Source organism: Escherichia sp. MOD1-EC6021 (genome assembly GCF_002965245.1).
GTDB classification, from domain to species: Bacteria; Pseudomonadota; Gammaproteobacteria; order Enterobacterales; family Enterobacteriaceae; genus Escherichia; species Escherichia coli_F.
On the sequence record NZ_PTRU01000028.1, the window covers coordinates 1 to 47,527 of the forward strand.

A 47,527-nucleotide genomic window follows, 5' to 3' on the forward strand; every position below is an offset into this window, starting at 1 on the left:
CGCGGGGTGGAGCAGCCTGGTAGCTCGTCGGGCTCATAACCCGAAGGTCGTCGGTTCAAATCCGGCCCCCGCAACCACTTTCCCTTAGAGTCCTTTTTCAAATATACTGTGAAGACTTCGGCCTTCGTAGTGGGATTTGAAAAAATCCTTCTGGAAAGTGCTCCAGACCGCAGTTGCGGTTATAGGGTTCAGTTATATAAAGCCCCGATTTATCGGGGTTTTTTGTTATCTGACTACAGAATAACTGGGCTTTAGGCCCTTTTTTTATGTCTTGGGGGTGGGCTTGTCCACATTAGAGCAAAAATTAACAGAGATGATTACTGCGCCAGTTGAGGCCCTGGGTTTTGAACTGGTTGGCATCGAGTTTATTCGCGGTCGCACATCCACACTGCGCATCTATATTGATAGTGAAGATGGCATCAATGTTGATGATTGTGCTGATGTGAGCCACCAGGTAAGTGCTGTGCTGGATGTCGAAGATCCCATCACCGTTGCTTATAACCTGGAAGTCTCCTCACCGGGTCTCGATCGCCCACTGTTCACGGCTGAACACTACGCCCGTTTCGTCGGAGAAGAGGTGACTCTGGTTCTCCGTATGGCGGTACAAAACCGTCGTAAATGGCAGGGCGTTATCAAAGCGGTAGACGGTGAAATGATCACAGTTACCGTCGAAGGTAAAGATGAAGTGTTCGCGCTGAGTAATATCCAGAAGGCGAACTTGGTTCCCCACTTTTAATAGTCTGGATGAGGTGAAAAGCCCGCGATGAACAAAGAAATTTTGGCTGTAGTTGAAGCCGTCTCCAATGAAAAGGCGCTGCCTCGCGAGAAAATTTTCGAAGCGTTGGAAAGCGCGCTGGCTACAGCAACCAAGAAAAAATACGAACAAGAGATCGACGTTCGCGTACAAATCGATCGCAAAAGCGGTGATTTTGACACCTTCCGTCGCTGGCTGGTAGTTGATGAAGTCACCCAGCCAACGAAAGAAATCACTCTTGAAGCTGCGCGCTTTGAAGATGAAAGCCTGAATCTGGGCGATTACGTTGAAGATCAGATTGAGTCTGTTACCTTTGACCGTATCACCACCCAGACGGCAAAACAGGTTATTGTGCAGAAAGTGCGTGAAGCCGAACGTGCGATGGTGGTTGATCAGTTCCGTGAACACGAAGGTGAAATCATCACCGGCGTGGTGAAAAAAGTGAACCGCGACAACATCTCTCTGGATCTGGGCAACAACGCTGAAGCCGTGATCCTGCGTGAAGATATGCTGCCGCGTGAAAACTTCCGCCCTGGCGACCGCGTTCGTGGTGTGCTCTATTCCGTTCGCCCGGAAGCGCGTGGCGCACAACTGTTCGTCACCCGTTCCAAGCCGGAAATGCTGATCGAACTGTTCCGCATTGAAGTGCCGGAAATCGGCGAAGAAGTGATTGAAATTAAAGCAGCGGCTCGCGACCCGGGTTCTCGTGCGAAAATCGCGGTGAAAACCAACGATAAACGTATTGATCCGGTAGGTGCTTGCGTAGGTATGCGTGGCGCGCGTGTTCAGGCGGTTTCTACTGAACTGGGCGGCGAACGTATCGATATCGTCCTGTGGGATGATAACCCGGCGCAGTTCGTGATTAACGCAATGGCACCGGCAGACGTTGCTTCTATCGTGGTGGATGAAGATAAACACACCATGGATATCGCCGTTGAAGCCGGTAATCTGGCGCAGGCGATTGGCCGTAATGGTCAGAACGTGCGTCTGGCTTCGCAGCTGAGCGGTTGGGAACTCAACGTGATGACCGTTGACGACCTGCAGGCTAAGCATCAGGCGGAAGCGCACGCAGCGATCGACACCTTCACCAAATATCTCGACATCGACGAAGACTTCGCGACTGTTCTGGTAGAAGAAGGCTTCTCGACGCTGGAAGAACTGGCCTATGTGCCGATGAAAGAGCTGTTGGAAATCGAAGGCCTTGATGAGCCGACCGTTGAAGCACTGCGCGAGCGTGCTAAAAATGCACTGGCCACCATTGCACAGGCCCAGGAAGAAAGCCTCGGTGATAACAAACCGGCTGACGATCTGCTGAACCTTGAAGGGATAGATCGTGATTTGGCATTCAAACTGGCCGCCCGTGGCGTTTGTACGCTGGAAGATCTCGCCGAACAGGGCATTGATGATCTGGCTGATATCGAAGGGTTGACCGACGAAAAAGCCGGAGCACTGATTATGGCTGCCCGTAATATTTGCTGGTTCGGTGACGAAGCGTAATAAACTGTAGCAGGAAGGAACAGCATGACAGATGTAACGATTAAAACGCTGGCCGCAGAGCGACAGACCTCCGTGGAACGCCTGGTACAGCAATTTGCTGATGCAGGTATCCGGAAGTCTGCTGACGACTCTGTGTCCGCACAAGAGAAACAGACTTTGATTGACCACCTGAATCAGAAAAATTCAGGCCCGGACAAATTAACGCTGCAACGTAAAACACGCAGCACCCTTAACATTCCTGGTACCGGTGGAAAAAGCAAATCGGTACAAATCGAAGTCCGCAAGAAACGCACCTTTGTGAAACGCGATCCGCAAGAGGCTGAACGCCTTGCTGCGGAAGAGCAGGCGCAGCGTGAAGCGGAAGAGCAAGCCCGTCGTGAGGCAGAAGAATCGGCCAAACGCGAGGCGCAACAAAAAGCTGAACGTGAGGCCGCAGAACAAGCTAAGCGTGAAGCCGCTGAACAAGCGAAACGTGAAGCTGCGGAAAAAGACAAAGTGAGCAATCAACAAGACGATATGACTAAAAACGCCCAGGCTGAAAAAGCCCGCCGTGAGCAGGAAGCTGCAGAGCTCAAGCGTAAAGCTGAAGAAGAAGCGCGTCGTAAACTCGAAGAAGAAGCACGTCGCGTTGCTGAAGAAGCACGTCGTATGGCGGAAGAAAACAAATGGACTGATAACGCGGAACCGACTGAAGATTCCAGCGATTATCACGTTACTACTTCTCAACATGCTCGCCAGGCAGAAGACGAAAGCGATCGTGAAGTCGAAGGCGGCCGTGGCCGTGGTCGTAACGCGAAAGCAGCGCGTCCGAAGAAAGGCAACAAACACTCTGAATCAAAAGCTGATCGTGAAGAAGCACGCGCAGCAGTACGTGGCGGTAAAGGCGGGAAACGTAAAGGTTCTTCGCTGCAGCAAGGCTTCCAGAAGCCAGCTCAGGCCGTTAACCGTGACGTTGTGATTGGCGAAACCATCACCGTTGGCGAACTGGCGAACAAGATGGCGGTTAAAGGTTCTCAGGTCATCAAAGCGATGATGAAACTGGGCGCAATGGCAACCATCAACCAGGTTATCGATCAGGAAACCGCACAGCTGGTTGCTGAAGAGATGGGCCACAAAGTTATCCTGCGTCGTGAAAACGAGCTGGAAGAAGCGGTAATGAGCGACCGTGACACGGGTGCTGCGGCTGAACCGCGCGCGCCGGTTGTGACCATCATGGGTCACGTTGACCACGGTAAAACCTCTTTGCTGGACTACATTCGTTCAACGAAAGTGGCCTCTGGCGAAGCGGGCGGCATTACCCAGCACATTGGTGCATACCACGTTGAAACTGAAAACGGCATGATCACCTTCCTGGACACCCCGGGGCACGCCGCGTTTACTTCAATGCGTGCACGTGGTGCGCAGGCAACGGACATCGTAGTCCTGGTTGTTGCTGCCGACGACGGCGTAATGCCGCAGACCATCGAAGCAATTCAGCACGCGAAAGCGGCAGGCGTGCCGGTTGTGGTTGCAGTGAACAAGATCGACAAACCAGAAGCCGATCCAGATCGCGTTAAGAACGAACTCTCTCAGTACGGCATCCTGCCGGAAGAGTGGGGCGGTGAAAGCCAGTTCGTACACGTGTCTGCGAAAGCAGGTACCGGTATCGATGAACTGCTGGACGCTATCCTGTTGCAGGCAGAAGTTCTGGAACTGAAAGCGGTACGTAAAGGTATGGCGAGCGGTGCGGTTATCGAATCCTTCCTCGATAAAGGTCGTGGTCCGGTTGCTACTGTTCTGGTACGTGAAGGTACTCTGCACAAGGGCGACATCGTTCTGTGTGGTTTCGAATACGGTCGTGTTCGCGCAATGCGTAACGAAATGGGTCAGGAAGTGCTGGAAGCAGGTCCGTCCATTCCAGTTGAAATCCTTGGCTTGTCCGGTGTTCCGGCTGCGGGTGACGAAGTTACCGTAGTGCGTGACGAGAAGAAAGCTCGTGAAGTTGCACTGTATCGTCAGGGCAAATTCCGTGAAGTTAAACTGGCACGTCAGCAGAAATCGAAACTCGAGAACATGTTTGCCAACATGACTGAAGGCGAAGTTCACGAAGTGAACATCGTTCTGAAGGCAGACGTTCAGGGTTCCGTGGAAGCGATCTCCGACTCCTTGCTGAAACTGTCTACTGACGAAGTTAAAGTGAAGATCATCGGTTCTGGCGTAGGTGGTATCACCGAAACCGACGCTACCCTGGCTGCGGCGTCCAACGCCATCCTGGTTGGCTTCAACGTACGTGCTGATGCCTCTGCACGTAAAGTGATTGAAGCGGAAAGCCTGGATCTGCGTTACTACTCCGTCATCTATAACCTGATCGACGAAGTGAAAGCGGCGATGAGCGGTATGCTGTCTCCGGAACTGAAACAGCAGATTATCGGTCTGGCGGAAGTTCGTGATGTGTTCAAATCACCGAAATTTGGTGCCATCGCAGGTTGTATGGTTACTGAAGGTGTGGTTAAACGTCACAATCCGATCCGCGTTCTGCGCGACAACGTGGTTATCTACGAAGGCGAGCTGGAGTCCCTGCGCCGCTTCAAAGATGACGTTAACGAAGTCCGTAACGGTATGGAATGTGGTATCGGCGTTAAGAACTACAACGACGTCCGCACTGGCGATGTGATCGAAGTATTCGAAATCATCGAGATCCAACGTACCATCGCTTAAGGTTTTTAGGGTTCTATGCGGGATAAGGCGTTTACGCTGCATCCGGCATGGATTGCCTGATGCGACGCTGGCGCGTCTTATCAGGCCTACGTGAACAGCCCTTCCACCTGAAATTAATTTTAAAAAGGGGCTAACAGCCCCTTTTTTGTCAGGAGAATTTATTATGGCGAAAGAATTTGGTCGCCCGCAGCGCGTAGCGCAGGAAATGCAAAAAGAGATCGCTCTCATCCTGCAACGCGAAATTAAAGATCCTCGTCTGGGCATGATGACCACCGTTTCCGGTGTCGAAATGTCTCGCGACCTGGCGTATGCAAAAGTATATGTGACGTTCCTTAACGACAAAGATGAAGACGCGGTTAAAGCGGGCATCAAAGCGTTGCAGGAAGCCTCTGGTTTCATCCGCAGCCTGCTGGGGAAAGCGATGCGCCTGCGTATCGTGCCGGAACTGACCTTCTTCTACGACAACTCGCTGGTTGAAGGGATGCGTATGTCAAACCTGGTGACCAGCGTGGTCAAACATGACGAAGAACGTCGTGTTAACCCGGACGACAGCAAGGAGGACTAATGAGTCGTCCTCGTCGTCGCGGTCGCGACATTAACGGCGTTTTGTTGCTGGATAAACCGCAGGGTATGTCCAGCAACGATGCACTGCAAAAAGTGAAACGGATTTATAACGCTAATCGTGCCGGGCATACCGGTGCGCTGGACCCGCTGGCGACCGGCATGTTGCCGATTTGCCTCGGAGAAGCGACGAAGTTTTCCCAGTATCTGCTGGACTCCGACAAACGCTATCGGGTGATTGCGCGTCTTGGACAGCGTACTGATACTTCTGACGCTGACGGACAAATCGTTGAAGAACGTCCGGTAACCTTTAGTGCAGAGCAACTGGCGGCGGCACTGGATACTTTCCGTGGTGATATCGAACAGATCCCTTCGATGTATTCAGCACTGAAATACCAGGGCAAAAAACTGTACGAATATGCGCGTCAGGGAATTGAAGTCCCGCGTGAAGCACGCCCGATTACCGTTTATGAATTGCTGTTTATTCGCCACGAAGGCAATGAACTGGAGCTGGAAATTCACTGCTCAAAAGGCACCTATATCCGCACTATCATTGACGATCTCGGCGAAAAACTCGGCTGTGGCGCGCATGTTATTTACCTGCGTCGTCTGGCTGTAAGTAAATATCCGGTTGAACGGATGGTGACTCTGGAACATCTGCGTGAACGGGTTGAGCAAGCCGAGCAGCAGGATATTCCGGCAGCGGAGTTACTTGATCCATTACTGATGCCAATGGACAGTCCAGCTTCGGACTATCCGGTGGTGAATCTTCCGTTAACGTCTTCTGTTTACTTCAAAAATGGTAACCCGGTTCGTACATCCGGTGCGCCGCTGGAAGGACTGGTTCGCGTTACAGAAGGTGAGAACGGCAAGTTTATCGGTATGGGCGAAATTGACGATGAAGGCCGCGTTGCGCCTCGTCGCCTGGTGGTTGAATACCCGGCGTAATGTTAACCGTCTTGCGATAACAAGTCGCTACGAGTAGAATACTGCCGCTTAACGTCGCGTAAATTGTTTAACACTTTTCGTAACGTACACTGGGATCGCTGAATTAGAGATCGGCGTCCTTTCATTCTATATACTTTGGAGTTTTAAAATGTCTCTAAGTACTGAAGCAACAGCTAAAATCGTTTCTGAGTTTGGCCGTGACGCAAACGACACCGGTTCTACCGAAGTTCAGGTAGCACTGCTGACTGCACAGATCAACCACCTGCAGGGCCACTTTGCAGAGCACAAAAAAGATCACCACAGCCGTCGTGGTCTGCTGCGCATGGTTTCTCAGCGTCGTAAACTGCTCGACTACCTGAAACGTAAAGACGTAGCACGTTACACCCAGCTCATCGAGCGCCTGGGTCTGCGTCGCTAATTCTTGCGAGTTTCAGAAAAGGGGCCTGAGTGGCCCCTTTTTTCAAACTGACGGCAGCAATTCACTGGAAACTAATGTATTGTTGCTATGAATGATCTTCCGTTGCAGAGGTTCGCGCGGCTAATGAGAGGCTTTACCCACATTGGGCTGGGTTAGGGTTGTCATTAGTCGCGAGGATGCGCAGAAGATCGGGTATTAACACCAGTGCCGTAAGGTGCTGTCTAAGAAAGAGAAAGGATATTACATTGCTTAATCCGATCGTTCGTAAATTCCAGTACGGCCAACACACCGTTACTCTGGAAACAGGCATGATGGCGCGTCAAGCCACTGCCGCTGTTATGGTTAGCATGGATGACACCGCGGTATTCGTTACCGTTGTTGGTCAGAAAAAAGCCAAACCAGGTCAGGACTTCTTCCCGCTGACCGTTAACTATCAGGAGCGTACCTACGCTGCTGGTCGTATCCCGGGTAGCTTCTTCCGTCGTGAAGGCCGCCCAAGCGAAGGCGAAACGCTGATCGCGCGTCTGATTGACCGCCCGATTCGCCCGCTGTTTCCGGAAGGTTTCGTCAACGAAGTTCAGGTTATCGCCACCGTGGTTTCTGTTAACCCGCAGGTTAACCCGGATATCGTTGCGATGATTGGTGCTTCCGCAGCACTTTCTCTGTCTGGTATTCCGTTCAATGGTCCGATTGGTGCTGCCCGCGTAGGTTACATCAATGACCAGTACGTACTGAACCCGACTCAGGACGAACTGAAAGAGAGCAAACTGGATCTGGTTGTTGCCGGTACAGAAGCTGCCGTGCTGATGGTTGAATCTGAAGCTGAACTGCTGAGCGAAGACCAAATGCTGGGCGCAGTGGTGTTCGGTCATGAACAACAGCAAGTTGTTATTCAGAACATCAATGAACTGGTGAAAGAAGCCGGTAAACCGCGTTGGGATTGGCAGCCGGAGCCGGTAAACGAAGCGCTGAACGCGCGCGTTGCTGCGCTGGCTGAAGCTCGTCTGAGCGATGCTTATCGCATCACCGACAAACAAGAGCGTTATGCGCAGGTTGATGTCATCAAATCTGAAACCATCGCGACGCTGCTTGCTGAAGACGAAACCCTGGACGAAAACGAACTGGGTGAAATTCTGCACGCTATCGAGAAAAATGTTGTTCGTAGCCGCGTACTGGCAGGCGAACCGCGTATCGACGGTCGTGAAAAAGATATGATCCGTGGTCTGGATGTACGTACTGGCGTGCTGCCGCGTACTCACGGTTCTGCACTATTCACCCGTGGTGAAACTCAGGCGCTGGTTACCGCAACGCTGGGTACTGCACGTGACGCGCAGGTTCTTGATGAACTGATGGGCGAACGTACTGACACCTTCCTGTTCCACTACAACTTCCCTCCGTATTCCGTAGGTGAAACTGGCATGGTCGGTTCTCCGAAGCGTCGTGAAATTGGTCACGGTCGTCTGGCGAAGCGCGGCGTGCTGGCAGTAATGCCGGATATGGACAAATTCCCGTACACCGTACGTGTAGTGTCTGAAATTACCGAATCCAACGGTTCTTCTTCTATGGCTTCCGTGTGCGGTGCGTCTCTGGCGCTGATGGACGCAGGTGTGCCAATCAAAGCTGCTGTTGCGGGTATCGCAATGGGTCTGGTGAAAGAAGGCGACAACTACGTTGTACTGTCTGACATTTTGGGCGACGAAGATCACCTGGGCGATATGGACTTCAAAGTTGCGGGTTCCCGCGACGGTATCTCTGCACTGCAGATGGATATCAAAATTGAAGGTATCACCAAAGAGATCATGCAGGTTGCGCTGAATCAAGCTAAAGGTGCGCGTCTGCATATCCTGGGCGTCATGGAGCAGGCGATCAACGCGCCGCGTGGTGATATCTCTGAGTTTGCACCGCGTATCCATACCATCAAGATCAATCCGGACAAGATCAAAGACGTTATCGGTAAAGGCGGTTCTGTTATCCGTGCCCTGACCGAAGAAACTGGCACCACCATCGAAATCGAAGATGACGGTACTGTGAAGATCGCAGCGACCGACGGCGAGAAAGCGAAACACGCTATTCGTCGTATCGAAGAAATCACCGCAGAAATCGAAGTGGGTCGCGTCTACAATGGTAAAGTGACCCGTATCGTTGACTTTGGCGCGTTTGTTGCCATCGGCGGCGGTAAAGAAGGTCTGGTCCACATCTCTCAAATCGCCGACAAGCGTGTTGAGAAAGTGACCGACTACCTGCAGATGGGTCAGGAAGTACCGGTGAAAGTTCTGGAAGTCGATCGCCAGGGCCGTATCCGTCTGAGCATTAAAGAAGCGACTGAGCAGTCTCAACCTGCTGCAGCACCGGAAGCTCCGGCTGCTGAACAGGGCGAGTAAGGTTGCCATTTGCCCTCCGCTGCGGCGGGGGGCTTTTAACCGGGCAGGACGCCTTGTTAGCAACCGGGAACAGGACGTTCATTCAACCGTGGTCTTCGGGAGTGGGAAATGAAGCCTTTTTTGCGCTGGTGTTTCGTTGCGACAGCACTTACGCTTGCAGGATGCAGTAATACTTCCTGGCGTAAAAGTGAAGTCCTCGCGGTACCATTGCAACCGACTTTACAGCAGGAAGTGATTCTGGCACGTATGGAACAAATCCTTGCCAGTCGGGCTTTAACCGATGACGAACGCGCACAGCTTTTATATGAGCGCGGAGTGTTGTATGATAGTCTCGGTCTGAGGGCATTAGCGCGTAACGATTTTTCGCAAGCGCTGGCAATCCGACCGGATATGCCTGAAGTATTCAATTACTTAGGCATATATTTAACGCAGGCAGGCAATTTTGATGCTGCCTATGAAGCGTTTGATTCTGTACTTGAGCTTGATCCAACTTACAACTACGCGCACTTGAATCGCGGGATCGCATTATATTACGGCGGTCGTGACAAGTTAGCGCAAGATGATCTGCTGGCGTTTTATCAAGACGATCCCAATGATCCTTTCCGTAGTCTGTGGCTTTATCTCGCCGAGCAGAAGCTCGATGAGAAGCAGGCTAAAGAAGTGTTAAAACAGCACTTCGAAAAATCGGATAAGGAACAGTGGGGATGGAACATTGTCGAGTTCTACCTGGGCAACATTAGCGAACAAACGTTAATGGAAAGGCTCAAGGCGGACGCAACGGATAACACCTCGCTCGCTGAGCATCTCAGTGAAACCAACTTCTATTTAGGTAAGTACTACCTAAGTCTGGGGGATTTGGACAGCGCCACGGCACTGTTCAAACTGGCGGTTGCCAACAACGTTCATAACTTTGTTGAGCACCGATACGCATTGTTGGAATTATCGCTCCTGGGCCAGGACCAAGATGACCTGGCAGAATCGGACCAGCAATAGCTGACGTACACATCAGCCCGTAATCTTTTTTGATTGCCATCACCTTAACGGGTGAGGGCGTTGTTGTTCGTTAATACACCTACTTTGAGCCGGTTCACACTTTTCAATGAAAATTGCTGATCAATTTCATGATGAGTTATGTAGACTGGCCGCCATTAATTTTGAGGCACACGTACTACATGGCTGAATTCGAAACCACTTTTGCAGATCTGGGCCTGAAGGCTCCTATCCTTGAAGCCCTTAACGATCTGGGTTACGAAAAACCATCTCCAATTCAGGCAGAGTGTATTCCACATCTGCTGAATGGCCGCGACGTTCTGGGTATGGCCCAGACGGGGAGCGGAAAAACGGCAGCATTCTCTTTACCTCTGCTGCAAAATCTTGATCCTGAGCTGAAAGCACCACAGATTCTGGTGCTGGCACCGACCCGCGAACTGGCGGTACAGGTTGCTGAGGCAATGACGGATTTCTCTAAACACATGCGCGGCGTAAACGTGGTTGCCCTGTACGGCGGCCAGCGTTATGACGTGCAATTACGCGCCCTGCGTCAGGGGCCGCAGATCGTTGTCGGTACTCCAGGCCGTCTGCTGGACCACCTGAAACGTGGCACTCTGGACCTCTCTAAACTGAGCGGTCTGGTTCTGGATGAAGCTGACGAAATGCTGCGCATGGGCTTCATCGAAGACGTTGAAACCATTATGGCGCAGATCCCGGAAGGTCATCAGACCGCTCTGTTCTCTGCAACTATGCCGGAAGCGATTCGTCGCATTACCCGCCGCTTTATGAAAGAGCCGCAGGAAGTACGCATTCAGTCCAGCGTGACTACCCGTCCTGACATCAGCCAGAGCTACTGGACTGTGTGGGGGATGCGTAAAAACGAAGCGCTGGTACGTTTCCTGGAAGCGGAAGATTTTGATGCGGCGATTATCTTCGTTCGTACCAAAAACGCGACTTTGGAAGTGGCAGAAGCTCTTGAGCGTAACGGCTACAACAGCGCTGCACTGAACGGTGACATGAACCAGGCGCTGCGTGAGCAGACGCTGGAACGCCTGAAAGATGGTCGTCTGGATATCCTGATTGCGACCGACGTTGCGGCCCGTGGCCTGGACGTTGAGCGTATCAGCCTGGTAGTTAACTACGATATCCCGATGGATTCTGAGTCTTACGTTCACCGTATTGGTCGTACCGGCCGTGCGGGGCGTGCTGGTCGTGCGCTGCTGTTCGTTGAGAACCGCGAGCGTCGTCTGCTGCGCAACATTGAACGCACTATGAAGCTGACCATTCCGGAAGTAGAACTGCCGAACGCAGAGCTGCTGGGCAAACGCCGTCTGGAAAAATTCGCCGCTAAAGTACAGCAGCAGCTGGAAAGCAGCGATCTGGATCAATACCGTGCACTGCTGAGCAAAATTCAGCCGACGGCAGAAGGTGAAGAGCTGGATCTCGAAACTCTGGCAGCCGCACTGCTGAAAATGGCACAGGGTGAACGTACTCTAATTGTTCCGCCAGATGCGCCGATGCGTCCGAAACGTGAATTCCGTGACCGTGATGACCGTGGTCCGCGCGATCGTAACGACCGTGGCCCACGTGGCGACCGTGAAGATCGTCCGCGTCGTGAACGTCGTGATGTTGGCGATATGCAGCTGTACCGTATTGAAGTGGGCCGCGATGATGGTGTTGAAGTTCGTCATATCGTTGGCGCGATTGCTAACGAAGGTGACATCAGCAGCCGTTACATCGGTAACATCAAGCTGTTTGCTTCTCACTCCACCATCGAACTGCCGAAAGGTATGCCGGGTGAAGTGCTGCAACACTTTACGCGTACTCGCATTCTCAACAAGCCGATGAACATGCAGTTGCTGGGCGATGCACAGCCGCATACTGGTGGTGAGCGTCGTGGTGGTGGTCGTGGTTTCGGTGGCGAACGTCGTGAAGGCGGTCGTAACTTCAGCGGTGAACGCCGTGAAGGTGGTCGTGGTGATGGTCGTCGTTTTAGCGGCGAACGTCGTGAAGGCCGCGCACCGCGTCGTGATGACTCTACTGGTCGTCGTCGTTTCGGTGGTGATGCGTAATCAACGCTGAACAGCGAACACAATCTGTAAAATAATATATACAGCCCCGATTTTAACCATCGGGGCTTTTTTTCTGTCTTTTGTACTCGTGTACTGGTACAGTGCAATGCATAACAACGCAGTCGCACTATTTTTCACTGGAGAGAAGCCCTCATGGCAACACTAACCACCACCCAAACGTCACCGTCGCTACTTGGCGGCGTGGTGATTATCGGCGGCACCATTATTGGCGCAGGGATGTTTTCTCTGCCAGTGGTCATGTCCGGTGCGTGGTTCTTCTGGTCAATGGCGGCGCTGATCTTTACCTGGTTTTGTATGCTGCATTCCGGCTTGATGATTCTGGAAGCTAACCTGAATTATCGAATTGGCTCGAGCTTTGACACCATCACCAAAGACTTGCTGGGCAAAGGCTGGAACGTGGTCAACGGCATTTCCATTGCCTTTGTGCTCTATATCCTGACCTATGCCTATATTTCTGCCAGCGGTTCGATTCTGCATCACACCTTCGCGGAGATGTCGCTGAATGTTCCGGCACGAGCTGCAGGTTTTGGTTTTGCGCTACTGGTGGCGTTTGTGGTGTGGTTGAGCACCAAAGCCGTAAGCCGGATGACGGCGATTGTGCTGGGGGCGAAAGTTATTACCTTCTTCCTCACTTTCGGCAGTTTGCTGGGGCATGTGCAGCCTGCGACATTGTTTAACGTCGCGGAAAGCAATGCGTCTTATGCACCGTATCTGTTGATGACCCTACCGTTCTGTCTGGCCTCATTTGGTTATCACGGTAACGTGCCGAGCCTGATGAAGTATTACGGCAAAGATCCGAAAACTATCGTGAAATGCCTGGTCTACGGTACGCTGATGGCGCTGGCGCTGTATACCATCTGGTTGCTGGCGACGATGGGCAACATCCCTCGTCCGGAGTTTATCGGAATCGCCGAGAAGGGCGGTAATATTGATGTGCTGGTACAGGCATTAAGCGGTGTATTGAACAGCCGTAGCCTGGACCTTCTGCTGGTCGTGTTCTCAAACTTTGCAGTGGCGAGTTCGTTCCTCGGTGTAACGCTGGGTTTGTTTGACTATCTGGCAGATCTGTTTGGTTTCGATGACTCAGCTGTGGGCCGCTTGAAAACGGCACTGTTGACCTTTGCACCGCCTGTCGTGGGTGGCCTGCTGTTCCCGAACGGATTCCTGTACGCCATTGGTTATGCTGGCTTAGCGGCTACCATCTGGGCTGCAATTGTTCCGGCGCTGTTGGCCCGCGCATCGCGTAAACGCTTTGGCAGCCCGAAATTCCGTGTCTGGGGCGGCAAGCCGATGATTGCACTGATTCTGGTGTTTGGTGTTGGCAACGCACTGGTGCATATTTTATCGAGCTTTAATTTGCTGCCGGTGTATCAGTAATTAGCGGTGCCTTATCCGACATTTCTGCTGCCTACACAATGCCTGATGTGCTTCGCTTATCAGGCCTACGTAGGACAGCGTTGCCAGCTCGGATAAGGCTTCCCACGTTAAAACACACTATCCCAGTAACTCTTCCTTAACATTCATCGCCAGCTCAAACGAATGCAGGCGCGCCTGGTGATCGAAAATCTGCCCGTTAACCATAATCTCATCCGCGTCGGTTTCGCGCAGGATCGACTGCAAACCATGACGCACTTTCGCTTTATCACCCACCAGCGACATACTCAGCGCCTGCTGCACGCCATACTGCTCAGACGGTGACCAGAACTGATCCATATTTTGAATCGGTGGCGGCAGTTGCCCGGTTTCACCGCGGCGCAGCTTCACAAAGGCTTGCTGCATCGAGGTAAACAGGAATTCGGCGTCGCGGTTGCTGTCGGCGGCGATAATATTGATGCACACCATCGCGTACGGTTTCTCCAGCCGCGCTGACGGTTTGAAGTTACTGCGATAAAGATGCAGCGCCTGGAATAGCATATCCGGTGCGAAGTGTGAGGCAAACGCGAACGGCAGACCAAGCTGCGCCGCCAGTTGTGCACTGTAAAGACTGGAGCCTAATAACCACACGGGGATTTTCTCGCCATAGCCTGGTACCGGGCGCACATGCGGATTGGGATCGCGGGCGTCAAACCAGTCCACCAGCTCCGCGACATCGCGGGGGAAATTATCAATATCGCCGCTCATATGACGACGTAGAGCCATCATGGTTCGCTGGTCACTACCCGGAGCACGGCCCAGCCCCAAATCGATTCGCCCCGGATAGAGCGTATTGAGCGTGCCGAACTGTTCGGCGATCACCAACGGTGAGTGGTTTGGTAACATCACGCCGCCAGACCCCAGATGCAGCGTAGTGGTATTCGCCGCCAGATAGCCAATCAAAACTGATGTTGCAGCACTGGCAATACCGGTCATATTGTGGTGTTCTGCCAGCCAGTAGCGATGATAGCCGTGCTTTTCAGCCAGACGGGCGAGATCGAGAGAGTGGGAGAACGCTTCTCGCGCTGAAGAGCCTTCGGGAATGGGGGCCAGATCGAGTAGCGAAAACGCAATGGTTTTATCAGTCATAACAGCTCACTTTGTTACCGATTAATCTTTAATACTGCATTAAAGAGTAGTTAAAGTTGTTAACAAAGTGAGCTATTTGCTTAGGCTTGCAGTTCCAGCCCAGCCAGCCGTCTCCAGTAGCCGTTACAGTCGCTGTTTGCCGTCAACGGGAGTGGTGCAGCACCATTTTCATTAGCGCGGAAGGCGTCGAGCATAGCGAAAGTGTCAGTACCCTGCGGTGACAGGCGGACCACATCAACCAGCCCCTGCATGGATGCCAGCTCGTTACCGAGGTTGTACACGTAGCCGCTCATGGTCTGAATGCCATTGAGCACAAACACTTGTTGGTTTTCCTGCGACAGCACGTTGCGCCCGTTCGGATACTTAATGCAGCAGGTTTCACACTCATCTTTCGGGCGGTCTTCCGAACGCGCGGTAAAGCAGCGGGCGGAGTAGGCCAGCGGCAGATGACCGTAGCTCAAGACTTCCACTTCAAACTGGTTACGAATGCCCAGCTCATCGCACTGATTAAGCAGATTCACCAGCCAGTCGCGGGAAAGCTCCACCGGCATACACCAGCGCATCATGCCCTGTTTGAGCAATATTTTCAGCGTCACCGCGTTGTAGCAGTTCAGCGCGTGTCCGGCGACGAACGGCAGTTTGCGCTCAGCGCACATATTCACCACGCCGAGATCGCTGGCTTCAATCAGAAACTCACCGTTCTCAACATAGCGTTTCAGTTCGCCCAGTTCGGAGGATGCCTGTACCAGCGCCAGCGTGGAGAGCACAATCTGCTTGCCACTTCCGGCGAGCGATTTTGCCATCTCCAGCCAGTCGCCAACTTTGGTTGCCCGGCGTTTGCTACAGACCGCTTCACCGAGATAAATCACGTCTGCGCTGCTGGCGGCGGCCTGCTGATAAAAATCTTCCAGCGTCTCTTTTGGCCAGTACCACAGCACCGGCCCTAAGGAATATTTCATTACTTTTCTCACTGCCATTTACGGTGATACGCGCCAAGAGTGGTTTGTGTGCCTTCGGACATCGACCCGAGCGTCTCCATCCACGCGCTTTGCGGCACGAAGTTTTGCGGATCGGCCTTACAACGGTCGATAGCCTGACGCCAGACTTTCGCTACCTGGCTGACATACGCAGGGCTACGCTGGCGGCCTTCAATTTTCACCGAAGCGATATTCGCCGCCATTAACTCCGGCAGTAGCTCAAGGGTATTGAGACTGGTTGGTTCTTCCAGCGCATGATAGCGCTCGCCGTCCACCAGATAACGCCCTTTACACAGCGTCGGATAACCTGCGTTTTCGCCGTCCTGATAACGGTCGATCAGCACTTCGTTCAGGCGGGATTCCAGCCCCTGCGGCGTTTGCTGCCAGCGCACGAAACGGGCCGGAGAACATGCCCCCACGGTGTTGGGCGACTCACCCGTCAGATACGACGACAGATAGCAACGACCTTCCGACATAATGCACAGACTGCCGAAAGCGAACACTTCCAGCGGTACAGGCGTGACCCGCGCCAGTTGTTTCACCTGATGAATCGATAACACGCGCGGCAGCACCACGCGGGCAACGTCAAAATGGCGATGATAAAAGTGAATCGCCTCTTCATTGGTCGCCGAAGCCTGCACTGACACATGACGCTCAATATGCGGGTAACGCTCGGCGGCGTACTCCAGCATGGCGAGGTCGGCGAGAATCAGCGCGTCGGCACCCAGCTGCGCCGCCATATCCACGGCGCGCTGCCAGCGGGCGTAACCGTCCGGATGCGCAAAAGTGTTAATCGCGATGTGAAGTTTGCGGCGATGTTGATGGACAAAACTCACCGCTTCCTGCAATTTTTTCTCGGTAAAGTTAAGGCCGGCGAAGTGACGGGCATTGGTATCATCTTTTAGCCCGATATAAACAGCATCTGCGCCGTTTTCGATGGCCGCCTTAAGCGCCGGGAGATTTCCGGCAGGGCAGAGCAGCTCCATAATTTTTCCTGAAGGGTGCGCTATCAAAGCGCAAAAATGTTAACGAACTGGGATTTTAGTTAACCTTGCAGCGACAATTTTTGATTTAAGGCAGTTAAAGTTGTATTGGTGGTAGCAGCAATTTCATATGGAATTGTTGATTTATACCGCTATGTTATTTTTCTGATATGGCAAAATAGGATGATTGTTGAAACAGGGAGTAAAACTCGTGTTGGATAAACTGCGTTCCCGTATTGTGCATTTGGGGCCATCTCTGTTGAGTGTACCGGTAAAACTGACGCCATTTGCGCTAAAACGCCAGGTTCTTGAGCAGGTCTTAAGCTGGCAATTCCGCCAGGCGCTGGATGATGGCGAGCTGGAGTTTCTTGAAGGGCGCTGGTTAAGTATTCATGTGCGTGATATTGACCTGCAATGGTTTACCTCGGTGGTGAATGGCAAACTGGTCGTTAGCCAGAACGCGCAAGCTGATGTGAGTTTTAGTGCCGACGCCAGCGATCTGCTGATGATTGCGGCGCGTAAACAAGATCCGGATACGCTCTTCTTCCAGCGTCGGCTGGTGATTGAAGGCGATACGGAGCTGGGGCTGTATGTGAAAAACCTGATGGACGCCATTGAACTGGAGCAAATGCCGAAAGCCTTACGCATGATGCTGCTGCAACTGGCGGATTTTGTTGAGGCGGGAATGAAAACCGCGCCTGAAACCAAACAGACATCGGTAGGTGAACCATGCTAATTCGAGTAGAAATTCCCATTGATGCGCCGGGTATTGATGCCCTGCTGCGTCGTTCATTCGAAAGCGATGCGGAAGCGAAGCTGGTTCACGATCTGCGTGAAGATGGCTTTCTGACGCTGGGGCTGGTGGCGACAGATGACGAAGGTCAGGTCATTGGCTATGTGGCATTTAGTCCGGTTGATGTGCAGGGCGAAGACCTGCAATGGGTCGGCATGGCACCGCTGGCGGTAGATGAAAAATACCGTGGACAGGGGCTGGCACGCCAACTGGTCTATGAAGGACTCGATTCGCTTAATGAGTTCGGCTATGCCGCAGTGGTGACGCTGGGCGATCCGGCGCTGTACAGTCGTTTCGGCTTTGAACTGGCGGCGCATCACGATCTGCGTTGTCGTTGGCCGGGCACTGAAAGCGCCTTCCAGGTACATCGTTTAGCGGATGATGCGCTGAACGGCGTAACCGGTCTGGTTGAGTATCACGAACACTTCAATCGCTTTTAATCTCCGGGGTTTGCAGGCTGCTCAACAGTTCTGCAAACCCTGAGCCTTCCGCTACCAGACGCTCTTTTTGCCGTTTGGTCAGTTGCTTGATGCGATATTCCATCCGTAACGCCAGCGAGCGGTCGCCCACTGGCGCGGAAAACGCCAGCGTCAGTTCTCCTTTCCCGCGCAGTGCTTTCGCCCCTTTTCCGCTTTGGTGCTGCTGATAGCGGCGTTCAACATCCGTAGTGATCCCGGTATAAAGCTTATTGTCGGCGGTACGGATCAAGTAAAGAAACCAGGGTGTCATCGTCTGCGTCACATGTTAAGGTCAGGCCCACAGTATAAAAGAGAACAGCTATGGAAACACTCACCGCCATCAGCCGTTGGCTGGCAAAACAACATGTTGTCACCTTGTGTGTGCAGCAGGAAGGGGAACTGTGGTGCGCCAATGCCTTTTATCTTTTTGATGCGCAGAAAGTTGCCTTCTACATTTTGACGGAGGAAAAAACGCGTCACGCGCAGATGAGTGGGCCGCAGGCGTCAGTTGCCGGAACGGTAAACGGTCAGCCGAAAACGGTAGCGTTAATTCGCGGCGTGCAGTTTAAAGGTGAGATCCGCAGACTGGAAGGTGAGGAAAGCGACCTTGCGCGCAAGGCGTATAATCGTCGCTTTCCGGTTGCCAGAATGCTGTCGGCGCCGGTGTGGGAAATCCGGCTTGATGAAATCAAATTCACTGACAACACGCTGGGCTTTGGTAAAAAAATGATTTGGCTACGTAGCTCAGGCACCGAGCAGGCGTAACGCCTCGCGGTTAAACGCGGGCAAATCGTCCGGTGTCCGACTGGTAACCAACTGATCTTTATCGACCACCACTTCCTGATCGTAAAATTCCGCGCCCGCGTTTTTAACATCAATCACAATCGGTTTAACCGCGGTCAGTTTGCGTCCCCGAATCACATCGGCGCTGATCAGCAGCTGCGGACCGTGGCAAATGGCAAACACCGGTTTGCCGCTATTCACAAAATCACGGGTAAAGGTGACAAAACGGTTGTCGCCACGCAGATAATCCGGTGAATGGCCGCCCGGTAGCAGCAGGGCATCAAACTCCGCTGGCGTCACTTCATCGATGGATTTATCGATGGTCACGCTGGCTTCTCCTTTTTTCCCTTTCACCGTTTTACCCGCTTGTTTTTCAATGGTAATCACTTCGTGTCCGGCTTTACGGAACTCGTCTGCGGGTGAAGTAAATTCTGAATCCTCAAATTCATCAGTGATTAAAACGGCAATTTTCTTACTCATGCTTCCTCCGCGTTGTTGCATTGGATGAGGCGAATTTCTCACAATCGGGGATAATTACCTCATGGTCTATTAAGCCTGGTGCATGAGCCGGGGAGCGCAAGGCAGACAATTCTGTAAAGGAGCGAAGATGAGTCAGGTACTGATTACAGGCGCAACGGGGCTGGTGGGCGGTCACCTGCTGCGGATGTTGATTAACGAACCGAAAGTTAACGCTATTGCTGCACCGACGCGACGTCCGTTGGGAGATATGCCAGGAGTGTTCAATCCCCATGATCCGCAACTGACCGACGCGCTGGCACAGGTCACCGATCCCATCGACATTGTGTTTTGTTGTCTCGGCACCACGCGGCGGGAAGCGGGGAGCAAAGAAGCGTTTATTCATGCCGATTACACACTGGTAGTGGATACCGCATTAACCGGGCGGCGACTGGGTGCTCAGCATATGCTGGTAGTCAGTGCTATGGGGGCCAATCCCCACTCGCCGTTTTTCTATAACCGCGTCAAAGGGGAGATGGAAGAAGCGTTAATCGCCCAGAACTGGCCGAAACTGACCATTGCCCGTCCGTCGATGTTGCTGGGCGATCGCAGCAAGCAGCGGATGAACGAAACGCTTTTTGCACCGTTGTTTCGTCTGCTACCGGGTAACTGGAAATCCATTGATGCGCGAGACGTGGCGCGGGTCATGCTGGCAGAGGCGATGCGGCCTGAGCATGAAGGTGTGACTATTTTAAGCTCTTCAGAATTACGCAAAAGAGCTGAATAATTATTCCCAAGAATTGATAGTGAGCGTAATATTCACGCGCTCAATTATCATGACTAATTCCTGGGGAATGCTATGACTGGTCAGTCTTCATCTCAGGCGGCAACGCCCATTCAGTGGTGGAAACCCGCGCTTTTCTTTCTCGTTGTCATTGCCGGACTTTGGTATGTGAAATGGCAACCTTACTACGGTAAAGCCTTTACTGCCGCCGAAACTCACAGTATCGGTAAATCTATCCTTGCGCAGGCGGATGCTAATCCGTGGCAGGCGGCGTTGGATTACGCGATGGTCTATTTCCTCGCGGTTTGGAAAGCGGCGGTGCTGGGAGTGATCCTCGGGTCGTTGATTCAGGTGCTGATCCCGCGTGACTGGTTATTGCGTACGCTTGGGCAATCGCGCTTTCGCGGCACGCTGCTGGGAACGCTGTTTTCGCTGCCGGGCATGATGTGTACCTGCTGTGCGGCTCCGGTCGCGGCGGGAATGCGTCGCCAACAGGTGTCGATGGGCGGTGCGCTGGCATTCTGGATGGGGAATCCGTTGTTAAACCCGGCGACGCTGGTGTTTATGGGGTTTGTCCTCGGCTGGGGCTTTGCCGCGATTCGTCTGGTGGCGGGGCTGGTGATGGTGTTGCTGATTGCGACGCTGGTGCAAAAATGGGTGCGTGAAACACCGCAAACACAGGCACCGGTCGAAATTGACATGCCGGAAGTGCAGGGCGGATTTTTTAGCCGCTGGGGCAGGGCGCTATGGACGCTTTTCTGGAGTACGATCCCGGTATATATCCTTGCCGTACTGGCGTTGGGTGCCGCTCGCGTCTGGTTATTCCCCCATGCCGATGGTGCTGTCGATGACAGCCTGATGTGGGTGATTGCGATGGCGGTAGCGGGATGCTTGTTTGTCATTCCCACGGCAGCAGAAATTCCGATTGTACAAACGATGATGCTGGCAGGTATGGGAACCGCTCCGGCGCTGGCATTGTTGATGACGCTTCCTGCTGTAAGTTTGCCGTCGCTGATAATGTTGCGTAAAGCGTTCCCGGCGAAAGCCTTATGGCTGACGGGTGCGATGGTGGCGGTGTCTGGTGTGATTGTCGGCGGGCTGGCGCTGTTGTTCTGATTTGAGGGAAAACATGTCGGATGCGGCGTAAACGCCTTATCCGACCTACGGTTTGCATCGTTGCAGGCCTGATAAGACGCGGCAAGCGTCGCATCAGGCAACGGCAGTCGGATGCGGCGCAGGCGCCTTATTCGACCTACGGTTTGTGTCGTGTAGGCCTGATAAGACGCGGCAAGCGTCGCATCAGGCATTACAAGGTGCTGCTATTTAATAAACGTAAACGCTGTGGTTACACGTTTTACGCCGCTCACCCGACTGGCAATATCTGCCGCCGCTTTCGCTTCACGTTCAGTCACCAGCCCCATCAGGAACACTTCACCGTTTTCGGTGGTCACTTTCACGTTGGAGGATTTCACCAGATCGCTGGTTAACAGCTGCGAACGCACTTTGGTGGTGATCCACGTATCGTTAGACGCTTCGCCCAGACCAATCGGCTGGCCCTGACGAATCTCGTTATACACTTCGTTGGCACCGTCTACGCCCATAGCAATCTGTTTGGCGCGAGCCGAAAGTTCAGCGTTTGGTGACTGCCCAACCAGCAGCACTTTGCCCTGATAGGCCGTTACATTAATGCGAGCTTCTTTCTTGATTTGTTCGTCTTTCGACAATGCGCTGTTCACGCGCACTTCCAGGGTTCCATCGTCCACCTGGGTGCCGACACTGCGTGGGTCAGTTGCGGCTTTTGTACCCACAGCCGCGGTGCCCACTACGGCGGCAGCAACGCAACCTTGCAACAGCAGTGCGGAAATAAGGACTGCGATTGGCGATAATGCCTTCATGTATTCTCCTTAAACATCCTGGTGAGGGAAAAGCGTGTTATCGATCAGATCGCACAGGCAATTTACCGTCAGCATATGCATCTCCTGAATGCGAGCACTACGATGCGAAGGAATGCGGATCTCCACATCCTGTGGCCCTAACAAACCTGCAAGTTCGCCGCCATCGTAGCCGGTTAATGCCACAATGGTCATATCACGCGTAACGGCAGCTTCTACTGCTTTTACGATATCGCGGCTGTTGCCACGGGTGGAAATGGCTAACAACACATCTCCCGCATGCCCCAGCGCCCGCACTTGTTTTGCATACACTTCATCATGTAAGCGATCGTTGGCAATCGCCGTTAAGACAACATTATCAGTATTTAGTGCAATGGCAGGTAAGCTGGGCCGCTCCGTTTCGAATCGGTTGATCATGCTGGCAGCAAAATGCTGTGCATTGGCAGCGGAAGTTCCATTACCACAACAGAGGATTTTGTTGCCATTGAGCAGAGACTGAACCAGCGTCATGGCTGCACGGGAGATGGCATCCGGAAGCGCCTCTGCTGCCGCAATTTGAGTTTGAATGCTTTCAGTGAAGCAAGCTTTAATTCGTTCTTGCACGCTAATCCTTAAACCTTAATTATGAGTGGTCATTAAAGGCATCCTTAATCCACTCAACTTCATTCCCGGTGAAGGCTACCACATCGAACCGGCAATCCACAGTATCAAAACTCCCATTATGACGCGCGAGCCACAAGCGGGCAGTCTGTAATAATTTGTGTTGTTTGCTTCGGGTCACACTGGCTGTCGCACCACCGTAAAGGGCTGAGCGGCGGTAACGCACCTCGACAAAAACAGTGGTCCTGCCTTCACGCATTATCAGATCGATCTCGCCGCCACGCTCGTTCACGTTAGCGGCGACAAACCGCAGTCCTTTGCTCTCCAGCCAGCGACGCGCTTGTGCTTCCCACGCATCGCCGGTCTGTTTAGTGGTTAACTGGCGGGGACTACCTGACCTTGTTGGTACTGTAGCCATGATAACTTCCTGTTAATTACGCAATCCGGGTTAGCCGTCAGACTTCCGGTATTACCGTTGATTTCGAAACCCTGAACCTGGCGCATTTGTGAGAAATGATTTGCCAACGACCAGGCATCAACGCCCATCGCATACATGCGAGCCAGCGAATAATCGTTATTCACCGCACTGAGCGCCTGCTGCATTAATGGCAGATTACCGCCTGCCAGCATCGGGATTTCGCTATATTGCAAACCTTCCATTTCCAGACGGAAATCCGGACCCGCGGTGCCTTGTGCGCTGCGGGAACTGGCGTACAGCGTTGCACCACTCTGGCTACCGTTACGCATGGCGATCATCGGTTTGATAAAAGCGATTTCACCCGGCGTTGCCACAATGTACACCGCATCGACACGACCGCCATTATTGGTGAACTGGTCATCGGTTGGCGTGGTTTGCAGCATTGGATTGTTGGTCGTTATGCCTGAATCGGTTGTCGCTCTGGGAGTAATCGGGCTACCGGTTAAAGCGATACCAGAACCACCGTTAACTCCCGCGCGTAATTCGCTGGTGGAACCAAATTTTTGTTGCAAAACGGTGCCGCCGCCCAGCTTCTGCCACTCTTGCGCAAACGCATTGGCTACGCGATCGCCCAGCGAACTGCGAGGGATCAGCACCAGTGGCGCTTGTTTACCCTGGTCACGAATATGACGCGCTGCATCGCGCGCTTCGTCTTCCGGTGAAAGCGCGAAGTAACAAATATTGACGCGGTTTTCGATATTTTCCGGCTGGTTCAGTGCCAGCACGTTCAGCGGGGTGTTGCTTTTCAGTAACTCTTCAACGTTATTTTTCAGCAACGGACCGACCACAATACTCGCGCCATCCTGTTGAACCTGGTTGAGGATCTGGCTAAGCGGTTGTGATGAGGTATCATAAATTTTCAGCTCTGCGGATGGATTCGCGGGGGCGCTTACCGCCGCAGTGTTTGCCGCCGGGGCGCTTACAGGCACTGGTTGAGCCGCGGTTTCTTCGCCTGTCAGATCGCTAACCGAGGCTTGTGCCGGGCTGGCAACGCCGTCAACAGTTTGCTGCTGGGGTTGTTCTGCAACGTCTGCGATTGGTGCGGCAGTTGCCTGTGCCGCCACTGGCTGAGTGCCGATATTTTTCGCCGCTTCAAAGCCTTGCTGAATAGTGCGGCCAAATACTGCGGCCTGACCATTCAACGGCAATAACAGGGCTATTTTGTTGGTTGACGCTGGTTTAAATGCTTTTACGTTTACCAACTGCGTAGGCAGCATTTTCGCGCCCGGGTTGTTCGGATAACGTTTCTGCCAGTCGGCGATCCCAGCTTTCATCATGTCGGGATCGTTACGGTTATCAAACCAGACGCGCTGCAGATCAAGCCAGCCTTGCAGAATATTTTCGTCGGCGTTGATCACCAGCGTATTCGCCTGGTCCTGAGTCATGGAGGAGAGTGCCTGCCATGTAGCATCAATATTCTGTTGCTTTTCTTTCGCGCCGAGCAGGGGTTCCTGAGCAATTAAGGCGCGCAGTAAATCAATGGAAGGACGCCCCTGACTGGCATCGATTTTTGCCTGCCAGTAACGCGCCTGCTGGTTTTGATCTAAATCGGCAGGTGTGATTTTCGCCAGCAGGGTTTGTGCGCCAGCAAAATCTTTCTGCGCCAGCTTAATTTCTACTGCCAGAAGAGTTTTCTCGCGACGCTGGTAATCGTTCAGTTCCTGCGGCAGCTGGTTAAACAGCTCCACCGCCTGCCCGGTTTTACCTTCTTTCACCAGTGCACGAATGGCGAGTAATTGCCAGTTGATCCTGGTATCATCAGCGCTTTGCTGCATCTGCTGAAGATAAAAGGCAGAATCAGCCTGCGCCGTGCCCTGCATATAGGCAGTGGACTGATCGGGAGTATGGGTGCCACAACCGGCGAAAATCAGGGCTGCCAGAACAATAGGCAGACAACGCGCGGCTTTCAAACGAGAAAATGTTGAGGGTACCATAATGTATCCAGTGATATTTTTTTTACGCAATGCTCAATATTAAATCGGCAATACGGACGACACAATGAAACAACACCAATCGGCGGATAATTCTCAGGGCCAGCTTTACATTGTACCGACGCCAATCGGCAATCTGGCAGATATCACCCAGCGTGCGTTGGAGGTTTTACAGGCCGTTGATCTGATTGCCGCCGAGGATACGCGTCATACCGGTTTACTGCTGCAACATTTTGGAATTAACGCCAGGTTGTTCGCCTTGCACGACCATAACGAACAACAGAAAGCCGAAACGTTACTGGCGAAGCTGCAAGAGGGGCAAAACATTGCGCTGGTGTCCGATGCCGGAACGCCACTAATTAACGATCCCGGCTATCATCTGGTGCGTACCTGCCGAGAAGCGGGGATTCGCGTGGTGCCACTACCGGGGCCGTGTGCTGCTATCACTGCATTAAGTGCTGCGGGTTTACCATCCGATCGTTTTTGTTATGAAGGCTTTTTACCTGCCAAATCAAAAGGCCGCCGTGATGCGCTAAAAGCCATTGAAGCGGAGCCGCGCACGCTGATTTTTTATGAATCCACCCACCGTCTGTTAGATAGCCTGGAAGATATCGTTGCTGTGCTGGGTGAGTCCCGTTACGTGGTGCTGGCGCGTGAGCTCACCAAAACCTGGGAAACCATTCACGGCGCGCCCGTTGGCGAGCTGCTGGCGTGGGTAAAAGAAGATGAAAACCGTCGCAAAGGCGAAATGGTGCTGATTGTTGAAGGCCATAAAGCGCAGGAAGAAGACTTACCCGCCGATGCCCTGCGCACGCTGGCGCTGTTGCAGGCAGAACTGCCGCTGAAAAAAGCGGCGGCGCTGGCAGCAGAAATTCACGGCGTGAAGAAAAATGCGCTGTATAAGTATGCGCTGGAACAGCAGGGGGAGTGATTACAGGCGTCGCAGCAAGAATAGAGCTGCAACGCCTACACCGGGCGATTTAACGACGACACATCTCATCAATCATGCATGTGAAATAGTTATGCAGCCATAAAAACGAAGCCGGGATAGCGGTAGAGACTTTAGCCGTGAGAAAACGTTCTGTCGCATCCTGCTTTCCTTCGCCAGTTATCAGTAACAAAACTTCGCGGGCATTGAGAATATCCTTCAGGCCTAAAGTGATCCCACGAGTCACGGGACGGCCCGCGGTTTTTAACATCTCATGTTGTTGCGTTCTGGTATCAAGCTGGCTGATATGGCTTGCTGGTTGCAGACTTTCTCCCGGTTCGTTCAGCCCAAGATGGCCGTTTTTTCCCAATCCGAGAACGCATAAATCCAGACCGCCTTTGCGCGCAATCAGGTTCGTTACCCGTTCGCACTCTGTCTCATTTATCTCTTCAGAGCGAAAGCTGATGAGCTGGTCTTCACGTAGCCCCAGCGGCTGCACGATATGCTGTTGAAGGAAAGTTTCGCAGGTGCCAGGCATCGTTAATGGCAGATCCACCCATTCGTCGAGCTTCACGAAGGTCAGTTGGCTGACATCAACCTGCTGCTGGTGGATTTTTTCTACCAGATAATGATACGTCAGTAATGGCGTGGCTCCGGTCGCCAGGCAAATCACAGCATCCGGTTTGCTACGGATCACGGCCAATAAATATTCGCTGGCACGTTCACTTAACGCCGTATAGTTTTCAACTTGTTGAAGGGTTTGCACAGGATGAAATTCCTTTAGTAAAGAGGCACCACCAGACGCAGTGCCTCGTTCCATTTACAAAATGCCGAATGCGGAACAAACAATAGAGAGCACAAAAGTCACGCCGATTAACAGCACCGGATGCGCTTTTTTCACCCGCAGGAAGTAATACATCAACAGGGTGTAGGCCATCGGTAAAATGTTCGGGAAGACTTTATCGAAGAAATCCTGCTGCAGCGCGACGCTGTGGGTACTGTCGATGGCAAACGATGTCACCACGTTAATATGCACATACGAAGCGATCAGCCCGCCGATTACCGTGATCCCGAGGATGGTTGCCGAACGAGCAATCATCTGCGAGTTCTCTCGCACTTTATCGATCGCCTTCACGCCGACTGAATAACCGACGTGGGTCCAGCCGACGCGCAGGAAAAAGATAAGCAGGTAAACGGCGAAAAATAGAATCGGCCCCAGCAAGTTTCCCTGGCTGGCAAATGATGAGCAAATTCCCGCCATAATCGGCAATAAGGTAAACCAGAAAATCGCATCACCAATCCCGGCGATTGGGCCAAACAGTGCCACTTTGAGGCCTTTAATGGTGTCGCGGTTTTCTCCTTTTTCTTCCATCGAAATTAATAACCCCATCAGGAATCCGACCAGATTCGGGTGGGTATTAATAAATTCGAGGTTATCTTTCATCGCCGCGCTTAGGCCCGGTTTGTCGTCCTTATAAATCTTTTTCAGGAGCGGCAACATCGCCCAGGTAAAACCGCCCGCCTGCATCCTTTCGTAGTTAAAGCTCGCTTGCAGGAGTGACGAACGAAAGCCCAGACGGGTGATATCTTTTTTACTGATTTCAGATCCCATTGCTGTAGTCCTCTTCTTCATTTTTACTGGCAACGGGCTGCGGTTGCGCTTGCTGCCGGGATTTCGCATTGAAAAACTCATACACCGCAAAGCCTGCACCCAGTACGGCAACTGGCAACAGGTTGCTGACCTGGATGTAGCAAACAAACAAGAAACCGGCGATCAGGTAAGGGATATATTGCGCTTTGAACATTACGCGCAGCAGCAGGCCAAAACCAACGGCAGGCAGAATGCCGCCAGCCACTTCAAAGCCGTGGGTCAGCCAGGCGGGCATCGCTTTCACCAGCGCCTGCATCGCCCCTTGCGCCAGGTAAGTACAGAGGAAAGCAATCACCGCATACGCTGAAGCGACGATGAGCATCGTTGTCCAGTTAAGTCGGGAAAACGCTGCCGTATCCGCATCTTTCGCGCATTTATCGGCTTTGGTCATAAATAATGAGAAAGCGGAATAGAAGAACAGAATGACGTACTGCATTAACAAACTAAACGGCAGGCCAAGACCAATTGCCGTTTTGGCATCGACGCCAGTAGACCACGCAATGACGGTGGTCATCAGACCCGCCATAATCGGGTTGGGCGGCTGAACACCACCGGCAGGGGTTAATCCGGCGAAAGCCAGCTCAGTCAGACCACCGGTAATTAAGCCAGTCTGAATATCACCGAGAATAGCGCCAGTTAGGGTACAAACGATTATCGGGCGGAATAAAAATAAGGCTTCCAGCCAAAAATCAATCCCCAGAACGAAAACTAACGCCGCCAGGGATAATCCCTGAATTAGGGTTATTTCATGCATTTTTATTACCTCAAACCAGTATTAAGGCGATTTTTGAATTTAGTCAGGGATTTGTTCTTTTTGATCGCCGGGGACGTCCTGAATAAAAATATTCACACCGCGTTGTTTAATAAAGCGTAAGTCCGCGAGATCTTGATCGTCGATATAAACTTTACTGCTGATTTGCTTTTTACCATCCGAGAAATGCATATTGCCGACGTTGACATCTTTCAGGTCAATGCCACCTTCTATCAATTTACGTACCGTTTGTGGCGTGCGGCAAATCAGGAAGATTTTCTGATGCGGTGCAGCTTTGCCGATGACGTTAATGGTTTTTTCGATAGTAAAGAAACGAATGCCAAAGCCGTAGGTTTCCGCGGTAATACCCATTAATTTCTGTTGAATATCATCGTTAGCGACAACATCATCCACGACTACCAGCAGATTTGCACCGATGGTAGATGTCCAGGTCACACCAACCTGACCGTGAACCAGACGGTTATCAATACGGGTTAAGAGAATATTTGGACTGCTCATTGTGTAATCCTCACCATAAAGTTGAATAATATAATTTTTTTAAATATATTATTGTTGCGATATTTTACTGATGTATTTATTAAGGTTTAGTTATCTCCTTTACCATTAAGGCACTCCCCGATATTAATCGGGAAGTACATTGGGATAAATCATAAAAAACTAATGATTATGCTGAAATTCGATTTGCTGAACCACAGACATTAATTTTATTTCTGACAACTTCTTTCATCGCATCCATACCGACGCGCATATAATAACGAGGATCATTACCCTGCGGATTTTCCGCAAACCAGGCTTTAACCGCGCCAGCGAAAGCTATTTTTAATTCTGTGGCAACGTTTACTTTTGTGACGCCAAGTTCAATAGTGCGGCGGACAAATTCATCCGGGACATCGCTGGCACCATGCAGCACCAGAGGAACATCCACCACTTCACGAATTTCCGCCAGCCGCTGGAAATCAATCTTCGGCGTTTTGCTGTATAAGCCGTGCGCCGTACCAATCGCTACCGCCAGGCTGTCGACGCCAGTCAGTTCGACAAAGCGTTTAGCTTCTTGTGGATCGGTCAGGAATGCACTTTCGGCGTCAACGCTCATGTCATCTTCCACACCGCCCAGGCGGCCCAGTTCTGCTTCCACGCTGCAATCCTGCGAGTGGCAGAAGTCGACAACCGATTTCACCAGCTTTACGTTCTCGGCAAACGGGAAGTGGCTGCCGTCGATCATCGCACTGCGCACGCCTGCGTGGACTTTACGGCGAATATCATCGAGTGATTCGTGGTGGTCGAGATGCAGCGCCAGTGGCATGTTGTAGGTTGTGGAATAGGCACTACACAGGGCGTAGATCTCTTCCAGCGCGATATGTTTAAAGGTCCCCGGCGTCCCGGCGAGGATCACCGGCGATCGCATTTCACTGCACACTTCGAGGATCGCCTGGATCGTCTCGGCGTTATGAATGTTAAAAGCAGGCACCGCGTAGCCATTGGCCTGGGCGTCCTGTAACAGATATTTGGTGGAGATAATGCTCATAATGCGATCCTCTTATGCCTGCCACGGATGAATGATTACGCCTTGCACCACACGGTTAACGGTGCCGCTGGCTGATGGGGTATCCGGCGTATTGCCCATGTGCAGCGACTGCATCAGTGCAAACGTCTGGGCGTACATCAGGAAGCAAAATGCCAGCTCAACGTCGATAAAGTGACGTGACGGCGGCAGGATGATATGTGGACCGGCGGTAATAACGTCGTTGCCTTCCGCGGCGATGGCGATTACGCGCATTGCCTGGTTGTCACGGCGGAGTTCTGCCAGCAGATCAAGATCATACTGACGCGTATAGGGGTGGCTGGAGACAAACACCACCACCAGCGTTTCGTCATCGACCAGTGATTTAGGCCCATGACGGAATCCGGTCGGGGAATCATAAAAGGCCGCCAGTTTACCCGCCGTTAGTTCAAGCACTTTCAGCGCCGACTCGCGTGCTGCACCCTGTAATCCACCACTGCCGAGATAAACGATCCGTTTCCACGGTGCGTAACCAAACACACCTTCGCTGAAATCGCCCAGTGAGGTCAGGATCGCCTGGCAACGATCCGCTACGTCGCGGAAGGTCTGGCTATTGATTGTCTCAGGTGCGAAAACCGCGAGGCAGCTGGCCATCATAGTGGTAATGCTGCTTGTCATCGCAAAGCCGCGATCGTGCGTTTCTGCGGGCATCAGCAGGGCAAACGCGTTGTCGCTGTTGATCGCGTTTTGGTAAAGAGCGCCCGCTTCGTTGCAGGTGATCGGCAGGTGATAGCATTCCGGTACAAACTGATTTGCCAGTTCCACGGCAGCGACGCTTTCCGGGCTGTTGCCGGATCGACCGAAGGAGATCAACAGCAGTGGATGCGCTGGGTTCAGGTATTCCATTGGATTGGTGACCAGATCGGTGGTCGGTACGGCGCTGACGTTTTTGCCGGTATGGCTGGCAAGCCACGGCGCGATGATGTCACCGATAAATGCCGAGGTTCCGGCTCCGGTCAGGATGATCCGCAGATTCTCTTTGCGCAGTAACGGTTCAAGGAAGTTATTGAGCGCTGTACGTAACGCGTCGATGTTGGTGAGTGAACGGATCCATGCGCGAGGCTGATGGCGGATCTCTTCTTCAGTCCATGTGCCGGTGGTGGCGGCCGCTGGGGTGTAATTTTCTGGCATAACTCAATCCTTAGTCTGATGAACTTGACTTCCGGCATTGCAGGTTTCGCTTGCCTTTCGTTTCATTTCACTTGGTGATTCGTTTCGTTGATTAAAATCTATAGAAAAGAAATCGAAAGTTCAATGGAGAAAAAAGAAATAAAACGAAATTTGTGATCGTTGAAAGAAAAGACAAGGGAAGATTAAAGGATTGCGTGATGACGTCGCTATGTGTACCGATTGCTGGAAGCGGCGTACCGTAGAGCGGATAAGACGCGCCAGCGTCGCATTCGACACCACTGCACAGATTAAAACGAAAGAAAAAGAAAGGCCTTACGGGGGAAGTGAAGGCCCAATAAAGGAGCAAACCATCAAAACGAAGCTAATTGACCCTGAATCCAGATTTGTTGCACATGCAGTCCGCTATCCAGCGCAACGACGCTGGCGCGTTTGCCCGGTTTAAGTGATCCCAAAACACCATCAACACCCAGCATTCGCGCCGGATGCAGCGACGCCATATGGATGGCTTCCGCTGGCGTTACGCCCGTCAGCTCGACCATATTGCGAACAGCCGCATCAACAGACAGCGTACTGCCCGCCAGTCCACCGGACGCGGTACGGACAACGCCGTCGTGCATCTGCACCTCTTCACCACATAACGTATAGCGACCATCCGGCATCCCGGCTGCCTGCATCGCGTCGGTGATCAGCACGATTCTCTCTTTCGCACAGCAACAACACAGCGACATCGCCGCCGGATGTACATGATGCCCATCGGCTATCAATTCCAGCCAGGCGCGCTTGTCCGTTAAACCCGCACCAACCATTCCCGGTTCGCGGTGATGTAATCCTGTCATCCCGTTATAGCAATGCACCAGGCCGTCGGCACCAACATCAAATGCGGCGCGGGTTTGTTGCCAGGTTGCTGCGCTATGTCCCAGCATTACCCGCACGTTCTGCTGTTTAAGATGACGAATGGCTTGTAACGCGCCCGTTTTTTCCGGTGCCAGCGCCACCACGCGCAAGGTATGCCGTGAAACAGCAATCAATTGATCCAGCTCGGCAATTTCCAGCTCGCGAAACAGCTCCGGCGGATGTGCGCCTTTATTCTGCGGCGTGAAGTACGGTCCTTCGAGATAACTCCCCAGCACTTGCGCACCAGGTCCACCGCGCTGGCAGCGTAGAGCAATACGTTCCAGCGCCGCATGAATGGTATTAAGCGGCGCGGTTACGGTAGTCGGCAACCAACTGCCGACACCTTCCCGTGCCTTGTGCATTGCCAGCTTGTCGAGCACATCCGGCGCGTCATCCATAACATCAACGCCCGCACCACCGTGTACATGGGTATCGATATAAGCGGGGCAGAGCAGTTCCGCATCGCGTTCAGCCACGCCCACTGGAATCGGTTCGATTGCTGCAATTACACCGTCAGCAATATGCAACTGATGATCATCAAGCCAGCCCTCCTCAGTCAGCAGTCTTCTGGCGCGCAGAACGTGTGTCATATTCCTTCCTCGACCGGACATTCTTCATGGCAGCGGCCTAATTCATCCACCAGACTGGTCAGCCCACGGTGTCCACACTCCAGCGCCTGTACACGGAATTCTTCACCGCTTAACCCTTCGCGCTCCAGCACCATTTCCAGCAACAGTTGCAAATTGGTGCCGGTGATCACTTCATAGCCCGGTTTTTGCATCGCCAGCGTTGAAGCCACGCGAAACGGTGTGCCGCCCAGCAAATCTGTCAGAAAAACAATGCCGTCTTCACAATCCAGTTGGGCGATGGCCTCTTCAAGCTGCGATGTAAGCAGCGCAGTGCTTGAGGTTTCCGGAAAATCAATGGCGATAAACTGCGACTGCTCGCCGAGGATTTGCTTCATTGCTTTTTCCATGCCGCTGGCAAATCCGCCATGCCCTGTCAAAATAATACTTAACATCTAATACCTCATTGTATTTAAAGGAAATGACAGAATTTACCGACGATGCCAAGAACCACGGTAACCGCAATCAGGCGCAGCGGACTCCAGCCGCGGCGTACCAGCCAGAACATGGTCAGGGTGTAGACTAGCGGTAAGAAGGCAGGCATCAGTTTGTCGATAACGTCAGCCTGCAGCTTAACCACTGCGTCGCCCGCCGTGATTTCCAGCGTGGTGCTTAAACGAACATAGGTTGCCACCAGCGCGCCGATCACCGTCATCCCAACGATAGACGCTGCATGGCCGACTTTTTTGGTATTCGCTTTAATGAGTGGGATCGCCGCCACGCCCATGCGGTAAGCATAATGCGCCAGACCAAAACGCAGCCCCAGGTGTACCACGTTAAACAGCACAATAAACACGACTGCGCCAAGAATAGAGCCTTGCAATGCCAGACTGGCACCAATCCCGCCACAAATCGGCAGTAACGTTAGCCAGAACATCGCATCTCCAATCCCGCCGAGCGGCGCACCGACGGCAATTTTGGTGCTCTGAATACTGTTAACGTCCTGCTTAGAACGCTCCATCGCGAGGATAATGCCAATAACAAACGTCACCAGAAATGGATGGGTATTGAAGAAACCCATATGTCCCTTCATGGCGCGCGCCAGGTCGCGTTTATTAGTGTGGATCTTTTTCAGAGCAGGCAGCAGACCGTACAACCAGCCGGAAGCCTGCATACGCTCGTAGTTAAAAGAAGCTTGTAACAGCATGGAACGCCAGGCGACGCGGTTGATATCTTTTTTTGTTAGCTCCGCGCCAATGCTCTGATCTTCGTATACGTTTTCATTGACGCCTGTCAGTAGTGTCTCTTCATTTTCGCTGACGTTCGGCAGGGTGGTTTGATTAGATGCCATCTTCAAATTCCTCTTTCTTTGCCGCAGGTTGAGTCGGTTCAGGAGATTTACGCAGCAGGTCGATCAGCGCCATCGCCAGCGCGGCGGCAGCAATAGCCAGCACCGGTAACTTGAGCCAGGCGGCGGCAACGAAGCCCAGGATGAAGTAGGGGATGTAGACGTTTTTCATCATGATTTTCAGCAGCACGGCAAAACCGATTGCTGGCATGATGCCGCCCGCGACGCCAAGGCCGTCGATTAACCGTTGTGGCAGGACATCAATGATGGTTTTTGCATGTTCCGCGCCGAAATAGATAGGCAGGAAAGCGCAGAGAAAATAGAACGTGCCGAGTGCCAGCAATGCCAGATAGTTCACGCGTTCAATGCCGCGAGTATCGGCGTTCTCCGCCATCCGGTCGCAGCGGGACATCACGCCAGACATCACCGAGAACAGGAAGGTAATCCCCATCTGTACTGCGACAGCGAAAGGTACGGCGACACCGACCGCGACATCCGGTTTCACGCCAGTAGTAATGGCAAACGCCGTGCCGACGATAGTTCCGATAATCACGTTAGGCGGCTGTGCGCCCGCCAGCGGTGCCAGCCCCATCCACACCAGTTCCAGCGTACCGCCGGTTAAAATACCGGTATGCAGATCGCCAAGCACCAACCCAACTAACGGGCCGAGGACCACCGGGCGGTGCATATGGGTCAAGCCGTTAAACATATCCAGGCCAGCGATAAAGGCGATAATGCCCAACGCAAATGCCTGCAACAGACTGATTTCCATAATGAATCCCTCAAAGTAATTTAAAGAGGTCCACAGCCGGTTCTGTCGGAACGCCCTGAACGAAGCATTCCACCCCAGCGGCTTTCAGGTCGTTAAATGCCGCGATATCGCTCGCATCCACAGAAACCGTTTTGGCAATTTGCTGCTTGCCATTGGCATAGTGCATGTTGCCAACGTTAATGCGACTCACCGGGACCCCACCTTTAACCAGCGTCAGGAAATCGGCAGGTGTTTTACAAACCAGCAGGATTTTCTGCCGATCGGCGGCGCGGTGGATGTTGTCGATCACTTTTTGCAGCGTCCAGAAACGTACGGCGATCCCTTCTGCCAGTACCATTTCCATCAGGTTTTGTTGTACCGGATCTTCGGCAACCTCATCATTGGCTACCAGCACCAGATTTGCCCCCGCAAATCCGACCCACTGAACGCCGACCTGACCGTGAATCAAGCGTTCATCAATCCGGCTTAAAACAATATTTGGCATAGCGTGTTCCTCTTTGTTTTGCTTATTGGCCTTCACAGGCTGTGTGGTACTGCGCCAGGATGTCCTGAATATGGTTGATAATGAGTTCCCGTGGCGTTGGCTGCAGCTCGCCGGAGCGAACTTTCACGTATTGCAGCGGCAGGTACTGACTGATGAGCGGCAGCGGAATTGGTGCATCCGCCAGGTTACGAACCAGATGGGCGAAAGCGTCATCAATCTGGCTGTCCGGCCAGTAGTAGCGCACGCGATCCGAGTAGCTATAACCACGCGCCAGGCGACGTGCGTTGCCGTCACCGTGGTAGTGGCTTTGCCAGTATTCCGGGCGGTCGAGCATCACGTTTTCCAGCACCTGACGCAGACCGGAACAGGCTTTTGCTGGCACCAGTTCTTCTTCAATCGCCGCCAGAGAGAACAGAGCTTCACGCAGGGCGAAGGTTAGCGCCGGACCAACTTTCAGAATGGCAAAGTGGTCAATCACCAGCTGGCGCAGCGATTGCGGCGTTTGGTAATCGGTAGAGTGCGCTTCGAAAATCAGCGTTTCGTAGTTTTCGACCATCTGGCTTAAGGCGGTCGCTTTAGCTGGCTGATAATCAATAACGTTGGTGTGATCGAATTCGACGCCGGGTTGTACCACCAGAGCAATGATGCGTGGCCAGATGGCATTCAGACCTTGCTTTTCAAAGGCGTGACGATGGGCTTCCAGCGTGGCGCGGGCGGCATCCGGCGTAGTGACCGCCAGCTCGCTTAAGGTTTCATGCGCGCCGCCAGGTACCGGCACTTCGGTACCAATGACATACACCAGATCGGCTTCGCCAAAGTGTTCACGGCAGGTTTCTTCCGCGACTTTAGCCAGTCGGGCGGCGCGTTCAGCCACGATGTCATCGGTTAAGGGAACCGGATCGTCCTGACAGGACATGCTGCAATCAAGGTGAATTTTTTTGAATCCTGCCGCCACGTAGCTTTTAATCAAATCATCGGCATTGGCCATCGCCTGAGCGGCAGGCAGGTTTTGCCAGCGGTTTGGCCCCAGATGATCACCACCCAGAATCAACGCGTCTTGTGGGAAATTCAATGAGTCGGCGAGCTGACAAACAAAGCCGCGAAAATCGGCGGGTGTCATTCCGGTATAACCGCCGAACTGGTCCACCTGATTGGATGTCGCTTCAATCAGTAACGGTGTTTGGTTTGCACTGGCGTAGCGGATTGCAGCTTCCAGCACCAGCGGGTGTGCGGAACAAACGGCATAAATCCCATTTGTTTTGCCCTCTTTGTGCTGCCTCACCATTTCTGTCAGATGTTTCACTTTCCTCTCCAGTTCAGATTGCTGCGATATTAATCTTTCGTTTTGTTTCAGTTGATACTGCGTCATGGTGAGATAAAAATAAAACGAAAGATAATAGTTTTCTGATCTGATTCACAAAAGAAACATAATGAAAGTCTCTAAAACGAGAGTAGCTTGCGGCTGGGGGCAATGTGGGCTTGCATTTGCTTAATAGAAAGGCGTTAATAGGCAAAACGAAATGAAACGAAAGTTTTACGAAAGGACTTACTATGAGTAATACCGACGCTTCAGGCGAGAAGCGAGTGACAGGCACCAGCGAGCGACGAGAACAAATCATTCAGCGCCTGCGACAGCAAGGGAGTGTGCAGGTTAACGATCTGTCGGCATTGTATGGCGTATCTACTGTGACGATCCGCAACGATCTGGCGTTTCTGGAAAAGCAGGGGATCGCTGTGCGGGCCTATGGCGGCGCGTTGATCTGCGATAGCACGACGCCGTCAGTCGAGCCATCAGTGGAAGATAAAAGCGCGCTGAACACTGCGATGAAACGCAGCGTTGCGAAAGCTGCCGTTGAGTTGATTCAGCCAGGTCATCGGGTGATCCTCGATTCCGGGACCACCACTTTTGAGATTGCTCGTCTGATGCGCAAGCACACTGACGTAATTGCGATGACCAATGGTATGAACGTGGCTAATGCGTTGCTGGAAGCGGAAGGCGTTGAGCTGCTGATGACCGGCGGGCATTTGCGGCGTCAGTCGCAATCTTTTTACGGCGATCAGGCTGAACAATCGCTACAAAATTACCACTTTGATATGCTTTTTCTCGGCGTAGATGCGATCGATCTGGAGCGCGGCGTCAGCACGCATAATGAAGATGAAGCCCGTTTAAACCGTCGGATGTGCGAAGTTGCGGAACGGATCATCGTGGTCACCGATTCCAGTAAGTTCAATCGTTCCAGTTTACATAAGATCATTGATACTCAACGTATCGACATGATCATTGTTGATGAAGGCATTCCTGCGGATAGTCTGGAAGGACTGCGAAAGGCTGGGGTTGAAGTGATTCTGGTCGGGGAATGAGAAAGGATGCCCGCTGGTCAACACCAATGCGTTCGGCGGGCATTGTGAACACCATCAATGGTTTTCTTCTGTCTCTTGGGCGAGGCTTTCCCAGTCGGCAGGAGGATGTCCTCTTTTTAACATTTTACTGAATACGGTATAGGCATCTGTTTTTTTACCGTAGGTGCGCAGCGTGTTTTCATCGTTCATCCATCCCAGAATGATGACTTTCTCTTTTTCACTGTAACGAAAGAAGAGACGATAGCGACCAGCACCAAATTTTACCCGTGACCAGTCTTTATTTTTCCCAGAGCCTAACGACTTGCCATGACGGAATGCCGGTGATGATGGATTGACCGTGATATGCTCCTCAATCACTTTATGGACCACCGCCAATAACTTTGTGGCAGCTTTTCTCTGATAATTTTCAGGATCTTTTCCCTTTAATGCCTCGACTTCGGCAACTAAAGCATCGTAGGTTTCCTGAAAACAGGGATGAGCATATAGCGCCCAACCATTAACCCTTTGTGGAAAATCCATTATTCGTCGTCGCCAATCTCATCGTCAATGTTGACGTCCATGCCAGCGACAAGTTTCTTTCCTTGTTGAATGTCGAATGGACGAGTTTTTTGCGGGTTGTTCTGGATATCTGCATCCAGAAAACGCAAAAATGCATTCATAGTATGATCCTCCTGTTCATCTCCCAGTCGGCACATAAATACTTGCCCACCAGGCAGAATTTCGTAATGAATGCTGTCCAGGCCTGGCTTCAGTTTTAAGGCCTCACGCACTGGCGCGGGGATAGTTGTTTGTCCGCGTATCGTGACCTTTGATTCAGTGGTCAGTACAGCGTTAGAGCGAGCATTAGCGGGCATTATTTACTGTCCTTTTACAGCCTGTTTTCTGCTCAAATTATAAGCTTGAACTAAGGTAATGCAAATGCATTATTAATGGATGTGTGGACTTTAAACAATAAAAACATGGCACTAAGGCCATGTTTTGCGAGGGACGTTCCAAAAGAAATCAGGTCACCGGTGCCGGGTTAAACACCGCCAGCTGGTTATGCAGCCCCCATTGATCCGAGAAGGTTTTCTTCTTCCCGCTGGCGACGTCGAGAATAAAGTGGAACAGCTTCCAGCCCACTTCTTCTATGGTTTCTTCGCCGGTGGCGATGGTGCCTGCGTTGATATCCATTAAGTCAAACCAACGGTTTGCCAGTTCGGTGCGGGTCGCCATTTTAATGACGGGTACTGCCATCAGGCCATATGGCGTGCCGCGACCGGTCGTAAACACTTGCACGGTAATCCCTGATGCCACCTGTTGCGTGCCACAGACAAAATCGCTGGCTGGTGTCGCGGCGTAAATTAATCCGCGTTTAGTCGGGCGTTGACCGGGCGACAGCACTTCAACAATTGCGCTTTTACCCGATTTAGCAATGGAGCCGAGCGCTTTCTCCACCACATTTGCCAGACCGCCTTTCTTGTTGCCCGGCGAAGGGTTGGCGCTGCGGTCGGTTTTTCCCATATTGAGATAGTTATCGTACCACTCCATCTCTTCCAGCAGACGCTTGCCGACCTCTTCGTTCACTGCGCGCGGCGTCAGCAGATGGATCGCGTCACGCACTTCTGTGACTTCCGAGAACATCACTGTTGCACCGCAGCGCACCAGTAGATCAGATGCATAACCCACGGCTGGATTTGCCGTTACGCCAGAAAACGCATCGCTGCCACCGCACTGCATGCCGACAACCAGTTCTGAAGCCGGACAGGTTTCTCGCTGACGTTGATTCAGTTTTTGTAGATGGCGTTCGGCGACCTGCAAAATATCCTCGACCATGGACTGAAAACCGACATGCTTTTCATCCTGCAAACTGACAATGCTGGCGCTTTCTACTGGAATAGCTTGCACATCATCCGTTCCAGTCAGCAGGCGTTCAGGCTGCAACTTTTCACAACCCAGACCAATCACCATTACTTCGCCGCCAAAGTTAGGGTTCAGCGAAATATTGTGAATGGTACGAATAGGCACAACTGCCGCCGGTGCGTTAATCGCCACGCCACAACCGTACAAATGATTCAGCCCCACCACGCCATCGACGTTCGGGTATTTCGGTAGCAGATCGCGTTCAATGATTTTTACTACGTAGTCCACCACGCCTGCCACACAGTGGACGCTGGTGGTGATGCCGAGCAGGTTTTTGGTGCCCACGCTGCCATCAGCATTGCGATAGCCCTCAAAGGTGTATCCTTCCAGCGGCGGTAAGGGTTCCGGGACTTTGGTTGCCAGTGGCAGCGTGTGTAACGGCGGCGCTTCCGGTAGTACAACCATTGATTCGTCGATCCAGCTTCCGCGTGGGATTGCGCGCACGGCGTAACCAATCACTTCGCCATAACGAATAATTTCACCATTAGCCGGAATGTCCAGCAATGCGACTTTATGCCCCTGGGGAATATGTTCAATTAATTCCAGCCCATCCGGAAAACGCGTTCCTGCTTTCAGGCCATTATCATTAACAATAATTGCCACATTATCTGTGTCGTGAACTTTTATATAAAACGCAGTTGGCGTTTCTTGTCTGATTTCGATGTTGGCCATTGTGCAATATTCTCCAGCCAGGGGTTATTAAAATGAGGACCTGGTCTCATTTAAAAAATAAATGACTTCATTGGGTGAAATAAGAATGTCAGGAGTTTAAACGCAGAAATGTGATCAATGTCAATCATTTCAGGGATTGCAGTGCCGCCCGGCAGGGTAAAGCGCAAATCTGTGCTTTAGCGCGCAACCTTATGTGCATATGCTCAAAATAATATTTAAATAGTAATAATTAAATTAGCATTTGCACAATGATTATTATTCTCTCGCTGCTTATACTAATTCCTGAGTTCATTGTCGTAACGGCATAAATAAAACTCATAAATAACACCTTCCCCATAATAATAAAAATCAGCATAAGTACCCGAGGTAAATAAAATGATTCTGGACACCGTTGACGTAAAAAAGAAAGGCGTGCATACCCGCTATTTAATATTACTGATTATTTTTATTGTTACCGCCGTTAACTACGCCGATCGTGCAACGCTGTCTATTGCTGGTACCGAAGTGGCAAAAGAGTTGCAGTTAAGTGCGGTTTCGATGGGTTACATCTTTTCTGCTTTTGGCTGGGCCTACTTGCTGATGCAAATCCCCGGCGGCTGGCTGCTTGATAAGTTTGGCTCGAAAAAAGTTTACACCTACAGCCTCTTTTTCTGGTCGCTATTCACCTTCCTGCAAGGCTTTGTTGATATGTTCCCGCTGGCCTGGGCAGGGATCTCCATGTTCTTTATGCGCTTTATGCTCGGCTTCTCGGAAGCGCCATCATTCCCGGCGAACGCCCGTATTGTCGCCGCCTGGTTCCCGACGAAAGAACGTGGTACTGCCTCCGCCATCTTTAACTCGGCGCAATATTTCTCGCTGGCGCTCTTTTCGCCTCTGCTTGGCTGGCTGACTTTCGCCTGGGGATGGGAGCACGTCTTTACCGTTATGGGGGTGATTGGGTTTGTGCTGACGGCGCTGTGGATCAAGTTGATTCATAACCCGACAGATCACCCACGTATGTCTGCGGAAGAGCTGAAGTTTATATCTGAAAATGGCGCGGTGGTCGATATGGACCACAAAAAGCCGGGCAGCGCGGCAGCAAGCGGTCCCAAACTGCATTACATCAAGCAATTGCTCTCTAACCGCATGATGCTGGGTGTATTTTTCGGGCAATATTTTATCAACACCATCACCTGGTTCTTCCTTACCTGGTTCCCGATTTATCTGGTGCAGGAAAAAGGCATGTCGATTCTGAAAGTGGGTCTGGTCGCCTCGATTCCGGCACTGTGTGGTTTTGCGGGCGGCGTGCTCGGTGGTGTCTTCTCGGATTATCTGATCAAACGCGGTTTGTCCCTGACCCTGGCACGTAAGTTACCGATTGTGCTGGGAATGTTGCTGGCTTCCACCATCATCTTATGTAACTACACCAATAACACCACGCTGGTGGTCATGCTGATGGCGCTGGCCTTCTTTGGCAAAGGATTTGGCGCGCTGGGCTGGCCGGTGATTTCTGACACCGCGCCGAAAGAGATTGTTGGCCTCTGCGGCGGCGTCTTTAACGTCTTTGGAAATGTTGCCTCCATTGTCACTCCACTGGTGATTGGCTACCTGGTAAGTGAACTGCACTCCTTCAATGCAGCACTGGTTTTCGTGGGATGTTCAGCGCTGATGGCGATGGTCTGCTACCTCTTCGTAGTTGGCGACATTAAACGTATGGAATTGCAGAAATAAGCAAAGGTATAAGCGATGAATAACGATGTTTTCCCGAATAAATTCAAAGCAGCACTGGCTGCGAAACAGGTACAAATTGGTTGCTGGTCAGCACTCTCTAACCCGATTAGCACTGAAGTTCTTGGTTTGGCTGGGTTTGACTGGCTGGTGCTGGATGGCGAACATGCGCCAAACGATATCTCCACGTTTATTCCGCAGTTAATGGCCCTGAAAGGCAGCGCCAGCGCGCCAGTAGTGCGAGTGCCGACCAACGAGCCGGTAATTATAAAGCGTCTTCTGGATATCGGTTTCTATAACTTCCTGATTCCTTTTGTAGAAACAAAAGAGGAAGCAGAGCAGGCGGTGGCATCAACCCGTTACCCACCGGAAGGCATTCGCGGCGTCTCCGTTTCTCACCGCGCCAATATGTTTGGCACCGTGGCGGATTATTTCGCTCAGTCGAACAAGAACATCACCATTCTGGTCCAGATAGAAAGTCAGCAGGGCGTAGATAACGTCGATGCCATTGCCGCTACCGAAGGTGTAGACGGTATCTTCGTCGGCCCCAGCGATCTGGCTGCGGCATTAGGCCATCTCGGCAATGCCTCGCACCCGGATGTACAAAAAGCAATCCAGCATATTTTTAACCGTGCCAGTGCGCACGGCAAACCCAGCGGTATCCTCGCGCCGGTCGAAGCCGATGCGCGTCGTTATCTGGAATGGGGCGCGACGTTTTTGGCTGTCGGCAGCGATCTCGGCGTCTTCCGCTCTGCCACTCAGAAACTGGCTGATACCTTTAAAAAATAACCACCACCGCAACAAGAGAGATGATTGATATGACTATGAAAGTTGGTTTTATTGGCCTGGGGATTATGGGTAAACCAATGAGTAAAAACCTTCTGAAAGCAGGTTACTCGCTGGTGGTTGCTGACCGTAACCCAGAAGCTATTGCTGACGTGATTGCTGCAGGTGCAGAAACAGCTTCTACGGCTAAAGCGATCGCTGAACAGTGCGACGTCATCATAACCATGCTGCCAAACTCCCCTCATGTGAAAGAGGTGGCGCTGGGTGAGAATGGCATTATTGAAGGCGCGAAGCCAGGTACGGTATTGATCGATATGAGTTCTATTGCACCGCTGGCAAGCCGTGAAATAAGCGAAGCGCTGAAAGCGAAAGGCATTGATATGCTGGACGCCCCGGTGAGCGGCGGTGAACCGAAAGCCATCGACGGTACGCTGTCAGTGATGGTGGGCGGCGACAAGGCTATTTTCGACAAATACTATGATTTGATGAAAGCGATGGCGGGTTCCGTGGTGCATACCGGGGAAATCGGTGCAGGTAACGTCACCAAACTGGCAAATCAGGTCATTGTGGCGCTGAATATTGCCGCGATGTCAGAAGCGTTAACGCTGGCAACCAAAGCGGGCGTTAACCCGGATCTGGTGTATCAGGCAATTCGCGGTGGACTGGCGGGCAGTACCGTGCTGGATGCCAAAGCGCCGATGGTGATGGACCGCAACTTCAAGCCGGGCTTCCGTATTGATCTGCATATTAAGGATCTGGCAAATGCGCTGGATACTTCCCACGGCGTCGGCGCGCAACTGCCGCTCACAGCTGCGGTTATGGAGATGATGCAGGCACTGCGAGCAGATGGTTTAGGAACGGCGGATCATAGCGCTCTGGCGTGCTACTACGAAAAACTGGCGAAAGTCGAAGTTACTCGCTAATGACGTCGTGCCCGGATGGCGTATTGCAATCCGGGCCTGGAATCCAGGCCGAATAAGAGAAACGCCCTCCGGCGTCATGTGGTAACAGGCATAGGTATGAAAATCGTAATCGCCCCAGACTCTTATAAAGAAAGTTTATCTGCCAGCGAGGTTGCGCAGGCGATAGAAAAAGGATTTCGGGAAATTTTTCCTGATGCACAGTATGTTTCCGTTCCGGTTGCCGACGGTGGTGAAGGAACGGTGGAAGCCATGATTGCAGCCACCCAGGGGGCTGAACGTCACGCTTGGGTTACAGGGCCGCTGGGCGAGAAAGTGAATGCCAGTTGGGGGATCTCCGGCGATGGCAAAACCGCGTTTATTGAAATGGCGGCGGCCAGTGGGCTGGAACTGGTACCTGCGGAAAAACGCGATCCACTTGTGACCACTTCACGCGGTACTGGCGAGTTAATCCTGCAGGCGCTGGAGAGCGGCGCGACAAACATTATTATCGGCATTGGCGGCAGCGCCACCAACGACGGCGGCGCAGGCATGGTGCAGGCGCTGGGGGCGAAATTATGCGATGCCAACGGCAATGAAATTGGTTTTGGCGGCGGTAGCCTTAATACTCTGAATGATATTGATATTTCCGGCCTCGATCCGCGCTTAAAAGATTGTGCTATTCGCGTCGCTTGTGATGTCACCAATCCGCTGGTGGGCGATAACGGCGCATCGCGCATCTTTGGCCCACAAAAGGGAGCCAGTGAAGCGATGATTGTCGAGCTGGACAATAACCTCTCTCACTATGCCGATGTCATTAAAAAAGCGCTGCATGTTGATGTGAAAGATGTCCCCGGCGCAGGAGCTGCGGGCGGTATGGGCGCGGCGCTGATGGCGTTTCTTGGTGCGGAACTGAAAAGTGGTATTGAAATCGTCACGACGGCGCTGAATCTGGAGGAACATATTCACGATTGTACGCTGGTGATCACCGGTGAAGGGCGTATTGACAGCCAGAGTATACACGGCAAGGTTCCGATTGGCGTCGCAAACGTGGCGAAAAAGTACCATAAACCGGTGATTGGCATTGCGGGTAGCCTGACCAATGATGTTGGCGTTGTACATCAGCATGGCATTGATGCGGTCTTCAGCGTATTGACCAGTATTGGTACGTTGGACGAAGCATTCCGCGGGGCTTATGACAATATTTACCGTGCTTCACGTAATATCGCCGCGACACTGGCGATTGGAATGCGCAACGCGGGGTGACAAGGGCGCGCAAACCCTCTATACTGCGCGCCGAAGCTGACCAGACAGTCGCCGCTTCGTCGTCGTCCTCTTCGGGGGAGACGGGCGGAGGGGAGGAAAGTCCGGGCTCCATAGGGCAGGGTGCCAGGTAACGCCTGGGGGGGAAACCCACGACCAGTGCAACAGAGAGCAAACCGCCGATGGCCCGCGCAAGCGGGATCAGGTAAGGGTGAAAGGGTGCGGTAAGAGCGCACCGCGCGGCTGGTAACAGTCCGTGGCACGGTAAACTCCACCCGGAGCAAGGCCAAATAGGGGTTCATAAGGTACGGCCCGTACTGAACCCGGGTAGGCTGCTTGAGCCAGTGAGCGATTGCTGGCCTAGATGAATGACTGTCCACGACAGAACCCGGCTTATCGGTCAGTTTCACCTATTTTAACGAAAACCCGCCAGCGTAAACTGGCGGGTTTTTGCTTTTGAGGAGGGTGGTCGGAAAGATGAACGTCTTATCTGGCCTACAAAACAACGAAAATTCAATATATTGCACAGAGGCAATGTAGGCCTGATAAGCGTAGCGCCTCAGGCAATTTTGTGTTTATCATCAGTCTCGAACCTGCTTCGGCAAGCTTTTACTTTTGGTGCAGACGGAAAGATGAACGAATATCTAAGCTATTAATAATAGACTTTGCAAGAAATCATTACATTTATATTTCATTTAAAAGATCGTAATCATACGTATATTCTTTGCTAATAAAACGACACTCGTTGAAGCTAAATTCATCGTCTGAAAAGGAATTGTCAACAGAATCTCTCTCTTCCTCCAGGCTATTATCTGAAAGCAAGTCGTTTGAGTTAGTGTAATCTAGGTTGTAATCGACAGTATAATTAATTTCTGGATCGGTTTGGTAATCATTTTTTTTGACGCAATCATATTCTTCAATAATTTTGTCGATATAATCATATGCTTTTTCTAATGAGAAGTTTTTCATCTCTGGTAATTTAACTTTGCTCAAATAATTATTAATTTTTGAGGAATTTTTATATATGCTTTTTGTTAATTCTTTTTCTAATTTGTCTGTTATATTTGCTGTTGGTATGGATTTTATAATCGCATATCTCATGATTTTTAATTGATCTTCGGTTAAATCTCCAAGCTCATTTAAACAACTTTCGACAAAGTTGATTTTTTCTCTGGAATAATCATCGCTGATACTTGTTAACGCTGGGGTGATTTTTAATAAAGAATTCCATGAGATAGTACCATTATGTGTCGAACGCATAAAATTTATATTGTACATATTGGTTTTAGTAAACTTTGTTGTAAACAATGTAAAGGGATCTAAAGTCGCGTAAGCCATATGTTTATTTGAAAAATCATAACCAGTTAAATCGACGTTATGCAAGTCCAGATAGGATAAATCTATTACGTCGCCTGCTCCAGAGCTAAAGATTACATTTAATCTTCTGATTTCATTGTAAATTTCCTCTAATGAACAATTTGTGTTCATGATGTCTGCTGAAATTTTTATGTTATTTAACGGTTCACAAATTATAAGCTTGCAGGTATTGTCTGATCGTTGCGTTATTTGGGCATTATAACCTAAAAAATCTATGCGAAGAGACGAGTCATTATAAAGTATTACATTTTTTAAGTATGCTAATTCTTGTTGAAAATCACCATCGATAATACATGTTCCACCAGGTTGCAACGCGCAGATTAACGTGAGCATTTGATTAGAAGTCTGTTTTAGTTTTACTACACCTGGTGCTAGTGCTTTGAGGTCATTTATTATGGGGGGTTCAGGAATGTCATTCATTTTTATACGTACTAAATCATTACCTAAGTCATTACCTATTGATGAAACCGGGAACATTATTTTATCCTTTTTAAATAATCAATGAGAATCATGATTAAAATGATCTGGTGAAAAAAAGAGAATTTGCCAACAATCTGAAACATTGTCAGTTTTATTAAAATGATTAAATTCCGTTAAGATAACTTCTTTTTGCGTGAACTTTGCGCAAAACTTAAAAATTGTCTCCTTGATACACTCCAGATCTTTTCTATTGATGGCTGAACAAGTACATTTTTCGCCAAAAGGTGAAAATGTGCCTACATCTAAAGTTTGTATTATATAATCATCATTTACTCCTGTAGAAATATCTATGATGAATGGACTTCTATTTTCCGGTTGGATTCGGATCATTACAGAAGAAACATCACCTTTATAGACATTCAATGCAGTAATCGCAGATAATATTCTCCGCAATTCATTGCTTATGCTGTAAATTTCATTAACGTCATTTGTCGATATAATCTCGGCAAATTTTATTTTTACCTTCCAATAATCAATGTTTCTATTATAAGTGTTAACAGTTTCGTACATTGGTGGTATCGAAGGGGGTAAAAAATGTGAAACCGAATAACCTTTCATTGATGCCTGCCTTGTCATCATGACAAACAATAATCAATGCTTATTTTCCTTGCACGGTTCGCTCACAACTATCAAAAAACGCTCAATTACCCGGCATTACAGTCAACGAAGCAAAATTCTGTGGTCTACAACGATGTAAAGCACAACGAAAATCCTCCTTGTTCTCTTCTTCTGATCGTATAGCGATGAACATCAATTATTCGTTTTGTGATCCTCAACACAAAATGCTATTTAGTAACTATGGTGACAGTAGAAACGAGGGGAAACGATTGCATTCACAAAATGACGTCCTGTAAGGAGGGTGAAAGTTGATGTTAATCAATTGTTCGAGATGATCAATATCTGTATTCAAAATTTTAAAACATTGATAAAATAAATGTTTGTCCTCCAACAAATAGCGAGAAAAAATGTGACGTGCCGCATTATTTATCGCTGAAAA

General features: G+C 51.4%; 49 protein-coding genes, 1 tRNA gene and 1 other RNA gene. 24 read left to right on the forward strand and 27 right to left on the reverse strand.

Features of this window, described 5'->3' with window-relative positions; all coding sequences use genetic code 11:
- From BEB54_RS22515 to mtr, 12 genes are all read left to right on the forward strand, one after another.
- Positions 1 to 77: transfer RNA gene (locus BEB54_RS22515), tRNA-Met, on the forward strand.
- A 206-nt stretch (positions 78 to 283) separates the two neighbouring features.
- On the forward strand, positions 284 to 736 hold the full coding sequence (rimP, locus tag BEB54_RS22520; RefSeq protein ID WP_001300397.1) for a ribosome maturation factor RimP: 453 nt from the start codon (positions 284 to 286) through the stop codon (positions 734 to 736).
- A 27-nt stretch (positions 737 to 763) separates the two neighbouring features.
- Positions 764 to 2,251, forward strand: coding sequence for a transcription termination factor NusA (nusA, locus tag BEB54_RS22525; RefSeq protein WP_001031046.1), 1,488 nt, complete (start codon positions 764 to 766; stop codon positions 2,249 to 2,251).
- 24 nt (positions 2,252 to 2,275) lie between these two features.
- Positions 2,276 to 4,948: a translation initiation factor IF-2 gene (gene infB / locus BEB54_RS22530; protein ID WP_000133052.1), complete on the forward strand. Its 2,673-nt coding sequence runs from the start codon at positions 2,276 to 2,278 to the stop codon at positions 4,946 to 4,948.
- A 163-nt stretch (positions 4,949 to 5,111) separates the two neighbouring features.
- Entirely contained in the window at positions 5,112 to 5,513 is a 402-nt protein-coding gene (rbfA, locus tag BEB54_RS22535; RefSeq protein ID WP_001040205.1) for a 30S ribosome-binding factor RbfA, read from the forward strand.
- Positions 5,513 to 6,457, forward strand: coding sequence for a tRNA pseudouridine(55) synthase TruB (truB, locus tag BEB54_RS22540; protein WP_046081278.1), 945 nt, complete (start codon positions 5,513 to 5,515; stop codon positions 6,455 to 6,457). Before rbfA ends, truB begins: the two co-directional genes overlap by 1 nt.
- Positions 6,458 to 6,605: 148 nt before the next feature.
- Positions 6,606 to 6,875 (forward strand): 30S ribosomal protein S15, encoded by a 270-nt coding sequence (rpsO, locus tag BEB54_RS22545; RefSeq protein ID WP_000059466.1) that lies wholly within the window; start codon positions 6,606 to 6,608, stop codon positions 6,873 to 6,875.
- A 245-nt stretch (positions 6,876 to 7,120) separates the two neighbouring features.
- Complete coding sequence (pnp, locus tag BEB54_RS22550) at positions 7,121 to 9,256, forward strand: polyribonucleotide nucleotidyltransferase (protein ID WP_001298330.1); 2,136 nt, start codon at positions 7,121 to 7,123, stop codon at positions 9,254 to 9,256.
- A gap of 108 nt (positions 9,257 to 9,364) precedes the next feature.
- On the forward strand, positions 9,365 to 10,249 hold the full coding sequence (nlpI, locus tag BEB54_RS22555; protein ID WP_000802080.1) for a lipoprotein NlpI: 885 nt from the start codon (positions 9,365 to 9,367) through the stop codon (positions 10,247 to 10,249).
- Positions 10,250 to 10,355: 106 nt separating this feature from the next.
- Complete coding sequence (gene yrbN / locus BEB54_RS22560; RefSeq protein WP_010723222.1) at positions 10,356 to 10,436, forward strand: protein YrbN; 81 nt, start codon at positions 10,356 to 10,358, stop codon at positions 10,434 to 10,436.
- Positions 10,429 to 12,318, forward strand: a complete 1,890-nt coding sequence (gene deaD, locus BEB54_RS22565) for an ATP-dependent RNA helicase DeaD (RefSeq protein WP_001295553.1) — start codon at positions 10,429 to 10,431, stop codon at positions 12,316 to 12,318. The genes yrbN and deaD overlap by 8 nt, the downstream gene beginning before the upstream one ends.
- 153 nt (positions 12,319 to 12,471) lie before the next feature.
- On the forward strand, positions 12,472 to 13,716 hold the full coding sequence (gene mtr / locus BEB54_RS22570) for a tryptophan permease (RefSeq protein ID WP_000224351.1): 1,245 nt from the start codon (positions 12,472 to 12,474) through the stop codon (positions 13,714 to 13,716).
- Positions 13,717 to 13,833: 117 nt separating this feature from the next.
- Here the strand turns inward: mtr and BEB54_RS22575 are convergent, their stop codons facing one another.
- From BEB54_RS22575 to ubiU, 3 genes are all read right to left on the reverse strand, one after another.
- Positions 13,834 to 14,841 carry a luciferase-like monooxygenase gene (locus BEB54_RS22575; protein ID WP_105276802.1) on the reverse strand — a complete coding sequence of 336 codons (1,008 nt, stop codon included), beginning with the start codon at positions 14,839 to 14,841 and terminating at the stop codon, positions 13,834 to 13,836.
- An 80-nt stretch (positions 14,842 to 14,921) separates the two neighbouring features.
- The gene (locus tag BEB54_RS22580; protein ID WP_001296442.1) at positions 14,922 to 15,800 is read right to left on the reverse strand and encodes a U32 family peptidase; all 879 of its coding nucleotides are present in this window, start codon (positions 15,798 to 15,800) and stop codon (positions 14,922 to 14,924) included.
- 8 nt (positions 15,801 to 15,808) lie between these two features.
- Entirely contained in the window at positions 15,809 to 16,804 is a 996-nt protein-coding gene (gene ubiU, locus BEB54_RS22585; protein WP_001309783.1) for a ubiquinone anaerobic biosynthesis protein UbiU, read from the reverse strand.
- 208 nt (positions 16,805 to 17,012) lie between these two features.
- On the opposite strand from ubiU, the gene ubiT reads away from it, so the two are divergent.
- Entirely contained in the window at positions 17,013 to 17,537 is a 525-nt protein-coding gene (gene ubiT, locus BEB54_RS22590; RefSeq protein ID WP_001295552.1) for a ubiquinone anaerobic biosynthesis accessory factor UbiT, read from the forward strand.
- Positions 17,531 to 18,034: a GNAT family N-acetyltransferase gene (locus BEB54_RS22595; protein ID WP_000908554.1), complete on the forward strand. Its 504-nt coding sequence runs from the start codon at positions 17,531 to 17,533 to the stop codon at positions 18,032 to 18,034. The genes ubiT and BEB54_RS22595 overlap by 7 nt, the downstream gene beginning before the upstream one ends.
- Here BEB54_RS22595 and yhbQ read toward each other — a convergent pair.
- On the reverse strand, positions 18,021 to 18,323 hold the full coding sequence (gene yhbQ / locus BEB54_RS22600) for a DNA damage response exodeoxyribonuclease YhbQ (protein ID WP_105276801.1): 303 nt from the start codon (positions 18,321 to 18,323) through the stop codon (positions 18,021 to 18,023). The two genes, BEB54_RS22595 and yhbQ, sit on opposite strands and share 14 nt — an antisense overlap.
- A gap of 50 nt (positions 18,324 to 18,373) precedes the next feature.
- Between yhbQ and BEB54_RS22605 the strand changes: the two genes are divergently transcribed.
- Positions 18,374 to 18,817 (forward strand): YhbP family protein, encoded by a 444-nt coding sequence (locus BEB54_RS22605; RefSeq protein ID WP_105276800.1) that lies wholly within the window; start codon positions 18,374 to 18,376, stop codon positions 18,815 to 18,817.
- On the opposite strand, the gene yhbO is transcribed toward BEB54_RS22605, so the two are convergent.
- On the reverse strand, positions 18,797 to 19,315 hold the full coding sequence (gene yhbO / locus BEB54_RS22610; RefSeq protein ID WP_000037614.1) for a protein/nucleic acid deglycase: 519 nt from the start codon (positions 19,313 to 19,315) through the stop codon (positions 18,797 to 18,799). The two genes, BEB54_RS22605 and yhbO, sit on opposite strands and share 21 nt — an antisense overlap.
- Before the next feature lie 127 nt (positions 19,316 to 19,442).
- Between yhbO and BEB54_RS22615 the strand changes: the two genes are divergently transcribed.
- Entirely contained in the window at positions 19,443 to 20,078 is a 636-nt protein-coding gene (locus BEB54_RS22615) for an NAD(P)H-binding protein (RefSeq protein WP_001352912.1), read from the forward strand.
- Positions 20,079 to 20,150: 72 nt separating this feature from the next.
- The gene (locus BEB54_RS22620; protein WP_105282289.1) at positions 20,151 to 21,191 is read left to right on the forward strand and encodes a permease; all 1,041 of its coding nucleotides are present in this window, start codon (positions 20,151 to 20,153) and stop codon (positions 21,189 to 21,191) included.
- 203 nt (positions 21,192 to 21,394) lie between these two features.
- Here the strand turns inward: BEB54_RS22620 and dolP are convergent, their stop codons facing one another.
- The 4 genes from dolP to lpoA are packed head-to-tail and all read right to left on the reverse strand — an operon-like array spanning position 21,395 to position 24,979.
- Complete coding sequence (gene dolP, locus BEB54_RS22625; RefSeq protein ID WP_000646033.1) at positions 21,395 to 21,970, reverse strand: division/outer membrane stress-associated lipid-binding lipoprotein; 576 nt, start codon at positions 21,968 to 21,970, stop codon at positions 21,395 to 21,397.
- A gap of 9 nt (positions 21,971 to 21,979) precedes the next feature.
- Positions 21,980 to 22,570, reverse strand: a complete 591-nt coding sequence (gene diaA, locus BEB54_RS22630) for a DnaA initiator-associating protein DiaA (RefSeq protein WP_001158035.1) — start codon at positions 22,568 to 22,570, stop codon at positions 21,980 to 21,982.
- Positions 22,571 to 22,589: 19 nt separating this feature from the next.
- Positions 22,590 to 22,985, reverse strand: a complete 396-nt coding sequence (locus BEB54_RS22635; RefSeq protein ID WP_105276798.1) for a YraN family protein — start codon at positions 22,983 to 22,985, stop codon at positions 22,590 to 22,592.
- Positions 22,943 to 24,979 carry a penicillin-binding protein activator LpoA gene (lpoA, locus tag BEB54_RS22640; protein WP_105276797.1) on the reverse strand — a complete coding sequence of 679 codons (2,037 nt, stop codon included), beginning with the start codon at positions 24,977 to 24,979 and terminating at the stop codon, positions 22,943 to 22,945. Before lpoA ends, BEB54_RS22635 begins: the two co-directional genes overlap by 43 nt.
- Positions 24,980 to 25,043: 64 nt before the next feature.
- Here lpoA and rsmI point away from each other — a divergent pair, with 64 nt between their 5' ends.
- Positions 25,044 to 25,907, forward strand: a complete 864-nt coding sequence (gene rsmI / locus BEB54_RS22645) for a 16S rRNA (cytidine(1402)-2'-O)-methyltransferase (RefSeq protein ID WP_000809263.1) — start codon at positions 25,044 to 25,046, stop codon at positions 25,905 to 25,907.
- A 49-nt stretch (positions 25,908 to 25,956) separates the two neighbouring features.
- Here the strand turns inward: rsmI and BEB54_RS22650 are convergent, their stop codons facing one another.
- The 12 genes from BEB54_RS22650 to kbaZ all read right to left on the reverse strand — a co-directional run bounded on the left by BEB54_RS22650 (position 25,957) and on the right by kbaZ (position 36,386).
- A complete protein-coding gene (locus BEB54_RS22650; protein ID WP_072157066.1) occupies positions 25,957 to 26,724 on the reverse strand; it encodes a galactosamine-6-phosphate isomerase in 768 nt (255 codons plus the stop codon).
- Positions 26,725 to 27,516, reverse strand: a complete 792-nt coding sequence (gene agaD, locus BEB54_RS22655; RefSeq protein ID WP_000534360.1) for a PTS galactosamine transporter subunit IID — start codon at positions 27,514 to 27,516, stop codon at positions 26,725 to 26,727.
- Positions 27,506 to 28,309 (reverse strand): PTS galactosamine transporter subunit IIC, encoded by an 804-nt coding sequence (gene agaC, locus BEB54_RS22660; RefSeq protein WP_104919914.1) that lies wholly within the window; start codon positions 28,307 to 28,309, stop codon positions 27,506 to 27,508. Before agaC ends, agaD begins: the two co-directional genes overlap by 11 nt.
- Positions 28,310 to 28,348: 39 nt before the next feature.
- Positions 28,349 to 28,825, reverse strand: coding sequence for a PTS galactosamine transporter subunit IIB (gene agaB / locus BEB54_RS22665; RefSeq protein WP_105276796.1), 477 nt, complete (start codon positions 28,823 to 28,825; stop codon positions 28,349 to 28,351).
- 166 nt (positions 28,826 to 28,991) lie between these two features.
- Positions 28,992 to 29,852 (reverse strand): tagatose-bisphosphate aldolase subunit KbaY, encoded by an 861-nt coding sequence (gene kbaY / locus BEB54_RS22670; protein WP_000022766.1) that lies wholly within the window; start codon positions 29,850 to 29,852, stop codon positions 28,992 to 28,994.
- A 12-nt stretch (positions 29,853 to 29,864) separates the two neighbouring features.
- Positions 29,865 to 31,019: an AgaS family sugar isomerase gene (locus tag BEB54_RS22675; protein ID WP_105276795.1), complete on the reverse strand. Its 1,155-nt coding sequence runs from the start codon at positions 31,017 to 31,019 to the stop codon at positions 29,865 to 29,867.
- A 350-nt stretch (positions 31,020 to 31,369) separates the two neighbouring features.
- Entirely contained in the window at positions 31,370 to 32,503 is a 1,134-nt protein-coding gene (nagA, locus tag BEB54_RS22680; protein ID WP_105276794.1) for an N-acetylglucosamine-6-phosphate deacetylase, read from the reverse strand.
- Positions 32,500 to 32,934 (reverse strand): PTS galactosamine/N-acetylgalactosamine transporter subunit IIA, encoded by a 435-nt coding sequence (agaF, locus tag BEB54_RS22685; protein ID WP_032303830.1) that lies wholly within the window; start codon positions 32,932 to 32,934, stop codon positions 32,500 to 32,502. Before agaF ends, nagA begins: the two co-directional genes overlap by 4 nt.
- Positions 32,935 to 32,951: 17 nt before the next feature.
- Positions 32,952 to 33,830: a PTS N-acetylgalactosamine transporter subunit IID gene (gene agaE, locus BEB54_RS22690; protein ID WP_001295548.1), complete on the reverse strand. Its 879-nt coding sequence runs from the start codon at positions 33,828 to 33,830 to the stop codon at positions 32,952 to 32,954.
- Positions 33,820 to 34,599, reverse strand: coding sequence for a PTS N-acetylgalactosamine transporter subunit IIC (gene agaW / locus BEB54_RS22695; protein WP_105276793.1), 780 nt, complete (start codon positions 34,597 to 34,599; stop codon positions 33,820 to 33,822). Before agaW ends, agaE begins: the two co-directional genes overlap by 11 nt.
- 10 nt (positions 34,600 to 34,609) lie before the next feature.
- Positions 34,610 to 35,083 carry a PTS N-acetylgalactosamine transporter subunit IIB gene (agaV, locus tag BEB54_RS22700; protein WP_032303829.1) on the reverse strand — a complete coding sequence of 158 codons (474 nt, stop codon included), beginning with the start codon at positions 35,081 to 35,083 and terminating at the stop codon, positions 34,610 to 34,612.
- A 22-nt stretch (positions 35,084 to 35,105) separates the two neighbouring features.
- Positions 35,106 to 36,386, reverse strand: a complete 1,281-nt coding sequence (gene kbaZ, locus BEB54_RS22705; protein ID WP_104917761.1) for a tagatose-bisphosphate aldolase subunit KbaZ — start codon at positions 36,384 to 36,386, stop codon at positions 35,106 to 35,108.
- Between the two features lie 248 nt (positions 36,387 to 36,634).
- Here kbaZ and agaR point away from each other — a divergent pair, with 248 nt between their 5' ends.
- Positions 36,635 to 37,444 (forward strand): aga operon transcriptional regulator AgaR, encoded by an 810-nt coding sequence (gene agaR / locus BEB54_RS22715; RefSeq protein WP_000072187.1) that lies wholly within the window; start codon positions 36,635 to 36,637, stop codon positions 37,442 to 37,444.
- Positions 37,445 to 37,498: 54 nt separating this feature from the next.
- On the opposite strand, the gene yhaV is transcribed toward agaR, so the two are convergent.
- The 3 genes from yhaV to garD form a co-directional block, all read right to left on the reverse strand.
- A complete protein-coding gene (yhaV, locus tag BEB54_RS22720; protein WP_000347250.1) occupies positions 37,499 to 37,963 on the reverse strand; it encodes a type II toxin-antitoxin system ribonuclease toxin YhaV in 465 nt (154 codons plus the stop codon).
- Complete coding sequence (prlF, locus tag BEB54_RS22725) at positions 37,963 to 38,298, reverse strand: type II toxin-antitoxin system antitoxin PrlF (protein WP_001296435.1); 336 nt, start codon at positions 38,296 to 38,298, stop codon at positions 37,963 to 37,965. Before prlF ends, yhaV begins: the two co-directional genes overlap by 1 nt.
- A gap of 148 nt (positions 38,299 to 38,446) precedes the next feature.
- Complete coding sequence (gene garD, locus BEB54_RS22730; RefSeq protein WP_001273763.1) at positions 38,447 to 40,018, reverse strand: galactarate dehydratase; 1,572 nt, start codon at positions 40,016 to 40,018, stop codon at positions 38,447 to 38,449.
- A gap of 375 nt (positions 40,019 to 40,393) precedes the next feature.
- Here garD and garP point away from each other — a divergent pair, with 375 nt between their 5' ends.
- The 5 genes from garP (at position 40,394) to rnpB (ending at position 45,085) form a co-directional block, all read left to right on the forward strand.
- The gene (garP, locus tag BEB54_RS22735) at positions 40,394 to 41,728 is read left to right on the forward strand and encodes a galactarate/glucarate/glycerate transporter GarP (RefSeq protein ID WP_000599651.1); all 1,335 of its coding nucleotides are present in this window, start codon (positions 40,394 to 40,396) and stop codon (positions 41,726 to 41,728) included.
- Positions 41,729 to 41,743: 15 nt separating this feature from the next.
- Positions 41,744 to 42,514, forward strand: a complete 771-nt coding sequence (garL, locus tag BEB54_RS22740) for a 2-dehydro-3-deoxyglucarate aldolase (RefSeq protein ID WP_105276791.1) — start codon at positions 41,744 to 41,746, stop codon at positions 42,512 to 42,514.
- A 29-nt stretch (positions 42,515 to 42,543) separates the two neighbouring features.
- A complete protein-coding gene (gene garR / locus BEB54_RS22745) occupies positions 42,544 to 43,434 on the forward strand; it encodes a 2-hydroxy-3-oxopropionate reductase (protein ID WP_001303675.1) in 891 nt (296 codons plus the stop codon).
- A 96-nt stretch (positions 43,435 to 43,530) separates the two neighbouring features.
- Positions 43,531 to 44,676, forward strand: a complete 1,146-nt coding sequence (gene garK, locus BEB54_RS22750) for a glycerate 2-kinase (protein ID WP_001352915.1) — start codon at positions 43,531 to 43,533, stop codon at positions 44,674 to 44,676.
- Positions 44,677 to 44,708: 32 nt separating this feature from the next.
- Positions 44,709 to 45,085: RNase P RNA component class A (rnpB, locus tag BEB54_RS22755), an RNA gene on the forward strand.
- Positions 45,086 to 45,357: 272 nt separating this feature from the next.
- On the opposite strand, the gene BEB54_RS22760 is transcribed toward rnpB, so the two are convergent.
- The 3 genes from BEB54_RS22760 to tdcR all read right to left on the reverse strand — a co-directional run.
- Positions 45,358 to 46,527, reverse strand: coding sequence for a hypothetical protein (locus tag BEB54_RS22760; protein ID WP_105276790.1), 1,170 nt, complete (start codon positions 46,525 to 46,527; stop codon positions 45,358 to 45,360).
- A 21-nt stretch (positions 46,528 to 46,548) separates the two neighbouring features.
- Complete coding sequence (locus BEB54_RS22765; RefSeq protein ID WP_001352916.1) at positions 46,549 to 47,088, reverse strand: hypothetical protein; 540 nt, start codon at positions 47,086 to 47,088, stop codon at positions 46,549 to 46,551.
- 238 nt (positions 47,089 to 47,326) lie between these two features.
- The coding region (gene tdcR / locus BEB54_RS22770) for a transcriptional activator TdcR (RefSeq protein ID WP_201798173.1) at positions 47,327 to 47,527 on the reverse strand (201 nt) is incomplete at its 5' end.

What these genes read in the sequence shown, in the direction of transcription:
- dolP (WP_000646033.1), bottom strand. Translation starts at nt 21,970, where the DNA reads ATGAAGGCATTATCGCCAATCGCAGTCCTTATTTCCGCACTGCTGTTG.
- BEB54_RS22605 (WP_105276800.1), top strand. Translation starts at nt 18,374, where the DNA reads ATGGAAACACTCACCGCCATCAGCCGTTGGCTGGCAAAACAACATGTT.
- garL (WP_105276791.1), top strand. Translation starts at nt 41,744, where the DNA reads ATGAATAACGATGTTTTCCCGAATAAATTCAAAGCAGCACTGGCTGCG.
- yrbN (WP_010723222.1), top strand. Translation starts at nt 10,356, where the DNA reads ATGAAAATTGCTGATCAATTTCATGATGAGTTATGTAGACTGGCCGCC.
- BEB54_RS22580 (WP_001296442.1), bottom strand. Translation starts at nt 15,800, where the DNA reads ATGAAATATTCCTTAGGGCCGGTGCTGTGGTACTGGCCAAAAGAGACG.
- rbfA (WP_001040205.1), top strand. Translation starts at nt 5,112, where the DNA reads ATGGCGAAAGAATTTGGTCGCCCGCAGCGCGTAGCGCAGGAAATGCAA.
- agaD (WP_000534360.1), bottom strand. Translation starts at nt 27,516, where the DNA reads ATGGGATCTGAAATCAGTAAAAAAGATATCACCCGTCTGGGCTTTCGT.
- yhbQ (WP_105276801.1), bottom strand. Translation starts at nt 18,323, where the DNA reads ATGACACCCTGGTTTCTTTACTTGATCCGTACCGCCGACAATAAGCTT.
- garK (WP_001352915.1), top strand. Translation starts at nt 43,531, where the DNA reads ATGAAAATCGTAATCGCCCCAGACTCTTATAAAGAAAGTTTATCTGCC.
- garP (WP_000599651.1), top strand. Translation starts at nt 40,394, where the DNA reads ATGATTCTGGACACCGTTGACGTAAAAAAGAAAGGCGTGCATACCCGC.
- agaE (WP_001295548.1), bottom strand. Translation starts at nt 33,830, where the DNA reads ATGGCATCTAATCAAACCACCCTGCCGAACGTCAGCGAAAATGAAGAG.
- BEB54_RS22650 (WP_072157066.1), bottom strand. Translation starts at nt 26,724, where the DNA reads ATGGAACGAGGCACTGCGTCTGGTGGTGCCTCTTTACTAAAGGAATTT.
- infB (WP_000133052.1), top strand. Translation starts at nt 2,276, where the DNA reads ATGACAGATGTAACGATTAAAACGCTGGCCGCAGAGCGACAGACCTCC.
- BEB54_RS22675 (WP_105276795.1), bottom strand. Translation starts at nt 31,019, where the DNA reads ATGCCAGAAAATTACACCCCAGCGGCCGCCACCACCGGCACATGGACT.
- nlpI (WP_000802080.1), top strand. Translation starts at nt 9,365, where the DNA reads ATGAAGCCTTTTTTGCGCTGGTGTTTCGTTGCGACAGCACTTACGCTT.
- deaD (WP_001295553.1), top strand. Translation starts at nt 10,429, where the DNA reads ATGGCTGAATTCGAAACCACTTTTGCAGATCTGGGCCTGAAGGCTCCT.
- nusA (WP_001031046.1), top strand. Translation starts at nt 764, where the DNA reads ATGAACAAAGAAATTTTGGCTGTAGTTGAAGCCGTCTCCAATGAAAAG.
- agaB (WP_105276796.1), bottom strand. Translation starts at nt 28,825, where the DNA reads ATGAGCAGTCCAAATATTCTCTTAACCCGTATTGATAACCGTCTGGTT.
- kbaY (WP_000022766.1), bottom strand. Translation starts at nt 29,852, where the DNA reads ATGAGCATTATCTCCACCAAATATCTGTTACAGGACGCCCAGGCCAAT.
- garD (WP_001273763.1), bottom strand. Translation starts at nt 40,018, where the DNA reads ATGGCCAACATCGAAATCAGACAAGAAACGCCAACTGCGTTTTATATA.
- BEB54_RS22620 (WP_105282289.1), top strand. Translation starts at nt 20,151, where the DNA reads ATGACTGGTCAGTCTTCATCTCAGGCGGCAACGCCCATTCAGTGGTGG.
- truB (WP_046081278.1), top strand. Translation starts at nt 5,513, where the DNA reads ATGAGTCGTCCTCGTCGTCGCGGTCGCGACATTAACGGCGTTTTGTTG.
- agaC (WP_104919914.1), bottom strand. Translation starts at nt 28,309, where the DNA reads ATGCATGAAATAACCCTAATTCAGGGATTATCCCTGGCGGCGTTAGTT.
- agaF (WP_032303830.1), bottom strand. Translation starts at nt 32,934, where the DNA reads ATGTTAAGTATTATTTTGACAGGGCATGGCGGATTTGCCAGCGGCATG.
- rpsO (WP_000059466.1), top strand. Translation starts at nt 6,606, where the DNA reads ATGTCTCTAAGTACTGAAGCAACAGCTAAAATCGTTTCTGAGTTTGGC.
- agaR (WP_000072187.1), top strand. Translation starts at nt 36,635, where the DNA reads ATGAGTAATACCGACGCTTCAGGCGAGAAGCGAGTGACAGGCACCAGC.
- yhaV (WP_000347250.1), bottom strand. Translation starts at nt 37,963, where the DNA reads ATGGATTTTCCACAAAGGGTTAATGGTTGGGCGCTATATGCTCATCCC.
- BEB54_RS22765 (WP_001352916.1), bottom strand. Translation starts at nt 47,088, where the DNA reads ATGAAAGGTTATTCGGTTTCACATTTTTTACCCCCTTCGATACCACCA.
- BEB54_RS22615 (WP_001352912.1), top strand. Translation starts at nt 19,443, where the DNA reads ATGAGTCAGGTACTGATTACAGGCGCAACGGGGCTGGTGGGCGGTCAC.
- agaW (WP_105276793.1), bottom strand. Translation starts at nt 34,599, where the DNA reads ATGGAAATCAGTCTGTTGCAGGCATTTGCGTTGGGCATTATCGCCTTT.
- BEB54_RS22635 (WP_105276798.1), bottom strand. Translation starts at nt 22,985, where the DNA reads ATGGCTACAGTACCAACAAGGTCAGGTAGTCCCCGCCAGTTAACCACT.
- rsmI (WP_000809263.1), top strand. Translation starts at nt 25,044, where the DNA reads ATGAAACAACACCAATCGGCGGATAATTCTCAGGGCCAGCTTTACATT.
- BEB54_RS22575 (WP_105276802.1), bottom strand. Translation starts at nt 14,841, where the DNA reads ATGACTGATAAAACCATTGCGTTTTCGCTACTCGATCTGGCCCCCATT.
- yhbO (WP_000037614.1), bottom strand. Translation starts at nt 19,315, where the DNA reads ATGAGTAAGAAAATTGCCGTTTTAATCACTGATGAATTTGAGGATTCA.
- lpoA (WP_105276797.1), bottom strand. Translation starts at nt 24,979, where the DNA reads ATGGTACCCTCAACATTTTCTCGTTTGAAAGCCGCGCGTTGTCTGCCT.
- ubiU (WP_001309783.1), bottom strand. Translation starts at nt 16,804, where the DNA reads ATGGAGCTGCTCTGCCCTGCCGGAAATCTCCCGGCGCTTAAGGCGGCC.
- nagA (WP_105276794.1), bottom strand. Translation starts at nt 32,503, where the DNA reads ATGACACACGTTCTGCGCGCCAGAAGACTGCTGACTGAGGAGGGCTGG.
- BEB54_RS22595 (WP_000908554.1), top strand. Translation starts at nt 17,531, where the DNA reads ATGCTAATTCGAGTAGAAATTCCCATTGATGCGCCGGGTATTGATGCC.
- garR (WP_001303675.1), top strand. Translation starts at nt 42,544, where the DNA reads ATGACTATGAAAGTTGGTTTTATTGGCCTGGGGATTATGGGTAAACCA.
- mtr (WP_000224351.1), top strand. Translation starts at nt 12,472, where the DNA reads ATGGCAACACTAACCACCACCCAAACGTCACCGTCGCTACTTGGCGGC.
- agaV (WP_032303829.1), bottom strand. Translation starts at nt 35,083, where the DNA reads ATGCCAAATATTGTTTTAAGCCGGATTGATGAACGCTTGATTCACGGT.
- BEB54_RS22760 (WP_105276790.1), bottom strand. Translation starts at nt 46,527, where the DNA reads ATGTTCCCGGTTTCATCAATAGGTAATGACTTAGGTAATGATTTAGTA.
- prlF (WP_001296435.1), bottom strand. Translation starts at nt 38,298, where the DNA reads ATGCCCGCTAATGCTCGCTCTAACGCTGTACTGACCACTGAATCAAAG.